The sequence below is a fragment of the Azonexus fungiphilus genome, from assembly GCF_003634965.1.
Classification (GTDB): domain Bacteria; phylum Pseudomonadota; class Gammaproteobacteria; order Burkholderiales; family Rhodocyclaceae; genus Azonexus; species Azonexus fungiphilus.
Map to the genome: position 1 here is coordinate 109,173 of NZ_RBXP01000014.1, position 57,671 is coordinate 166,843.

General features: G+C 63.9%; 41 protein-coding genes (2 of these 41 cut by a window edge). 26 read left to right on the top strand and 15 right to left on the bottom strand.

Going from position 1 to position 57,671, the window contains the following annotated elements; genetic code table 11:
• The 4 genes in view from DFR40_RS08125 to DFR40_RS08140 are tightly spaced (at most 39 nt apart) and all read left to right on the top strand, a layout consistent with a single transcriptional unit that may run on beyond the window.
• Positions 1–33, top strand: partial view of a hypothetical protein gene (locus DFR40_RS08125; protein WP_121457994.1) — the 3' portion only. Its footprint begins 1,245 nt before the window's first position; 33 of the gene's 1,278 nt are visible here — the last part of the coding sequence; its start codon lies beyond the left edge, outside the window; the stop codon is at positions 31–33.
• 14 nt (positions 34–47) lie between these two features.
• A complete protein-coding gene (gene hslV / locus DFR40_RS08130) occupies positions 48–584 on the top strand; it encodes an ATP-dependent protease subunit HslV (protein ID WP_121457995.1) in 537 nt (178 codons plus the stop codon).
• Positions 581–1,927 carry an ATP-dependent protease ATPase subunit HslU gene (gene hslU / locus DFR40_RS08135; protein ID WP_425453938.1) on the top strand — a complete coding sequence of 449 codons (1,347 nt, stop codon included), beginning with the start codon at positions 581–583 and terminating at the stop codon, positions 1,925–1,927. The genes hslV and hslU overlap by 4 nt, the downstream gene beginning before the upstream one ends.
• A gap of 39 nt (positions 1,928–1,966) precedes the next feature.
• Positions 1,967–2,854 carry an AEC family transporter gene (locus tag DFR40_RS08140; protein WP_245985642.1) on the top strand — a complete coding sequence of 296 codons (888 nt, stop codon included), beginning with the start codon at positions 1,967–1,969 and terminating at the stop codon, positions 2,852–2,854.
• Positions 2,855–2,897: 43 nt separating this feature from the next.
• Here DFR40_RS08140 and DFR40_RS08145 read toward each other — a convergent pair whose 3' ends face one another.
• Genes DFR40_RS08145 through lptM form a run of 3 tightly spaced genes read right to left on the bottom strand, consistent with a single transcriptional unit; the run spans position 2,898 to position 4,656 of the window.
• Positions 2,898–3,263 carry an RNA-binding S4 domain-containing protein gene (locus tag DFR40_RS08145; RefSeq protein WP_121458245.1) on the bottom strand — a complete coding sequence of 122 codons (366 nt, stop codon included), beginning with the start codon at positions 3,261–3,263 and terminating at the stop codon, positions 2,898–2,900.
• Positions 3,264–3,268: 5 nt separating this feature from the next.
• A complete protein-coding gene (gene lysA / locus DFR40_RS08150; RefSeq protein WP_121457996.1) occupies positions 3,269–4,531 on the bottom strand; it encodes a diaminopimelate decarboxylase in 1,263 nt (420 codons plus the stop codon).
• Positions 4,528–4,656, bottom strand: a complete 129-nt coding sequence (gene lptM / locus DFR40_RS17560; protein WP_081700079.1) for an LPS translocon maturation chaperone LptM — start codon at positions 4,654–4,656, stop codon at positions 4,528–4,530. The genes lysA and lptM overlap by 4 nt, the downstream gene beginning before the upstream one ends.
• A 42-nt stretch (positions 4,657–4,698) precedes the next feature.
• Between lptM and cyaY the strand changes: the two genes are divergently transcribed.
• Entirely contained in the window at positions 4,699–5,016 is a 318-nt protein-coding gene (gene cyaY, locus DFR40_RS08160) for an iron donor protein CyaY (protein WP_121457997.1), read from the top strand.
• Here the strand turns inward: cyaY and DFR40_RS08165 are convergent, their stop codons facing one another.
• Entirely contained in the window at positions 5,017–7,377 is a 2,361-nt protein-coding gene (locus DFR40_RS08165) for a penicillin-binding protein 1A (RefSeq protein WP_121457998.1), read from the bottom strand.
• Between the two features lie 162 nt (positions 7,378–7,539).
• Between DFR40_RS08165 and DFR40_RS08170 the strand changes: the two genes are divergently transcribed.
• The 13 genes from DFR40_RS08170 to fusA all read left to right on the top strand — a co-directional run bounded on the left by DFR40_RS08170 (position 7,540) and on the right by fusA (position 25,188).
• The gene (locus DFR40_RS08170; RefSeq protein WP_121458246.1) at positions 7,540–8,625 is read left to right on the top strand and encodes a pilus assembly protein PilM; all 1,086 of its coding nucleotides are present in this window, start codon (positions 7,540–7,542) and stop codon (positions 8,623–8,625) included.
• Positions 8,622–9,185 carry a PilN domain-containing protein gene (locus DFR40_RS08175; RefSeq protein ID WP_121457999.1) on the top strand — a complete coding sequence of 188 codons (564 nt, stop codon included), beginning with the start codon at positions 8,622–8,624 and terminating at the stop codon, positions 9,183–9,185. The genes DFR40_RS08170 and DFR40_RS08175 overlap by 4 nt, the downstream gene beginning before the upstream one ends.
• Positions 9,182–9,865 carry a type IV pilus inner membrane component PilO gene (locus tag DFR40_RS08180; protein ID WP_121458000.1) on the top strand — a complete coding sequence of 228 codons (684 nt, stop codon included), beginning with the start codon at positions 9,182–9,184 and terminating at the stop codon, positions 9,863–9,865. The genes DFR40_RS08175 and DFR40_RS08180 overlap by 4 nt, the downstream gene beginning before the upstream one ends.
• A 29-nt stretch (positions 9,866–9,894) precedes the next feature.
• Entirely contained in the window at positions 9,895–10,407 is a 513-nt protein-coding gene (locus DFR40_RS08185) for a pilus assembly protein PilP (RefSeq protein WP_281270071.1), read from the top strand.
• Complete coding sequence (locus DFR40_RS08190) at positions 10,404–12,572, top strand: type IV pilus secretin PilQ (protein WP_121458002.1); 2,169 nt, start codon at positions 10,404–10,406, stop codon at positions 12,570–12,572. The genes DFR40_RS08185 and DFR40_RS08190 overlap by 4 nt, the downstream gene beginning before the upstream one ends.
• A 76-nt stretch (positions 12,573–12,648) precedes the next feature.
• The gene (locus tag DFR40_RS08195; protein WP_281270065.1) at positions 12,649–13,182 is read left to right on the top strand and encodes a shikimate kinase; all 534 of its coding nucleotides are present in this window, start codon (positions 12,649–12,651) and stop codon (positions 13,180–13,182) included.
• Positions 13,182–14,264: a 3-dehydroquinate synthase gene (gene aroB, locus DFR40_RS08200; protein ID WP_121458247.1), complete on the top strand. Its 1,083-nt coding sequence runs from the start codon at positions 13,182–13,184 to the stop codon at positions 14,262–14,264. The genes DFR40_RS08195 and aroB overlap by 1 nt, the downstream gene beginning before the upstream one ends.
• Positions 14,265–14,446: 182 nt before the next feature.
• Positions 14,447–19,087 (top strand): glutamate synthase large subunit, encoded by a 4,641-nt coding sequence (gene gltB / locus DFR40_RS08205; RefSeq protein ID WP_121458004.1) that lies wholly within the window; start codon positions 14,447–14,449, stop codon positions 19,085–19,087.
• Complete coding sequence (locus DFR40_RS08210) at positions 19,087–20,556, top strand: glutamate synthase subunit beta (RefSeq protein WP_121458005.1); 1,470 nt, start codon at positions 19,087–19,089, stop codon at positions 20,554–20,556. The genes gltB and DFR40_RS08210 overlap by 1 nt, the downstream gene beginning before the upstream one ends.
• Positions 20,557–20,647: 91 nt before the next feature.
• Positions 20,648–21,385 (top strand): YEATS-associated helix-containing protein, encoded by a 738-nt coding sequence (locus DFR40_RS08215; protein ID WP_121458006.1) that lies wholly within the window; start codon positions 20,648–20,650, stop codon positions 21,383–21,385.
• A 36-nt stretch (positions 21,386–21,421) separates the two neighbouring features.
• Positions 21,422–22,780 (top strand): bifunctional UDP-N-acetylglucosamine diphosphorylase/glucosamine-1-phosphate N-acetyltransferase GlmU, encoded by a 1,359-nt coding sequence (glmU, locus tag DFR40_RS08220; RefSeq protein WP_121458007.1) that lies wholly within the window; start codon positions 21,422–21,424, stop codon positions 22,778–22,780.
• Positions 22,780–23,103 carry a hypothetical protein gene (locus DFR40_RS08225; RefSeq protein ID WP_121458008.1) on the top strand — a complete coding sequence of 108 codons (324 nt, stop codon included), beginning with the start codon at positions 22,780–22,782 and terminating at the stop codon, positions 23,101–23,103. Before glmU ends, DFR40_RS08225 begins: the two co-directional genes overlap by 1 nt.
• A 33-nt stretch (positions 23,104–23,136) precedes the next feature.
• Entirely contained in the window at positions 23,137–25,188 is a 2,052-nt protein-coding gene (gene fusA / locus DFR40_RS08230; protein ID WP_121458009.1) for an elongation factor G, read from the top strand.
• Positions 25,189–25,254: 66 nt separating this feature from the next.
• On the opposite strand, the gene DFR40_RS08235 is transcribed toward fusA, so the two are convergent.
• The gene (locus DFR40_RS08235; protein ID WP_121458010.1) at positions 25,255–25,989 is read right to left on the bottom strand and encodes a response regulator transcription factor; all 735 of its coding nucleotides are present in this window, start codon (positions 25,987–25,989) and stop codon (positions 25,255–25,257) included.
• Complete coding sequence (locus DFR40_RS08240) at positions 25,986–28,010, bottom strand: PAS-domain containing protein (protein ID WP_121458011.1); 2,025 nt, start codon at positions 28,008–28,010, stop codon at positions 25,986–25,988. Before DFR40_RS08240 ends, DFR40_RS08235 begins: the two co-directional genes overlap by 4 nt.
• 278 nt (positions 28,011–28,288) lie before the next feature.
• On the opposite strand from DFR40_RS08240, the gene DFR40_RS08245 reads away from it, so the two are divergent.
• The 3 genes from DFR40_RS08245 (at position 28,289) to DFR40_RS08255 (ending at position 32,968) form a co-directional block, all read left to right on the top strand.
• Entirely contained in the window at positions 28,289–30,067 is a 1,779-nt protein-coding gene (locus DFR40_RS08245) for an acyl-CoA dehydrogenase C-terminal domain-containing protein (RefSeq protein ID WP_121458012.1), read from the top strand.
• A 9-nt stretch (positions 30,068–30,076) separates the two neighbouring features.
• Complete coding sequence (locus DFR40_RS08250; RefSeq protein WP_121458013.1) at positions 30,077–31,714, top strand: electron transfer flavoprotein-ubiquinone oxidoreductase; 1,638 nt, start codon at positions 30,077–30,079, stop codon at positions 31,712–31,714.
• Positions 31,715–31,897: 183 nt separating this feature from the next.
• Positions 31,898–32,968 (top strand): GGDEF domain-containing protein, encoded by a 1,071-nt coding sequence (locus DFR40_RS08255; protein ID WP_245985643.1) that lies wholly within the window; start codon positions 31,898–31,900, stop codon positions 32,966–32,968.
• Here DFR40_RS08255 and DFR40_RS08260 read toward each other — a convergent pair.
• From DFR40_RS08260 to DFR40_RS08280, 5 genes are read right to left on the bottom strand one after another with little or no spacing between them, the layout of a single operon-like run.
• The gene (locus DFR40_RS08260) at positions 32,944–34,932 is read right to left on the bottom strand and encodes an ATP-binding protein (RefSeq protein WP_121458014.1); all 1,989 of its coding nucleotides are present in this window, start codon (positions 34,930–34,932) and stop codon (positions 32,944–32,946) included. The two genes, DFR40_RS08255 and DFR40_RS08260, sit on opposite strands and share 25 nt — an antisense overlap.
• Before the next feature lie 10 nt (positions 34,933–34,942).
• Positions 34,943–35,500, bottom strand: a complete 558-nt coding sequence (locus DFR40_RS08265; RefSeq protein ID WP_121458015.1) for a response regulator — start codon at positions 35,498–35,500, stop codon at positions 34,943–34,945.
• Complete coding sequence (nosR, locus tag DFR40_RS08270; RefSeq protein WP_121458016.1) at positions 35,497–36,813, bottom strand: response regulator c-di-GMP phosphodiesterase, NosR family; 1,317 nt, start codon at positions 36,811–36,813, stop codon at positions 35,497–35,499. Before nosR ends, DFR40_RS08265 begins: the two co-directional genes overlap by 4 nt.
• On the bottom strand, positions 36,810–39,041 hold the full coding sequence (locus DFR40_RS08275) for a PAS domain-containing protein (RefSeq protein ID WP_121458017.1): 2,232 nt from the start codon (positions 39,039–39,041) through the stop codon (positions 36,810–36,812). The genes nosR and DFR40_RS08275 overlap by 4 nt, the downstream gene beginning before the upstream one ends.
• Positions 39,041–41,995, bottom strand: coding sequence for an EAL domain-containing protein (locus DFR40_RS08280; protein WP_121458018.1), 2,955 nt, complete (start codon positions 41,993–41,995; stop codon positions 39,041–39,043). Before DFR40_RS08280 ends, DFR40_RS08275 begins: the two co-directional genes overlap by 1 nt.
• Positions 41,996–42,143: 148 nt before the next feature.
• Here DFR40_RS08280 and gpmI point away from each other — a divergent pair, with 148 nt between their 5' ends.
• Genes gpmI through DFR40_RS08295 form a run of 3 tightly spaced genes read left to right on the top strand, consistent with a single transcriptional unit; the run spans position 42,144 to position 45,880 of the window.
• Positions 42,144–43,784 (top strand): 2,3-bisphosphoglycerate-independent phosphoglycerate mutase, encoded by a 1,641-nt coding sequence (gene gpmI / locus DFR40_RS08285; RefSeq protein ID WP_121458019.1) that lies wholly within the window; start codon positions 42,144–42,146, stop codon positions 43,782–43,784.
• Between the two features lie 3 nt (positions 43,785–43,787).
• Positions 43,788–45,260, top strand: coding sequence for a PAS domain-containing sensor histidine kinase (locus DFR40_RS08290; protein WP_121458020.1), 1,473 nt, complete (start codon positions 43,788–43,790; stop codon positions 45,258–45,260).
• Entirely contained in the window at positions 45,257–45,880 is a 624-nt protein-coding gene (locus DFR40_RS08295) for a response regulator (protein WP_121458021.1), read from the top strand. Before DFR40_RS08290 ends, DFR40_RS08295 begins: the two co-directional genes overlap by 4 nt.
• 10 nt (positions 45,881–45,890) lie before the next feature.
• Here the strand turns inward: DFR40_RS08295 and DFR40_RS08300 are convergent, their stop codons facing one another.
• The 3 genes from DFR40_RS08300 to DFR40_RS08310 all read right to left on the bottom strand — a co-directional run bounded on the left by DFR40_RS08300 (position 45,891) and on the right by DFR40_RS08310 (position 50,589).
• Positions 45,891–48,572: an ATP-binding protein gene (locus DFR40_RS08300; RefSeq protein ID WP_121458022.1), complete on the bottom strand. Its 2,682-nt coding sequence runs from the start codon at positions 48,570–48,572 to the stop codon at positions 45,891–45,893.
• Between the two features lie 5 nt (positions 48,573–48,577).
• A complete protein-coding gene (locus DFR40_RS08305; protein WP_170160182.1) occupies positions 48,578–49,423 on the bottom strand; it encodes a phosphate/phosphite/phosphonate ABC transporter substrate-binding protein in 846 nt (281 codons plus the stop codon).
• Between the two features lie 95 nt (positions 49,424–49,518).
• Complete coding sequence (locus tag DFR40_RS08310; RefSeq protein ID WP_121458024.1) at positions 49,519–50,589, bottom strand: AraC family transcriptional regulator; 1,071 nt, start codon at positions 50,587–50,589, stop codon at positions 49,519–49,521.
• 142 nt (positions 50,590–50,731) lie between these two features.
• On the opposite strand from DFR40_RS08310, the gene icmF reads away from it, so the two are divergent.
• Positions 50,732–53,995, top strand: coding sequence for a fused isobutyryl-CoA mutase/GTPase IcmF (gene icmF, locus DFR40_RS08315; protein WP_121458249.1), 3,264 nt, complete (start codon positions 50,732–50,734; stop codon positions 53,993–53,995).
• Between the two features lie 151 nt (positions 53,996–54,146).
• The gene (locus DFR40_RS08320) at positions 54,147–56,549 is read left to right on the top strand and encodes a cache domain-containing protein (protein WP_121458025.1); all 2,403 of its coding nucleotides are present in this window, start codon (positions 54,147–54,149) and stop codon (positions 56,547–56,549) included.
• Positions 56,550–56,564: 15 nt separating this feature from the next.
• On the opposite strand, the gene DFR40_RS08325 is transcribed toward DFR40_RS08320, so the two are convergent.
• Positions 56,565–57,671 carry the 3' portion of a methyl-accepting chemotaxis protein gene (locus DFR40_RS08325; protein WP_121458026.1) on the bottom strand. Its footprint extends 507 nt past the window's final position, so the window shows 1,107 of its 1,614 coding nt (coding positions 508–1,614); its start codon lies beyond the right edge, outside the window; the stop codon is at positions 56,565–56,567.

Genomic DNA, 57,671 nt, shown 5'->3' on the forward strand with positions numbered 1-57,671 from the left:
AAGCAGGCGCGCATCATCGTTCCCAAGTCTTAAATCAGGAAAAAACCATGGAGCAATATCACGGCACGACGATCCTGTCGGTGCGCCGGGGCAATTCCGTCGCCATGGGCGGCGACGGCCAGGTGACGCTGGGCAACATCGTCATCAAGGGCACCGCCAAGAAGGTTCGCCGCCTCTACCAGGGGCGCATCCTTGCCGGTTTCGCTGGCGGCACCGCCGATGCCTTCACGCTGTTCGAGCGTTTCGAGGCCAAGCTGGACAAGCATCAGGGCAATCTGGTGCGCTCCGCCGTCGAGCTGGCCAAGGACTGGCGTACCGACCGCGCCCTGCGCCGGCTGGAGGCCATGCTGTCGGTCGCCGACCGCGAGTCGTCGCTGGTCATCACCGGCAACGGCGACGTCCTTGAACCGGAATACGGCATCGTCGCCATCGGTTCCGGCGGCGCCTACGCGCAGAGCGCGGCGCGGGCGCTGGTCGAGAACACCGAACTGAGCCCGCTGGAGATCGTCACCAAGTCGCTGGAAATTGCCGGCGACCTGTGCATCTACACCAATCGCAACTTCACGCTGGAGACGCTGGAATGAGTGGCGCCACGATGACCCCGAAGGAGATCGTCTCCGAACTCGACAAGCACATCGTCGGCCAGAACGCGGCCAAGAAGGCGGTGGCCATCGCCCTGCGCAACCGCTGGCGGCGCGCCCAGGTGGCCGAGCCGCTGCGCCAGGAAATCACGCCGAAGAACATCCTGATGATCGGCCCGACCGGCGTCGGCAAGACCGAGATCGCCCGTCGCCTGGCGCGCCTGGCCGATGCGCCCTTCATCAAGGTCGAGGCGACCAAGTTCACCGAGGTCGGCTATGTCGGCCGCGATGTCGAGACGATCATCCGCGACCTCGTCGAGATGGCCATCAAGGGTCACCGCGAGCGGGCGATGAAAGCCAACCGCGCGCGTGCCGAGGATGCCGCCGAGGAACGCATCCTCGACGCGCTGCTGCCGCCGGCGCGCAGCCCGGGCTTTTTTGCCGAAAACAGCGAGTCGACCGTCAGCGATAACAGCACCCGCCAGAAATTCCGCAAGAAGCTGCGCGAGGGCGAACTCGACGACAAGGAAATCGACATCGAGGTCGCCGCACCGAGCATGCAGGCCGAGATTTTCGCGCCGCCGGGCATGGAGGAACTGACCCAGCAGATTCAGGGCATGTTCCAGAACATGGGCGGCGGCAAGAAGAAATCGCGCAAGCTGAAGATCAAGGAAGCGCTGAAGCTGCTCACCGACGAGGAAGCGGCGCGCCTGGTCAACGACGAGGAGGTGAAGCTGGAAGCGGTGAAGGCCGTCGAACAGCACGGCATCGTCTTCATCGACGAGATCGACAAGGTGGCCAGCCGCTCCGACGCGCAGGGCGCCGACGTCTCGCGCCAGGGCGTGCAGCGCGACCTGCTGCCGCTGGTCGAGGGCACGACGGTGTCGACCAAGTACGGCATGATCAAGACCGATCACATCCTGTTCATCGCTTCCGGCGCCTTTCATCTCTCGAAGCCGTCCGACCTGATTCCTGAACTGCAAGGCCGCTTCCCCATCCGCGTCGAGTTGGACTCGCTGTCGGTCGCCGATTTCGAGTGCATCCTGACCCAGACCGACGCCTGCCTGACCAAGCAGTACCAGGCGCTGCTGGCGACCGAGGGGGTGAGCGTCGATTTCGCCGCTGACGGCATCCGCCGCATGGCCGAGATCGCCTTCCAGGTGAACGAGAAGACCGAGAACATCGGCGCCCGCCGCCTGCATACGGTGATGGAAAAGCTGCTGGAAGAGGTTTCCTTCGAGGCCGGCAAGGTCGGGCTGGAAAAGATCGCGGTCGACGCCGCCTACGTCAATGACAAGCTCGGCGAAGTGGCGGCCGACGAGGACCTGTCGCGCTACGTGCTGTAAGCTGCGCGAGCGTTTTTTGCCTTTTCCGGAGGTCGACCGTTGGACGAACAAAGCCTGAGCTTTCGCCTGCTGGCGATCCTCTTTCCGATCTTCGGCATCGTTGCCGCCGGCTATTTCTACGGGCGCAAGCACAAGCCGGAGATGGCCGTGGCCAACCGGCTGAACATGGACGTCTTCGTGCCGGCGCTGGTCTTCGCCGCGATGGCCGGCAAGTCCTTCGATCTCGCGGCCTATGCACCGCTGGCGCTCGGCGGCTTCATCGTGATCGCCGTCTGCGGCCTGCTTGCCTGGCCGATCGCCCGGCTCTGCGGCGTGCAGCCGAAGACGCTGGCGCCGCCGATGATGTTCAACAACTCCGGCAACATCGGCCTGCCGCTGGCCGTGCTCGCCTGGGGCGAAGCGGCGCTGCCGGCGGCGGTGATCCTGTTCATGGTCGAGAACACCCTGCATTTCTCCTTCGGCGCCAAGCTGCTCGACCCGAAGACGCGCATCCTGATGCTCTGGCGCATTCCGGTGGTTTTTGCCGCGATTGCCGGGTTGACCGTGGCCGTGCTGAAAATTCCGGTATGGCAGCCGCTGGTCATCGCGATCAAGATGCTCGGCGACGTCTCGGTGCCGCTGCTGCTGTTCTCGCTCGGCGTGCGCATGACCGACGTCTCCTTCGGCGAGTGGAAGCTGTCGGTCGGCAGCGCCTTGCTCCGGCCGCTCGCCGGCATGGCCATCGCCTACGCGGTGATCCAGCTGTTCGGGCTGGAAGGCCGCGATGCGGCGATGCTGGTGGTGTTCGGTGCGCTGCCGCCGGCGGTGCTCAACTTCCTCTTCGCCGAGCGTTACCAGCAGGAGCCGCAGCGGGTGGCGTCGATCGTGCTGGTCGGCAACCTGGCGGCGCTGGTCTTCCTGCCGCTGGCACTGGTGCTGGTGCTCTGATTTTTGCGTGCATCTGACGGTCGACCGTCAGATCCGGCAAAAATCAGCGACCGAAGCGATCCATCTGCCGCCGGTCGCGCTTGGTCGGGCGGCCGTGGATTTCGGCGGCGGGTTCCTGGGTGAATTTGCGCCGTAATTGCTCGGCTTCGCGGGCGGCGACGCTCTCCGGGGTTTCCTCGTAGAGCAGGCGGGCTTCGGGGGCCGGGCCGCGCTTGTCCGAGAGCCCGAGAATGGTCACCTGCCAGCGGGTTTCGCTGTTGCTGATGTCGAGCCGGTCGCCGATCTTCACGTCACGTGCCGGCTTGGTCGGCGCCCCGTTCAGCTTGACCTTGCCGCCGCCGACCGCATCGGTGGCCAGGCTGCGCGTCTTGAAGAAACGCGCGGCCCACAGCCACTTGTCGATGCGGATGCCGCTCACTGCGGCAGGACGGATTCGCCGGCGTAGAGCTGTTCGACGGTCTCGCGCTGGCGGATGACGTGTACCTGATCGCCATCGACCATCACTTCGACGGCGCGCGGCCGAGTGTTGTAGTTCGAGGCCATGGCCATGCCGTAGGCGCCGGCTGACATCACCGCCAGCAGGTCACCCGCCTGCAGGTTGAGCGGCCGCGCCTGGCCGAGGAAATCGCCGGTTTCGCAGACCGGGCCGACGACGTCGTAGTCGCGCGTGGCGCCAGCGCGCGGCACGACCGGGTCGATGTCGTGCCAGGCCTCGTAGAGCGCCGGGCGCATCAGGTCGTTCATCGCCGCGTCGATGATGGCGAAGTTCTTGGCCTCGCCTTCCTTGAGGAATTCGACGCGGGTGAGCAGCAGGCCGGCGTTGCCGACCAGGCGGCGGCCCGGCTCGAGCACGACCTTGAGGCCGCGGCCGTGCAGCTTGTCGAGCAGCGGATTCAGGTAGGAAGCGACGGTCGGCTGCACCTGGTCGGCGCGGTATTTGATGCCGAGGCCGCCGCCGAGGTCGATGTGATGGACTTGAATGCCTTCGGCAGCGAGCTGGTCGATCAGCGCCAGGATGCGGTCGAGCGCTTCGGCAAACGGCGACGGGTCGAGCAGTTGCGAACCGATGTGGCAGTCGATGCCGGCGACGGCGATGTTCGGTAGTGCGGCGGCGCGGCGGTAGAGCGCCAGTGCGTCGTCGTAGGCGACGCCGAACTTGGCTTCCTTGAGGCCGGTCGAGATGTACGGGTGAGTCTTCGGATCGACGTTCGGATTGACGCGCAGGCTGACCGGCGCCGTCTTGCCAAGCTGGCCGGCAACTTCGTTGAGGCGCTCGATTTCCGGGATCGATTCGATATTGAAGCAGAAGATGCCGACTTCCAGCGCCAGCTTCATTTCCGCCGCCGTCTTGCCGACGCCGGAGAAGACGACCTTCTGCGGATCGGCACCGGCCGCCAGCACGCGCTGCAGTTCGCCGCCGGAAACGATGTCGAAACCGGCGCCGAGGCGGGCGAACAGGTTGAGGATGGCGAGGTTGGAGTTGGCCTTGACGGCGTAGCAGACCAGCGCGCCGGCACCAGCCGGATGGGCGCCGAGGACGTCGTGGAACTCCTTCAGCGACTCGCTCAGCGCGGCCCGCGAATAGACGTAGGCGGGTGTGCCGAACTGTTCGGCGATGGTCGGCAGGGCGACGGCTTCGGCGTGCAGGACGCCGTTCTTGAGGGCAAAGTGGGTCATCGGGCGGGGCTGCGTTGAGCCGTGCTACCATCTGCCGCGCCGCCCTTCGGCGGCAATTCGAGCGGGCCTTTCATGCCGCAGGCGGCAAGGCTCAGGATGATCAGTACGGCAGCGATTCGGGACATGGTTTCGGTCGCGGTCTGCGAAGAGCGGGATGTTAGCACACGATGGATGACAGCGAATTCAATGCCCGGGCCGACCGGACCCTGGCCCGGATCGAGGCAGCCCTGGAGGCTTGTGATGCCGACCTGGATTTTGAGCTGGCTGCCGGCGGCATTCTCGAAATCGAGTTCGAGGACGGCAGCAAGATCATCGTCAATCGCCACGGCGTTGCCCGTGAAATCTGGGTTGCCGCGCGTGCCGGCGGCTTCCACTTCCGTGCCGACGGTGACCTCTGGCGCGATACCCGGGATGGCGCCGAACTGATGGAGAAGTTGTCGCGCCTGGTCAGCCAGCAGGCCGGCCAGACGGTGAGCCTGGGCTGATCAGTTCGGGCCGCTCAGATGCCTGAGCTCGGCCGGCCAGCCGGCCGGCTGTGTGGCTGCCGGCGACGGCGTGCCGGGGCCTGACGGCGGCGCCGTCTCCGGCGTCGCGCCGGATAATTCAGGCGGCGGTTTCGTCAGGTTCTCGCTGTACACCAGATTGCCGCTGCCACTCCCGTCGGTGGCCAGGCTCAGTCCCTCCGGCATCTCCGGCGTCTGTTGCGGGACGTTGCGCAGTGCCGTGGCCATGTAGCCGATCCAGATCGGCATTGCCGCAACACCGCCGGTTTCCCGACTGCCCAGCTTTCTCGGCTGGTCATAGCCAACCCAGGCGCAGCCGGCGACCGTCATCTGGTAGCCGCAGAACCAGGCGTCGACATATTCGTTGGTGGTGCCGGTCTTGCCGGCCAGGTCGCGCCGTTTCAGCTGGCCCGAGGCGCGGGCCGCGGTACCGAACAGCGTGACGTCGCGCATCATCGAGTCGCTCAGGTAGGCGTTGCGGGCATCGATCGCCCGATGCGCTTCATCGCCGGCATGGGGGACATTGGCGACCGCGACGACCTGATTTTTCTCGTCGCGGATTTCGCGAACGATGTAAGGCATGACCCGATAGCCACCATTGGCGAAGATCGCGTAGGCGGAAACCATCTGCCACGGCGTCACCGATCCTGCGCCGAGGGCCATCGTCAGGTAGGGCGGATGCTTGTCGGGATCGAAACCGAAGCGGCTGACGTAATCCTGCGCGTATTGCGTGCCGATGGCCTGGAGCAGGCGGATAGAAACCATGTTCTTGGATTTCGCGAGCGCGGTGCGCATGCTCATCGGCCCGTCGTATTTGCCGTCGTAGTTCTTCGGTTGCCAGGCCTGCGAGCCGGTTTCGCCAGCGGAAATGACGATCGGCTCGTCGGCAATCATGCTGCCCGGATGGAAGCCCTTTTCCAGGGCGGCTGAATAAATGAAGGGCTTGAAGCTAGAGCCGGGCTGGCGCCAGGCCTGGGTGACATGGTTGAACTTGTTGCGGTTGAAGTCGAAACCGCCGACCAGGGCACGAATCGCACCGTCTTCCGGCGATACCGCAACGAATGCCGATTCGACCTCGGGCATCTGGCTGATCTGCCATTTGCCGGCCTCGTCCTTGACCACACGGATGATGGCGCCACGCTTGATGCGCTTGTTCGGCGGTGCCTGCTCGTCGAGCATGCGCGCTGCGAATTTGAGGGTGTCGCCGGTGAGCGTGATCATTTCGCCACCCTTGACGTAGGCCTCGATCTTCTGGCGGTCGGCCTGCATCACCAGTGCCGGGCGGAGATCGCCGGCGTCGCTGATGTCCTGCATCAGCACGTCGATCGCTTCGTCATGCTCGGAGCTGATTTCCTTCATGTTGAGGTAGGACTCGGCACCCCGGTAGCCGTTGCGCCGGTCGTAATCGAGCACGCCTTTGCGCAGCGAGCGGTAGGCTGCCTCCTGCTCGGCCTTGATCAGCGTGGTGTACACCTTCATGCCGCGGGTGTAGACATCTTCGGGGAAACTCTCGGCTGCGATCTGGCGGGCCATTTCGGCCACGAATTCGGCGTTGACCGCAAACTCGGACAACTCGCGCTTGATGACCAGCGGCTCCTTGAGGGCGCTCTCGTACTGCGCGTCGTTGATATAGGAGAGTTCGTGCATGCGGCGCAGCACGTATTGCTGGCGGATGCGGGCGCGTCGTGGATTGGCGATCGGGTTGTAGGCCGAGGGGGCTTTCGGGAGTCCCGCCAGCATCGCGGCTTCGGCGATCGAAATGCTCTGCAGGGATTTGCCGAAATAAATCTGGGCCGCAGCACCGAAGCCGTAGGCGCGTTGCCCGAGGAAAATCTGGTTGATATACAACTCAAGGATCTGATCCTTGTTCAGATTGCTTTCGATCTTCAGCGACAGCAGTGCCTCGTAGAGTTTTCGCGTGTAGGTCTTCTCGCTGGTCAGGAAAAAATTGCGGGCAACCTGCTGGGTGATCGTCGAAGCCCCCTGTTTTTTTCCGCCGCTCAGCAAATTGGATGCGGCGGCGCGCATGATGCCGGTATAATCGATGCCCATGTGCTGATAGAAGCGGTCGTCTTCAGCCGCAAGAATCGCATGCTTCATGATGTCGGGGACTTCACCGATGGCGACCACGGCTCGTCGCTCTTCGCCGAATTCACCGATCAGGTGTCCGTCGGCGGTGTAGACGCGGAGCGGAATCTTGGGCCGGTAGTCGGTAAGCACTTCGAGCGAAGGCAGGTTTGGGTATGCCAGGGCGATGATGATGGCAATCATCGCTATGCTGATGGCAATCAGGCCGGCAAGGGCGGCAAGCGGGTAGGCGAGCAGGCGAAACGCTGATGGCATTGATGTGATCGTTTGAGTGTGGCGAGCTTGGGGCATTATACGCTGAGCCCATTCCGGGGGTATGAAAGTGCTTTACACTGCTAGGGCTTGTTGCTAGCATCTGAAGTGAATTATTGGTTTTTCTTCTAAGATCGTAATCTGTAAGGATTTTCTGGGGGTGTGGTGGGCTTCGATATCTCAGCTTTGCTAAATCCCAAGGCGCGCCCCTTGCTCGGGCTGGACATCAGTTCGTCGGCTGTCAAGCTGGTCGAACTCACCGCCAGCGGGAAAGAAGGGTATCGCGTCGAGCGCTACGCCATCGAGGTGCTGCCGAAAGATGCGGTTTCCGATGGCAATATCGCCAATCTCGATGCGGTGGTTGATGCGGTGAGGCGAGCCTGGAAGCGTCTCGGGACCTCGACAAAAAATGTCGCGATGGCGTTGCCGGCTTCGGCGGTGATCACCAAGAAGATCATTGTCCCTGCAGGTCTTCGAGAAGAAGAACTCGAAGTGCAGGTGGAAACGGAAGCAAACCAGTACATTCCGTTTTCCATCGACGATGTCAATCTTGACTATCAGGTGCTTGGTCCCGCTCCGGCTGTTCCGGACGAGGTTGAGGTGCTGATCGCCGCGTCGAAAAAAGAGCGTGTCGAAGATCGTGTCGCTGTTGCCGAGGCGGCAGGGCTCAAAGCGCTGGTTGTCGATGTCGAGTCGTTTGCCACGCTGGCTGCTTTTGAGCTGATCGAGCGCCAGCTGCCTGAAGGTGGCAAGAATCAGGTTGTCGCGTTGATTGATGCCGGGGCCAATCTGATGAATCTGACGGTCATGCGGAATGGCTTGCAGGTCTATGCGCGGGAGCAGGCATTCGGTGGCAGCCAACTGACGCTGGATATCTCTCGGCATTACGGGATGTCCCTTGAGGATGCCGAGGCAGCGAAGCGCTCGGGCAATTTGCCCGAAGGGTATGAAGCGGAGTTGCTCAATCCCTTCATGGAAAATTTGGCGCTCGAAGTGTCGCGTGCCCTGCAGTTCTTCTTCACTTCAACCCAATTCAATCAAGTCGATCACATCGTCCTCGCCGGCGGGTGTGCGGTGATACCGGGCATCGATGAAGTGGTGGCGACGAGAACCCAGTTCAACACCTTGATTGCCAATCCTTTTGCCAACATGTTGCTCTCCGATCGCGTAAGAGCACGTAGCCTGCTTGCCGACTCTTCTTCCCTGATGGTTGCATGCGGCCTGGCGTTGCGGAGGTTTGATCCAGCATGATTCGAATCAACCTATTGCCTCATCGCGAGGAAGCACGCAAGGCAAGGCGTGAGCAGTTTGCTGTAATGGCAGGCCTCATTTCGCTGCTTGGTTTGGTTGTGGTTTTTGCCGGATATTCTCTTATTGGTGCTCAATTGGAGCATCAAAATGGGAAAAATGATTTCTTGAAAAGCGAAATCACTATTTTGGACAAACAGTTAGATCAGATAAAGCGCTTACGAGAGCAGACGCAGGCTCTGCTTGCTCGGAAAAGGGTTATTGAAGATCTTCAGCGTGATCGAGGGGAAACTGTTCACCTGTTAAGCGAGTTGGTGCGCCAAGTGCCCGAGGGAGTTTATCTAAAATCATTGAGGCAGGACGGGATGGGGGTGAACATCACTGGGTATGCTCAATCAAACGCAAGAGTTTCGGCTCTGATGCGAAATATTGATGCTTCTGAGTGGATGGAACGGCCGCGACTCATTGAGACAAAAGCTGTTGTTCTGAACGGTCGTCGAGTGAATGAATTCGGCATGGATTTCGTCTTGAGCAGGGCGACCCCGGAGGAAGGTGGGCAATGAAGAGCAAAATTGGGGAGGTGTTGAATTCGTCAAGATTTGATTTTCAATCTGCCTTAGATGATTTTCGCCACTTAAATCCTAATGACCCCGGAGGGTGGCCCTTGGTGCCGAAGTTGACGGCACTGATTTCGCTTTTTCTCGTGCTGTTACTTGCTGGATGGTGGTTTGTTTGGTCGGATCAACTGTCGCTCTTGGATCAGGCCGAAAAAGAGGAGTTGGCACTCAAGGACCAATTTCTGTTGAAGAAACGGCAAGCGGTAAATCTGGATCTTTATACGCAGCAATTGGCAGAGATAGATCGGTCTTTTGGTGCTTTGCTGAAGCAGTTGCCAAATAAGTCCGAAATCGAAGCGCTACTGGTTGAGGTTAATCAGGCGGGTTTGGGGAGAGGTCTCCAGTTTGAATTATTTCGGCCGGGCAACGAAGAGGTCAAAGATTTTTATGCCGAGCTTCCGGTGACGGTGAAAATTAATGGTTCGTATCACGATATTGGCGCTTTCGCTGCCGATATCGCAAAACTTCCCCGAATTGTTACTTTGAACGGAATTTCGGTTGCGCCAATGAAAAACGGGGATGTTTTGACCTTGGATGCTACCGTCAAGACGTTTCGTTATTTGGATGAAAGCGAGATTGCACAGCAACGCCGTCCTTCTTCTGTAGGAAAGGGAGGTGCTCAGTGAAAAATTGCTGGCCGATTCTATTGTGCTTGGTGTTTTCTGGGTGCTCAGATGGTGGATATGAGGATCTGAAGGTTTGGATGGAAGAAAGCTCTCGTGATCTGCGCGGGAAGGTGACTCCTCTTCCTGAAGTAAAAGCTTATGAACCAGTTCCTTATAGTGTCGAGAGTTTGCTCGATCCTTTTCGCGGGTCGAAAATCGATCCCAATTCTCAGCTCAAGCAAGGGGTTGGAAAAGGCGGCATGTTTCAGCCGGATTTTGAAGCTAGGGAGCAGAGGAATAGTATTTTGGAGAAATATCCTCTGGAGTCGCTAACAATGATTGGCCGGTTGATTGTAAATAGGCAACCAATTGCGGTTGTAAAATATGAAAACTCAGTCCGCCAAGTGAAGGTTGGTGACTACATCGGCCTTGATTTCGGTATGGTTACTGCAATTGATGAAGCGGAAATTAAATTGAGAGAATTGATACAAGATTCTACTGGTGAGTGGGGTGAGCGCCAGAGTTCGCTGTATCTGCAGGTAACAGAAGGGGGCGGTAAATGAAGCATTTTAAATTTTCCATTTTTCTTTCTTGTGCGCTTTTTGTCGCTATGTCACCCCTGCGTGCGGAAACGCCTGCTAAAAATTCGATTGAATCAATCAATGTGATGCAACAAGGTAACGAAGTTGCGGTCAAAATTGATTTTCATGATAGCTTGTCGTCGCCGCCTGCTAGTTTCTCCGTTGCTAATCCTCCGAAGATTGCGTTTGATTTTCCTAGTGTTTCAAACTCGACGGGAAAGACTGCCCAGCTTATTAATGAAGGCGATTTGCGTAGCCTGAATATTGTACAAGTGGCAGATAAGACGCGGATGGTTTTAAATCTTGTAAGAAATTTGAATTATCGAACAAGGGTTGATGGGAAAACGCTGTATGTAACGCTGTCTCCAGTTGAGCGCTTGAGTGATATAGCTGCTGAGCGATCTGTGCGTTTTGCCGAGGAAAGTTTGGTTGGCGAGCGTCATTCCGTTCGCGATATTATTTTTCGGCGAGGCAAGGACGGTGAAGGAAGAATCGTTGTCGATTTAAGCGATGCCGGTACCGGTATTGATATTCGTAAACAAGGGGATTCCTTGGTTGTCGATTTCATGAAAACGTCGCTGCCTCAGCACTTGTATAGAAAACTGGATGTCACCGATTTTGCGACTCCTGTTTTAGGGGTGGAGTCGAAAGTCATTGGTGAAAATGTGCGCCTTATCATTGCTCCGAAAGGGGCTTGGGAGCACAATGCTTATCAAACTGACAACCAATTCATTGTCGAAGTCAAAAAAGTAGTTGAAGATCCAAATAAGTTGGTTCAAGGTACAAAAACCGGTTACCAGGGGCCACGTGTAAGCATAAATTATCAAAATGGTGATGTAAGAGCCTTGTTGCGGCTTATGGCGGAGGAGTTGGGTTTAAATGCAGTTATCAGTGAGACGGTTACAGGGTCGACGACACTGGTATTGAAGGACGTTCCTGCAGACCAGGTTATTGATATCATATTCAAACAAAAAGATTTGGATATGCGTAAGAATGGCAATATTCTCATCATTGCACCGAGAGATGAAATTGCCACTAGGGAAAAATTAGAGTTCGAATCCAAACAACAGATTAGTGAATTGGAACCGTTGCAGACCGAGCAGTTTGTGCTCAATTATCAACGGGCGATTGATATCCAGAAATTATTGGCAGGTGAGGGGGCTGTTGGTGCTGCCGGCGAGGGAGTGGCGGCGTCCCAGAGAATTCTTAGCAAGCGCGGTAGCGCTGTAGCAGATGCGCAGTCCAATATCTTGTTCGTTAGCGATATTCCGGCAAAGCTTGGAGAGATTCGAGGGTTTATAAAAAGCATTGATATTGGTGCTCGTCAAGTATTGATTGAAGCCAGGGTTGTTGAGGCAAGTGATGATTTCAACAAGTCGATCGGCGCAAAAATAAATCTTATTAATTCGAAGCCGGTCAACGTTGGAAACAGTAGTGTTGGCTTTGTTGGCGGCAGTGTTTCTCCTGGTACTGTTACGTCGACTACCAAGGACGGAGTGACGACAACTACGTCGACTGCTGCGACATTGAATCAGAGTTCTATGGGAGGAGTTAATCTACCGTCGTTTAAATCAACCGGTGGAACCTTGGCTTTTTCTCTATTCAATTCGAGCTTGACCAGAATTTTGAACATGGAAATTGCCGCTCTACAGGCTGATGGTTTGGGAAAGCTCATTTCTAGTCCAAGGGTTGTGACGGCAAACAACAAAGAGGCGACGATAGAGGATGGGACAGAAGTTCCCTACGTGACAACCTCTAATTCCGGTGGAGTGGTCACTCAGACCGTCAGCTTTAAGCCGGCAAAGCTGTCTCTGAAGGTAACGCCTCAAATTACACCGGACGGAACAGTGAAGATGGCTTTGGAGGTCAAGAAAGAAGAGGCTGATTGGACGAGGGCTGTACTGGGTAATCCTCCTATAAAGAGCTCTGTGGTCAGGACCGATGTGGTCGTCGAGAACGGTGGTACAGTGGTCGTTGGCGGCGTTTACATTACAAACAACCAGAGTTCTGTCGAAAAAGTTCCGCTGTTGGGAGACGTGCCATTTTTTGGCTGGATGTTCAAGTATAAAAACGATTTTGGAAATCGTCGGGAGCTCTTGATTTTCATCACGCCTCGGATCATCTCCGAGAATTTAAGACTTGACTAACTAAGGTTTGACAAAGAAAGGCCAGCGCGATGCTGGCTTTTTTTATTTGTGAGAAGGACTCAGTTAAAATCGAACCGTGAACTCAAATACAACGAACATCTACTTGGTTGGCCTCATGGGGGCAGGGAAAACTACGGTTGGCCGACAGTTGGCCAAGCGTCTTGGGTGGAAATTTTTCGACTCGGATCAGGAAATTGTCGCTCGTACCGGGGTGCCCATTCCGACAATATTTGAAATTGAGGGCGAGCTTGGGTTCCGCAGACGCGAAGCGCAAACCATTGCTGAATTGGTCAAAGAGCAAGCGGTGGTCGTGGCGACAGGTGGCGGAGCGGTGCTTGATCCAGAGAGCCGAAAGTTGTTGAAGGAATCCGGGTGGGTTGTGTATCTGAATGTGCCTCCGCTCATGCTGTACCAGAGAACGCGTCATGACCGAAACAGGCCGCTGCTACAAGTGAGTAATCCTCTGGAGCGTCTTGAATCGCTACATGCAATTCGCGATCCGCTCTACAGAGATGTGGCTGATCTAGTGGTCGAGGGGGGGCAGTTGTTGGCTGCCGGAGTGGTTCAATATTTGTTAAGGGAGTATGCGCGCAAATGCGAGGAGTCATGATGTCTAGTCTCCAGGTTTCTCTTGGGGATCGCAGTTATCCAATACACATTGGCCGTGGTTTGCTTGATGATGAAACCCTATTTTCCCCTTATGTCCAAGCGGGAAAAGTTGTTGTTGTCACCAATGAGACCGTCGCTCCGCTATTTCTTGCGGCACTAAGCTCGACGTTGCAGCGGCTTGGTGTGTCCATTTTGCCAGTGGTAGTGCCTGACGGGGAACGCTTCAAAACATGGGAAACGTTGAATACGATTTTCGATTCACTGCTGCGAGCGCATTGCGAGCGTAAAACCCCGTTGATAGCTATGGGTGGGGGGGTTGTTGGTGACATGGGGGGGTTTGCTGCTGCTTGTTATCAGAGGGGGATGCCTTTTATTCAAATTCCCACCACGTTGCTTTCGCTAGTGGATTCCTCGGTTGGCGGGAAAACGGCAATCAATCATCCACTCGGGAAGAACATGATTGGGGCTTTTTATCAGCCTCAAGTGGTACTTGCCGATATTGGTTTGCTTGATACGCTTCCCGATCGGGAATTCAAGGCCGGCCTGGCGGAGGTTATAAAATATGGTTTGATCCGTGATTATGACTTCCTGCTGTGGTTGGAGAGAAACATCGATAGGCTGCTTGCTCGCGAGACGGAGGCGGTGATTTATGCGGTGCGGCGCTCATGTGCAAACAAAGCCGAGGTGGTTGCTGCGGATGAGCGAGAGGGCGGGGTGCGCGCGTCACTGAACCTGGGGCATACCTTTGGTCATGCAATTGAGACGGGATTGGGATATGGCGAATGGCTGCATGGCGAGGCTGTCGCATCGGGCACGATGATTGCTGCAAGATTGTCGATGAGATTGGGTTGGCTCAGTTCCGAAGATGTTGAGCGTATTCGGGTGTTGTTCGTGAAGGCAGGTTTGCCCGTGATGGCTCCATCTCTTGGCGCGGCCCGTTATCTGGAGTTGATGCGGCACGACAAGAAGGTCGAGGGAGGGCGTTTGAGATTGGTGTTGTTGCGAGGTATCGGACAGGCGGTTCTGTCCAATCAGGTTCAGGATTGTGATATCGAAGCTGCGATTGTTGATAGTTGCACCTGAATGGTTGCTTGCTCTTGTGCGCCGCCCTTGGATGGTGCGATCAGTTTCTTGAAGTGCAATAGAAAAAGCCGCTAAAATTGAGGGTTGCCTAAATTTTGTGCCGGTGGCGGCTGCCTCGTGTCGTCCGGCTGTTTCATGCTTGGCCTGATATTCAGGCCAGATTAATTGAAGGAACGCGTGTGATGGAATCGGCTGTACCTGATCGGCAGGGTCTGTACGACCCCGCCAACGAGCACGACGCCTGTGGCGTGGGTTTCGTTGCCCATGTCAAGGGTCAGAAAAGTCACGGAATCATCGAGCAGGGTCTGCAGATCCTGAAAAACATCGATCACCGTGGCGCTGTCGGAGCCGATCCCTTGCAGGGTGACGGTGCTGGTATTCTGATCCAGATTCCTGATCAGTTTTACCGTGAGGAAATGGCCGCCCGTGGCGTCGATTTGCCGCCGGTTGGCGAATACGGTGTCGGCATGGTTTTCCTGCCGCAGGAAGCCGCGTCCCGCCACGCATGCGTCGAGGAAATCGAGCGCTCGATTGCGGCCGAAGGCCAGCGTCTGCTTGGCTGGCGTGAAGTCCCGGTCAATGCCGACATGCCGATGTCGCCGACGGTACGTGCCAAGGAGCCGGTGATTCGTCAGGTGTTCGTTGGTCGCGGTCCGGATGTGTTCGTGACCGACGCGCTCGAGCGCAAGCTGTACATCATCCGCCGCCGTGCCGCCAATGCGATCAAGTCCTTGAACCTGAAGCACGGGCAAGAGTTTTACGTTCCTTCGTTTTCTGCACGTACCGTCAACTACAAGGGGCTGCTGCTCGCTGATCAGGTTGGCGTCTACTACCTCGATCTTCAGGACAAGCGGACGGTGTCGGCTCTTGCGCTGGTGCACCAGCGGTTCTCGACCAACACTTTCCCGACCTGGGATCTGGCACATCCGTTCCGCTATATCGCGCACAATGGCGAAATCAACACTGTTCGCGGTAACGTTAACTGGTTCAAGGCTCGCGAGCAGGCGATTTCGTCGCCGATTCTCGGGGAGGACCTGAAAAAGGTCTGGCCGTTGCATTACCCCGGTCAGTCCGACTCGGCAGCGTTCGATAACGCACTCGAGTTGCTGGTCATGGGCGGCGGCTATTCCCTGGCGCAAGCCGTCATGCTGATGATCCCGGAAGCCTGGGAAAAACATTCGACGATGGACGAGAATCGTCGTGCCTTCTACGAATACCATGCCGCGATGATGGAGCCGTGGGATGGCCCGGCAGCCGTCGCGTTCACCGACGGTCGGCAGATCGGCGCGACGCTCGATCGCAACGGCCTGCGTCCGGCACGCTATCTCGTCACCGACGACGATTTCGTGGTCATGGCTTCGGAGTCGGGCGTGCTGCCGATTCCCGAGAAGAAGATCGTCAAGAAGTGGCGTCTGCAGCCGGGCAAGATGTTCCTGATCGATATGGAGCAAGGGCGCATCATTGACGACAAGGAATTGAAGGATTCCCTGGCCAATGCCAAGCCCTATCGTGAGTGGATCGAGAAGATCCGCATCAAGCTCGATGAAGTGCCGTGCCCGGGAACTCCGGCAGCGATCGAGTCGTCGGCGCCGTTGCTTGATCGACAGCAGGCTTTCGGCTTCACGCAGGAAGACATCAAGGTCATCCTCGAGCCGATGGTCCAGAGTGGTGAAGAGCCGACTGGCTCGATGGGCACCGATTCGGCGTTGCCGGTCCTGTCGAAGAAGAACAAGACCCTTTATACCTACTTCAAGCAACTGTTCGCTCAGGTGACCAACCCGCCGATCGATCCGATCCGCGAAGAGCTGGTCATGTCGCTGGTGTCCTTCATCGGTCCGAAGCCGAACCTGCTCAACACCGCCGACATCAATCCGCCGATCCGCCTGGAAGTGTCCCAGCCGGTATTGTCGTTCTCGGACATCGAGAAGCTGCGCAACATCGAGCAGTACACTTCCGGCAAGTTCCGTTCGTTCGAACTCGACATCTGCTATCCGGTCGCCTGGGGCAAGGAGGGGATCGAAGCCCGCCTCGCTTCGCTGGCCGCCGATGCCGAGGATGCCGTCCGTTCCGGTGCGAACATCCTGATCGTTTCGGACCGCAAGCTCGATGCCGAGCACGTCGCGATTCCCGCGCTGCTGGCGACTTCGACGATCCATCAGCATCTGGTCAAGAAGGGCTTGCGCACCTCGACCGGTCTGGTTGTCGAGACTGGTTCGGCGCGCGAGGTCCATCACTTTGCTCTGCTGGGTGGATATGGGGCGGAAGCCGTGCATCCCTATCTCGCGCTCGAAACCATCGAGAGCCTGGCCAAGGGCGATGCCGAAAAAGCCGAGAAATTCACCAAGAATTTCATCAAGGCAATCGGCAAGGGCCTGTGCAAGGTCATGTCGAAGATGGGTATTTCGACCTACATGTCGTACACCGGTGCCCAGATTTTCGAGGCCATCGGCCTGAAGAAGGACTTCATCGAGAAGTATTTCACCGGTACGCCGTCGAATGTCGAGGGTATCGGCATCTTCGAAGTCGCCGAAGAAGCCATTCGCCTGCACGACGAAGCCTTCTCTGCCGACCCGGTGCTGGCCGGAATGCTCGATGCCGGTGGCGAGTATGCCTTCCGCACGCGTGGCGAAGAACACATGTGGACGCCAGACTCGATCGCCAAGCTGCAGCATTCGACCCGCTCCGGCAAGTACGAGACCTACAAGGAATACGCCAAGCTGATCAACGACCAGACCAAGCGTCACCTGACGCTGCGTGGTCTGTTCGAGTTCAAGCCGCAAGCCAGCCCGGTCCCGCTCGAGGAAGTCGAGTCGGCTAAGGAGATCGTCAAGCGTTTTGCCACTGGCGCGATGTCGCTCGGTTCGATCTCGACCGAAGCGCATACGACGCTGGCCATCGCGATGAACCGTATCGGCGGCAAGTCCAACACCGGAGAAGGTGGTGAGGATGCCAAGCGCTTCCTGCCGCTGAAGGCTGGTCAGAAGCTTTCCGAGGTTGTCGGCGCCTCGCGCATCGAGCGCGATTACGAGTTCAAGGATGGCGATTCGCTGCGTTCGGCGATCAAGCAGGTCGCCTCCGGTCGTTTCGGCGTCACCACCGAATATCTGGTCAATGCCGACCAGATCCAGATCAAGATGGCCCAGGGCGCCAAGCCCGGTGAAGGCGGTCAGTTGCCGGGTACCAAGGTCTCCGAGTACATCGGCAAGCTGCGCCACTCGGTGCCGGGCGTGACCCTGATCTCGCCGCCGCCGCACCATGACATCTATTCGATCGAGGATCTGGCCCAGCTCATTCATGACCTGAAGAACGCCAATTCGCAGGCCTCGATCTCGGTCAAGCTGGTTTCCGAGGTTGGTGTCGGCACCGTTGCCGCTGGCGTTGCCAAGGCCAAGGCCGACCACATCGTCATCGCTGGTTTCGACGGTGGTACCGGCGCTTCGCCGGTGTCGTCGATCAAGCACGCGGGGACGCCTTGGGAACTGGGCCTTTCCGAGACCCAGCAGACACTGGTGCTGAACCGCCTGCGCTCGCGCATCCGCCTGCAGGTCGATGGTCAGATGAAGACCGGGCGCGACGTCGTCATCGGCGCCCTGCTCGGTGCCGATGAGTTCGGTTTTGCCACCGCGCCGCTGGTCGTCGAAGGTTGCATCATGATGCGCAAGTGCCATCTGAACACCTGCCCTGTCGGCGTTGCCACGCAGGATCCGGAATTGCGCAAGCGCTTCTCCGGCCAGCCCGAGCATGTCGTCAATTACTTCTTCTTCGTTGCCGAGGAAGTACGCGAGATCATGGCGCAACTCGGTATCCGCAAGTTCGACGATCTCGTCGGCCGGGTCGACCTGCTCGACACGCGTGCCGGTATCGAGCACTGGAAGGCCAAGGGTCTCGATTTCTCCAAGGTTTTCCATCAGCCGAACGTGCCTGTCGAGGTGCCGCGCCGTCATACCGAAGGCCAGGATCATGGTCTCGAAAAGGCGCTCGATCACAAGCTGATCGAACAAGCCAAGAAGGCGCTCGAAAAGGGCCAGAAAGTCCAGATCGAGACGACCATCATCAACGTCAACCGCACCTGCGGCACCATGCTTTCCGGTGAAGTTGCCCGCCGCTACGGCAATGCCGGCCTGCCGGACGACACCATCCACGTCAAGCTGACCGGTACCGCTGGCCAGGCTTTTGGCGCCTTCCTGGCGCGGGGCGTGACGCTGGAGCTGATCGGCGAAGGCAACGACTACGTTGGCAAGGGCCTCTCCGGTGGCCGCATCATCATCAAGCCGAGTCCGGATTTCCGCGGCGACACGCAACAGAACATCATTGTCGGCAACACCGTGATGTACGGCGCCACCGAGGGTGAGTCCTTCCTCGCCGGCGTCGGCGGAGAACGCTTCTGCGTCCGCAATTCCGGGGCGACGGCCGTGGTCGAAGGCGTTGGTGATCACGGTTGCGAGTACATGACTGGTGGCACCGTCGTCGTCCTCGGCATGACTGGTCGCAACTTCGCGGCCGGCATGTCGGGCGGCATCGCCTACGTGCTCGACGAGGACGGCAGCTTCAAGCAGCGCTGCAATCTCGCCCAGGTGGCACTCGAGAAGGTCGTGCCGGCCAGCCGTCACGTTGCCGGCGAGCCGCTGCACGGCGGTCTGGCGGATGAAACCCAGCTCAAGGAGCTGATCACCCGCCATGCCGAATACACCGGCAGCGCAACTGCCAAGCGACTGCTTGCCGACTGGGATGCCAGCCGCGAGAAGTTCGTCAAAGTCTATCCGCACGAATACAAGCGCGCCCTCACGGAAATGGCCGCTGCTGCACGGAAGGAGGCCGCATAATGGGCAAGCCGACTGGTTTCATGGAATTCGAACGCCTCGAGGAGGCTTACGAACCGGTTGAAAAGCGTCTGACGCACTACAAGGAATTCGTCCAGACGCTGGCCGACGATGCGGCCAAGACCCAGGGCGCGCGCTGCATGGACTGTGGCATCCCGTTCTGCAACAACGGTTGCCCGGTGAACAACATCATTCCGGACTGGAATGACCTGGTTTATCGCGGCAACTGGAAGCAGGCGCTCGAGGTTCTGCATTCGACCAACAACTTCCCCGATTTCACCGGCCGTATCTGTCCGGCGCCCTGCGAAGCCGCCTGTACGCTCGGCATCAATGCGGCGCCGGTGGGCATCAAGTCGATCGAGCACTTCATCATCGACAAGGGCTGGGAAATGGGCTGGGTCGTGCCGCAACCGGCCAAGGTCAAGACCGGCAAGAAGGTCGCCATCGTCGGTTCCGGACCGGCCGGCATGGCTGCGGCGCAGCAGCTGGCACGCGTCGGCCACGACGTCACGGTGTTCGAGAAGTCGAGCCGGATCGGTGGTCTGCTTGGCTTCGGCATCCCCGACTTCAAGCTCAACAAGTCGGTGATCGATCGTCGCGTTGCGCAGATGGAAGCCGAGGGCGTGGTCTTCCGGACCAAGGTCATCGTCGGAGACAAGGCGATCCCGGCCGGCATCAACAATGATGCCACCGAGACGGTTTCCGCCGCGCAACTGAAGAAGGATTTCGACGCGGTGATCCTCGCCGCCGGTTCGGAGGTGCCGCGCGATCTGCCGGTGCCCGGACGCGAACTCAAGGGCGTCTATGCCGCGCTGGAGTTCCTGATTCCGCAGAACAAGGAAGTCCAGCAAGGCGTCAAGAATCCGATCAACGTCAAGGGCAAGCACGTCATCGTCATCGGTGGCGGCGATACCGGCTCCGATTGCGTGGGCACCAGCTATCGCCACGGTGCTGCCTCGGTGACCCAGTTCGAACTGATGCCGGCGCCGCCGGAGCAGGAAGACAAGCCGCTGACCTGGCCGTACTGGCCGCTGAAGATGCGGACCTCCTCGTCGCACAAGGAAGGTGCGACGGTGCGCGAGTTCGCCGTGGCAACCAAGGCCTTCGTCGACGATGGCAAGGGCAACGTCAAGGCGCTCAAGGCCGTACGCGTCGAATGGGTAGGCGGCAAGATGAGCGAAGTTGCCGGCTCCGAGTTCGAATTGCCGTGCGATGCCGCCTTCCTGGCGATGGGCTTCGTCAATCCGGTCGGCAGCCTGCTCGATGCCTTCGGTGTCGACAAGGATGCCCGCAACAACGCCAAGGCGACGACCGACGGCGAAGGCTGCTACAAGACCAGCGTCGACGGCGTCTATGCCGCCGGCGACGTCCGTCGCGGTCAGTCGCTGGTGGTCTGGGCGATCCGCGAAGGACGCCAGGCCGCGCGCGAAGTCGATGCCTTCCTGATGGGATCGAGCGCCCTGCCGCGCTGATCCGTTGCACAGTGTTGCAAAACCCCGCCGGTTTCGACCCGCGGGGTTTTTGTTTATGTGAAAATGCGGAATCGTTCAAAGGGGGAAAGCGATGTCCAACGATTTGCAATCCGCGTTCCAGATCAGCATGCCCAACGGCGGACTCGACGGCCACATGCTGCTGATCCTGGCGATCATGGTGCTGGCCGGCATACTCGGCGGTACCGCCAATTATTTCCTGGCCGAGCGCAATGGCGAACCGGCCGCCCGCGACTGGCTGAAATACCCGGTTTTCGGCATGGTGGCGGCGTTGACCGTGCCCCTGTTCCTGAACATGATTTCCAGCACCCTGCTCGAGGGCGCGCGGACCAAGCCGATCGATTTCTACGTTTTCGGCGGCTTCTGCCTGATCTACGTGGTCGCTTCGCGCCGCCTGTTCGAGAACCTGGCCCAGCGCCTGCTCGGCCAGATGGAGCAGGTCCGCCGCGACGTCGGCCAGTTGCGCCAGAAGCGCGACGAGGCGCCGGTGGTGGTGACGCCGCCGCGTGTCGAGGCGGAGCCGGCCAAGCCGCAGGAGCCCGACCCGCGCGAGGTGCTTTCCTACAACGACGTCGAAATCCTGCGTGCCCTGGCCGAAGAGCGTTTCGTCTATGGCAACCTCGCCGGTGTCTGCGAACGCACCGGCCTGCAGCGCGATTTCGTCAGCCAGCGGCTGACCGTGATGAAGGCCCTCGGCGTCATCGAAACCCGGATCAACGACAAGAACGTCCTGCATTGGTTCGTTTCTCCCCGGGGCAAGGCCGTTCTCGACGAACTGGTCGGCGCCCAGGGCGACAAGCGCACCGCCTGACAACCGGCGGCTGCGGCCGCCCAGCCACGAAAACCCATGAACATCGTCATTCTCGCTGCCGGCCAGGGCAAGCGCATGCATTCCAACCTGCCCAAGGTCCTTCATCCCGTGGCCGGCAAGCCGCTGGCCGGGCATGTCATCGACAACGCGCGCCAGCTGGCGCCGGAAAAACTGATCGTCGTGCACGGGCACGGCGGTGACGTCGTCCGGGCGACGCTGGCCGCGCCCGACATCTGCTGGGCCGAGCAGGCGCAGCAGCTGGGTACCGGCCACGCGCTGGCGCAGGCGCTGCCGCAGCTCGCCAGCTCGGCGCAGACGCTGGTCCTCTACGGCGACGTGCCGCTGACCACGCCGGCGACCTTGCAGCGCCTGCTGCACGCCGGCCGCGACGCGCTGGCGATCCTCACCGTCGATCTCGCCGACCCGACCGGCTACGGGCGCATCGTCCGCGATGAGCGTGGCGAGGTCTGTCGCATCGTCGAGCAGAAGGATGCCAGCGAGGCCGAGAAGGCGATCCGCGAGGTCAACACTGGGATCATGGCGATCCCGACTGCGCGCCTGGCCGACTGGCTCGGCCGCCTGAAGAACGACAACGCCCAGGGCGAGTACTACCTGACCGACATCGTCGCGCTGGCGGTGGCCGAAGGGCTGCCGGTGCGGACCGCGCAACCGGACGGCGAATGGGAGGTGCTCGGCGTCAACAGCAAGGTGCAACTGGCCGAGCTCGAGCGTCAGCACCAGCGCAACATCGCTGCCGGCCTGCTGGTTGCCGGTGTCCGCCTGGCCGATCCGGCACGCATCGATGTGCGCGGCGAACTGCGCCATGGGCGCGATGTCGCGATCGATGTCGGCTGCGTCTTCGAGGGCGTCGTCGAGCTTGGCGATGCGGTCGAGATCGGACCCTACTGCGTGCTCAGGAATGTCCGCGTCGGTGCGGGTACGCGCATCGCCGCCTTCTGCCACTGCGAGGACGCGGTCATCGGCGCGGATGGCGTGATCGGGCCTTACGCCCGCCTGCGTCCGGGGGCCGAACTCGGGCCCGAGGTGCATGTCGGCAACTTCGTCGAGATCAAGAAGAGCCGCATCGGGGCCCAGTCCAAGGCCAACCATCTGGCCTACATCGGCGACGCCGAGATCGGCCAGCGGGTCAATGTCGGTGCCGGTACCATCACCTGCAACTACGATGGCGTGAACAAGCACAAGACGGTGATCGAGGACGATGCCTTCATCGGCTCCGACACCCAATTGGTGGCGCCGGTCACCGTCGGTCGCGGGGCGACCCTCGGCGCCGGCACGACGCTGACGAAAAATGCCCCGGCCGATGCGTTGACCGTGACCCGCGTCAAGCAGACGACACTGGTCGGCTGGCAGCGCCCGCGCAAGGGAGGCAAGTGATGGACGGCTGGTTCGTCAGTTTCGCCGTCGCCACCTCGCTGCTCCTGGCCGGCGGCGGTGCGCTGCTGCTGGTCGGCTACATCGGCACGCTGCCGGCGGCGATCAGCTTTGGCTGGCGCAAGGCGCTGCCGGTGCTGCTGCTGCCGGTGGCCGGTCCGCTGTGGTTCGCCTGCACCCAGGGCGACGATTTCCGTACAGCGCGCTGGCAGTTGATCGGCGCGCTCGTCCTGCTGGCGCTGGCGACGGCGCTGATCCTCGGCCTCGGGCCGTATTTCGCCGAGCGGCTGGTCGCCGAGATGGCCGAGGCAGCGAAGATGCGCTAGTCTCACAGGACAATTCGTTCAGGGAGAAGAAGAATGGCCAAGCACACGACTGAATCCCTTCGCACCGTCGCCCTCGTTGGCCACGGTGCCGCCGGCAAGACCAGCCTGGCGGAGGCGCTGCTCCATGCGACCGGCGCGATTCCCGCGAAAGGCACGATCGAACGGGGCAGCACCGTCTGCGACTTCGATGCCCAGGAAAAGGAAGCCGGCCATTCCCTGAACACCGCGGTCTTCTCGATCGAACACGAAGCGACCCGCATCCATGCGCTCGACACGCCCGGCTATCCGGATTTCGTCGGCCAGGCGATCGCCGCGCTGGCCGGCGTCGATACCGCGCTGATCGTCATCAACGCCCAGACCGGCATCGAGCTGATGAGCGAGCGCATGATGCGCCACGCCGCCGAGCGCAAGCTGTGCCGGATGATCGTGATCAACAAGATCGACGCCGACAATCTCGACCTGCCCGGCCTGGTGGCCGACATCCGCGAGCGCTTCGGCAAGCAGTGCATGCTCCTCGACCTGCCGGCGCACGGCGCCGCCGACGTTGTCGAAGTCCTCGAACACGACAGCGGCGATGCCGACTTCGCGTCGGTCGCCGCCGCCCACCGCGCGCTGATCGACCAGATCGTCGAGGAGGACGAAGATCTCCTCGCGCAATACCTGGAAGACGGGGCCGATCCGAGTGGCGAGGCGCTGCACGCGCCCTTCGAGAAGGCGCTGCGCGAAGGCCACCTGATTCCCATCCTGTTCACCTCGGCCAGGACCGGCGCCGGCATCCGGGAGCTGCTGCACGTGCTGGCGACGCTGGCGCCGAACCCGGCCGAGGGCAACCCGCCGCCCTTCCACAAGGGCGAGCCGGGCGGGGAAATCGAGGCCTTCCATGCCGAGCCGGATGCCGGCAAGCACGTACTGGCGCATGTCTTCAAGGTCGTTGCCGATCCCTACCTGGGCAAGATCGGCGTCTTCCGCGTGCACCAGGGCACGGTGAAGAAGGACATGCAGCTCTTCGTCGGCGACGGCAAGCGTCCGTTCAAGGTCGCCCATCTTTACCGCCTGCAGGGCAAGGACACGGTCGAAGTCGATGCCCTGGTGCCGGGCGACATCGGTGCCGTGGCCAAGGTCGAGGAAATCGAGTTCGACTGCGTCCTGCACGACTCGCACGACGAGGATCACATCCATCTGCTGCCGCTCGAATTCCCGCGGCCGATGGCCGGGCTGGCCGTGGAAACGAAGAAGAAGGGCGACGAGCAGCGGCTGTTCGACGTCCTCGCCAAGCTGGCGATGGAGGATCCGACCTTTGTCGTCGAGCGTCATCCGAGCAGCAACGAGACGGTCATCCGCGGCCTCGGTGACATGCACCTGAAAGCCAAGCTGGCGCGCATGGCCGGCCAGTACAAGCTCGAGGTCGATACGCGGCCGCCGCGCATCGCCTATCGCGAGACGATCGCCGCGCCGGCCGAGGCTGCCTACCGGCACAAGAAGCAGTCGGGCGGCGCCGGCCAGTTCGGCGAGGTGCATCTGCGCGTCGAGCCGCTCGAGCGCGGCGCCGGCTTCGTCTTCGTCGATGCGGTCAAGGGCGGGGTGATCCCCGGCGTGTTCATGCCGGCCGTCGAGAAGGGCGTGCGTCAGGCGCTGGCCGGCGGCGTTGTTGCCGGCTACCCGGTCGAGGATGTCAAGGTCACCGTCTTCGACGGCAAGACGCATGCCGTCGACGGCAAGGAAGTGGCGTTCACCATCGCCGGTCGCAAGGCGGTCGTCGAGGCGATCCGCAATGCCCGGCCGAGCGTGCTCGAGCCGATCGTGAGCATCGAGATCGTCGCACCGGAAGCGGCGATCGGCGATCTCACCGGCGATCTCGCCGGGCGCCGTGGCCACATCACCGGTACCGACGGCCGTGCCCACGGCTTCGCCGCGATCACCGGCGAGGTGCCGCTGGCCGAGCTCGACGACTACCAGTCGCGGCTGAAGTCGCTGACCGGCGGCCGCGGCAGCTACGTCATCGATTTCGCCCGCTACGCGGCGGTGCCGCCGAACGTCCAGCAGCAACTGGCGAGCCGCTTCCAGTTGCACGACGACGACGAATAATCGGGCAAGTTCACGGTCGACCGTGACTTTCGGGCAAAAACGGGCCGCCGTGCGCGCGGCCCGTTTTCATTCGCCGTCGCCGGGGCGCCCGTCCGACCAGTCCACCGCCGCCAGGAACAGGTAGCCGGCGCCGTACACGGTCTTGATGAACGACGGGCTGTCGGCGGCAGGTTCCAGCTTGCGCCGCAGCCGCGAGATGCGGACGTCGATGGCGCGGTCGCTCGGGCTGACGTCGCGGGTGCCCATCAGTTTCTCGCGGTGCAGGATGCGGTTGGGATGGTTGACGAAGACCTTGAGCAGCTCGGCCTCCGCCGTGCTGAGCAGGTGTTCCTCGCCGGCCGGGCCGCGCAGCGTGTTGTTGCCGAGGTTGAACTGCCAGCCGCCGAAACTGGCGACCTGGCTCGGCGGCGTGTCGGGAATGCTCTCGCGCCGGCGCAGGATGCTGCGCACGCGGGCGACCAGCTCGCGCGGTTCGAAAGGCTTGAGCATGTAATCGTCGGCGCCGAGCTCGAGGCCCATGACGCGGTCGCTGACGTGGGCGCGCCCGGTCAGGATCATGATGCCGCAGGCGGTCTGCGTGCGTACCCGCTGCATCGCCTCGATGCCGTCCATGTCGGGCAGGCCGAGGTCGATGATGCACAGCGCCGGGGCCAGGTTGCGCAGGCGGCGCAGCAGTTCGCCGCCGCTGCGGCACCACAGCGTGCGGAAACCGAAGTCGGCGAGTACCTGTTCGATGATGCGGGCGACGTCTGGATCGTCCTCGACGATCGCGATCAGCTTGCCGCCGTCGTTGTCCTTCATGCTTTCTCCTCTCGTTGTGCGCGCTGCAGTGCCCGAGCCAGGTCCTGGCGGACGAAGGGCTTGGCCAGCACGGGCATGGTGCCGGCGGCGCCATCCTCGTCGGCGTAGCCGCTCATCAGCACGATCTGCATCCGGGGCAGCGCTTGTTGTATGCGTTCGGCCAACTGGCGGCCGTTGAGTTCGCCGGGCATCAGGATGTCGGAGACGACGATGGCGATGTCCGGGATCTGCTCGACCATGGCCAGCGCCTGGGTCGCGTCCTCGGCCTCGATCACCGGGTGGCCGAGGTCGATCAGCTGCTGGCGGACGACGCGGCGGACGTCGGCATCGTCCTCGACGAGCAGGACCAGGTCGCCGCCGGCCGCCGGCACCAGCAGTTCGTCGATGCCGGCCTCGGCGAGCGGGGCGGCGGTGTGCGGCAGCACGATCTCGACCTGGGTGCCGCGCCCCGGCTCGCTGTGAATGCGCATGCCGCCGCCCGACTGGCGGACGAAACCCTGGGCCATGGCCAGGCCGAGGCCGCTGCCGAGACCGAGGCGCTTGGTGGTGAAGAAGGGCTCTCCGGCGTGGGCCAGCGTCGCCGCGTCCATGCCGCAGCCGTCGTCGGCGACGGCAATGGCGACGTAACGGCCGGGGGCAACCTCGAAGGCGGCGGTTTCCGGCGCGTCGGCGGGCAGCTCGGCGAAATCGGCCGAGATTGTCAGGCGGCCGCCGTCGGGCATCGCGTCGCGGGCATTGAGCGCGAAGTTGAGCAGGGCGCTTTCGAGCTGGGCAGGGTCGACGCGGGCGCCGAGCGTTTTTTCGCCGCAACGGCAGTCGACCGTGATCGACTCGGGCAGCGTTCGCCGGATCAGCCGGGTGAGGTCGCCGATCAGCGGCACGATGTCCACCGCCTGCGGTTCCAGCGGTTGCTGCCGCGAGTAGGTGAGCAGCCGGCGGATCAGCTGCACGCCGCGGCGCGCCGACTGCAGCGCCGGCGACACGAAATCGGCGATCGCCGGGTCGTCCGGGCGGTGGTCCTGGAGTGCCGCCAGGTTGCCGATGATCACCGTCAGCAGGTTGTTGAAGTCGTGCGCCAGGCCGCCGGTCAGGCGGCCGACCGCCTCCAGCTTCTGCGCCTGCAGCAGCGCCGCCTGCATCCGCTTCTGCTCGGTGATGTCGTAGGAAAAGACGAAGAAGCCGAGCGTCTGGCCGTCGCCGCCGATTTCCGGGACCAGCGTGCTGTGCGCGAACACCGTCTGGCCGTGGCGCAGCATCCGGTATTCGTAGCTGACGCGTTCGCCGGAGAGCGCCCGGCGCACCGAGCCGGCGACCTGGGCATAGACCTCCGGGCCGACGACTTCCGGCACCGTGCGCCCGGTGACGCTGCCTTCGGGCAGGCAGTACCAGTCGGAGTAACCCTTGTTGGTGTACTGGTAGGTCTCGTTGCGGTCGACGTAGCCGATCAGGATCGGAATGGTGTCGTTGATCAGGCGCAGGCGCGCCTCGCTGCGGCCGAGCGCGGCGGCGATGCGTTCCTTCTCGGCATTGGCGCGGCGCAGGTTGGCGTTGGCGTTCTCGAGCTGGGCGGTGCGCCGGCGGACCCGCTCGTCGAGCTGGATGTTCTGGTGTTCGCTGAGGTTCTGCAGGTAGCGCTCTTCAGTGACATCGCTGTAGAGGGTGACGAAGCCGCCCTGCGGCAGCGGTTCGCAGCGCAGTTGCAGGAGGCGGCCGTTGGCCCGCCGGTGCTCGCGCAGCTGCGGGCCGGCGCAGCTGTCGGCGAGGCGCTCGGCGACCAGCGTCTCGATGTCGCCGGGGCCGTATTCGCCGCGCCGGGCGTTGCAGCGGACGAAATCGGCGAAGGGCGTGCCGCGTCGGGCCAGCGTCTCGGGGAATTCGAACAGCTCGAGGAAAGGCCGGTTCCAGGCAACCAGCGTCAGCTCGCGGTCGAACACGCTGATGCCCTGGTCGAGCAGGTCGAGTCCGGCCTGGAGCATGTCGTGGCGGGGTTCGGGGGCGTCGGCGGGCGGTCGTTTCGGCATCGCGGGATTCTAGAGCATGGGGGTTGCCGGGGATGTTGCCTGCAATGATTCGTTACATTGCGCCAATAGTTGCGCAAGACTATTCTGCGATGCTTCGGCCAACAACAAAAGAATGCTTGCCATAAAGGAGAACAGCACTCCGGCAAGTGTCGAGAGGAGATCGGCCGGGCCATCAGGTCCGGCCTCCCTTTTCAGCCGTTTTCGTAGCCTGCTCCGCCCCCGGCGGAGCTTCGGACGCCTGTCCGCCAGGTGTCGCCCAGTCTGAAAGGAAGCTGTGAATGAGTACTTACGTCGCCCCGCTGCGGGACATGCAGTTCATTCTGAAGGATATCGCCGGGCTCGAGGAAATCTGCGCCCTGCCCGGTAACGAGGAATGCTCCGTCGACCTGGTCGAATCGATTCTCGACGAGGCGGCCAAGTTCGCCACCGGCGTCCTTGATCCGATCAACCGCAACGGCGACAGCGTCGGTTCGCAGTGCAAGGACGGCGTGGTCACCACCGCCACCGGTTTCAAGGAGGCCTACAAGCTGTTCTGCGAGACCGGCTGGAACGCCATGCCCTTCTCGCCGGAATACGGCGGCCAGGGGCTGCCGGCGTCGGTGACGATGGCGGTCAACGAAATGTGGAAGTCGGCCAACATGGCCTTCGCCCTGTGCCCGATGCTCACCGGTGGCGCCATCGAGGCGATCGCCCACCACGCCTCCGATGAACTCAAGCAGAAATATCTGCCGAAGATGGTCGAAGGTACCTGGACCGGCACGATGAACCTGACCGAGCCGAACGCCGGCTCCGACCTGGCGGCGATCAGCACCAAGGCGAAGAAGCTCGACGACGGCACCTACCTGGTCAGCGGCACCAAGATCTTCATCACCTGGGGCGAGAACGACTGCGCCGAGAACATCATCCACCTGGTGCTCGCCCGCCTGCCGGACGCGCCGCCGGGACTGAAGGGCATCTCGCTGTTCCTGGTGCCGAAGTTCCTGGTCAATGACGACGGTTCGCTGGGGCAGCGCAACGACCTGATCTGCGCCTCGATCGAGCACAAGATGGGCATCCACGGCAGCCCGACGGCGGTGATGTCCTACGGCGAGAAGGAAGGCGCCGTCGGCTACCTGATCGGCGAGGAAAACAAGGGCGTCGGCTACATGTTCACGATGATGAACCATGCCCGCGTCAATGTCGGCCTGGAAGGCGTCGGCATCGCCGAGCGCGCCTACCAGCATGCGCTGTGGTACGCCCGCGAGCGCGTTCAGGGCAAGATCGTCGGCGACAAGTCCGACGAGAAGAAGACCATCCTGCACCACCCCGACGTCCGCCGCCTGCTGATGGAATGCAAGGCGCGCACCGAGGCGATGCGTACGCTGGCCTACTACGCTGCCGCCCAGATCGACAAGGCGCATGCCGGCGATGCCGCCGCCCAGGCGCGCATCGACCTGCTGACGCCGGTGGTCAAGGGCTGGAGCACCGAGCAGGGCGTCGAGCTGACCTCGACCGCGCTGCAGGTCTTCGGCGGCGTCGGCTTCATCGAGGAAACCGGTGCCTGCCAGTACTACCGCGATTCGCGCATCACCACCATCTACGAAGGCACGACCGCGATCCAGGCGAACGACCTGGTCGGCCGCAAGCTGGCCCGCGAGAAGGTGCCGGGTGCGGCGATGAAGGCGATGCTGGCCGAGATCAACGCCACTGCCGACGAGCTGGCGGCGAATCCGGCGCTGGCGAATATTGCGGTCAACCTGAAAAACGGGGCAAATTCGCTGTCGACCGCAACCGACTGGATCATCGCCAACTACGACAGCAACCCGCAGGCGGTGCATGCCGGTTCGGTGCCTTTCCTGCACCTCACCGGGATCGTTGCCGGCGGCTGGCTGATGGCCAAGTCGGCGGGCATCGCCGCCAGCCGCATCGCGGCCGGTGACAGCGACACCTTCTACCCGGCCAAGCTGGCCACCGCCGAGTACTTTGCCACGCACCAGCTGCCGTTCGCCGCGGCCTACGCCGCCGAAGTCACCGGTGGCGCGGCGTCGGTATTCGGCCTGCCGGAAAACCTTTTCTAAGGCGCCATCATGCGGACTGATCGCGACGCGATGGAATACGATGTCGTTATCGTCGGCGGCGGCCCCTCGGGTCTGACCGCGGCGATCCGCATCAAGCAGCAGGCGGCCAAGGCCGGTCGTGAGATCTCGGTGTGCCTGCTCGAGAAGGGCTCGGAAATCGGCGCCCACATCCTCTCCGGCGCGGTCATCGAGACGCGGGCCCTGGCCGAGCTGTTTCCCGACTGGCAGGAGCGCGGCGCGCCGCTGAACACGCCGGCCGCCGAGGATCGCTTCCTGTTCCTCACCGAGGGCGGTTCGTTCAAGCTGCCGACGCCGCCGCAGATGGCCAACCACGGCAACTACATCGTCAGCCTGGGCAACTTCTGCCGCTGGCTCGGCGAGCAGGCGGAAGCCCTCGGCGTCGAGATCTATCCCGGCTTCGCTGCCGCCGAAGTCCTCTACCACGAGGACGGCTCGGTCAAGGGCGTCGCCACCGGCGATCTCGGCATCGGCAAGGACGGCCAGCCCGGCCACAACTTCCAGCCGGGCATGGAACTGCATGCGCGCCAGACGATCTTCGCCGAAGGCTGCCGTGGCTCGCTGACGCGCGAACTGTTCGAGCGCTTCGACCTGCGTGACGGCGCCGATCCGCAGACCTACGGCATCGGCATCAAGGAGTTGTGGGAAATCGACCCGGCCAGGCACCAGCCGGGGCTGATCGTGCATTCGGTGGGCTGGCCGCTGGCCGCCGACACCTACGGCGGTTCCTTCCTCTATCACCTGGAAAACAACCTGGTCGCGGTCGGCTTCGTCGTTGGTCTCGATTACAAGAACCCGTGGCTGTCGCCGTTCGAGGAATTCCAGCGTTACAAGACGCACCCGGCGATCCGCGGCTTCTTCGAAGGCGGCCGGCGGATCTCCTACGGCGCCCGTGCGCTTTCCGAAGGTGGCTTCCAGTCGCTGCCGCGGCTGACCTTCCCGGGCGGCCTGCTGATCGGCGATACCGCCGGCTTCCTCAACGTGCCCAAGATCAAGGGCACGCACATGGCCATGCAATCGGCGCTGCTCGCCGCCGACGCGGTCTGCGAACTGCTCGCCGCAGAAACGCCGGCCGCCGAGGCCGGCGCCTATCCGGCGCAGCTGCGCAAGAGCTGGCTGTGGGACGAATTGCACCGCGTCCGCAACATCCGCCCGGCCTTCCGCTGGGGCCTGTTCGGCGGTCTCGCCTACGGCGCCCTCGACACCTTCGTGCTGCGCGGCAAGGCGCCGTGGACGCTCGGCCACCACGACGATCACACGCAACTTGGCGAGAAGTCGGCCTATCCCAGGATCGACTACCCGAAACCGGACGGCAAGCTCAGCTTCGACCGCCTCTCGTCGGTCTTCCTGTCGGCGACCAACCACGAGGAAAACCAGCCCAGCCACCTGCGCCTGAAGGACGAGGCGGTGCCGGTGTCGGTCAATTACGCCCGCTACGGGGCGCCGGAGACGCGTTACTGCCCGGCCGGCGTCTACGAGATCCTCGGCGAGGAGGAGGGCGCGCCGCGCTTGCAGATCAACGCCCAGAACTGCCTGCACTGCAAGACCTGCGACATCAAGGATCCGACCCAGAACATCGTGTGGACGGTGCCCGAGGGCGGCGGCGGGCCGAACTATCCGAACATGTAACGCTTTACTCTGCGTAAGGGACCAGGGAGAACAGCAATCGACCGAGTCTCTTTCCTTCGGGGGCCGCTGGCCCCCTTTTTTTTGTAAGTCCTTCTTTACAAAAATTGTTCCTTGCATGAGGTCGGCGCATTACCATACGCAGTCGGTTTACAGGCAGGCCTTTCCGGTCCTTACGAAATGCGCATGTTGAACAACAGCAACCCGCTCCGGGTGCCCGGCCTGCTTGGCAAGCTGGGGGTGATGACCTCGATCCGCGATACCGAACTGCTCGAACAGAGCCTCCTGCGCACGCTCGGCCCGCTGCTCGGTGTGCTCGATACCTCGCTCTACCGCCTCGACGATGCCCAGTTGCTGGCCCGGGTCATCCACTACCATCGCTCCAAGGTCGTCGATGGCGATGGGGTGGCGCGGATGGTCGAGCGGGTCGAGGAAATCGTCCAGCTCTCCGACGTTCCGCCGGAAGTCATTGCGTTGACCGAAAACGTCCGCCTGCTCGGCAAGCCGTGCACCCGGGCGGTTGACGGTGAAATGCTGATCGCCTACCCGCTGCTCGGCGACGACGAGGTGTGCGGCTATTTCGTCTTCAAGCGCGACCGCGAGGCGTCGCCGAACGAGGATGCGACGATCCGCGGCGTCCTCGAGGTCTTCTCGAACTACTACGCGCTGCTCGACGTCAGCCAGCGCGACCGGCTGACCGGTCTGCTCAACCGCCAGGCGCTGGAAAACAATTTCGAGCGCATCTGGTCGGCGATGGTCCGCCCCGACTGTTTCCACGAGCGCGAGGACGGCCGGCGCAGCCAGTTGCCGAGCAAGTTCTGGCTGGCGGTGATCGACATCGACCACTTCAAGCGGATCAACGACACCTTCGGCCACATGGTCGGCGACGAGATCCTGCTCCTCGCCTCGCGCCTGATGCAGGCGACCTTCCGCTCGTCCGACCTGCTCTACCGCTACGGCGGCGAGGAGTTCGTCGCGATCATCTCGGCCGAGAACGAGGCGATTGCCCGCAACGTCTTCGAGCGCGTGCGGCTGGCCATCGAAGCGCACATTTTTCCCCGGATCGAGGCGTTGACCGTCAGCATCGGCTACGCCGAGGTCGATGCGACGATCCTGCCGGTCGAAGTGCTCAGCCGCGCCGACCGCAGTCTCTACCAGGCCAAGCAGGACGGCCGCAACCGCGTCTACGATTTCCAGGAACTGGTCGATCGCGGCATCTTCGCCAGCCCCAGCTACGGCGAGGCCGAGCTGTTCTGATCCGGCGGCGTCACCGGTAGCCAGATCCGGAAGCGGGTACCGCGGCCGGGCTCGCTGGCGACGTCAAGCCGACCGTGGTGGCGCTTGACGACGATATCGTAGGAAATCGACAGGCCGAGGCCGGTGCCCTTGCCGACCGGCTTGGTCGTGAAGAAGGGCTCGAAGATCCGCTGGCGGACTTCCGGCGGCATGCCGGTGCCGGTGTCCTCGACCTCGAACCAGACATGCTCACGGTCGACCCCGGAACGGACGAAAATCTTGCCGTGCTCGGGAATCGCCTGTGCGGCGTTGACCAGCAGGTTCATGAAGACCTGGTTGAGCTGCGCCGGCACGCAATCGACCGCGGGCAGCTCGCCGAGCTCGACGATCACGTCGGCCTTGTACTTGAGTTCGTTGCGCACGACGTTGAGCGTGCTGCTCAGCGCCGCGTTGAGGTCGGCGTGCTGGCGCTCGGCCTGGTCGACGCGCGAGAAGTCCTTGAGGTCCTGGACGATGCGGGTGACCCGGTCGAGGCCATCCTGCGATTCGCTGATCAACGCCGGCAGGTCCTCGCGCAGGAACTCCAGATCGGCCTTCTGGCGGGCACGGGCGATCGCTTCCGGCTGGCCCGATTCGTAGGCATCGACCAGCTCGAGCAGGTGCGCGGTATAGCCCTTGAGCGTTCCCAGGTTGGAATTGACGAACCCGACCGGGTTGTTGATTTCGTGGGCGACGCCGGCCGCCAGCTGGCCGATCGCCGCCATCTTTTCCGATTGCAGGACTTGTTGCTGGGCGGCCTCGACCTTGCGCAGCAGTTCGCTCAATTCTTCATGCTCGCGCGCCAGCTGGCGGTTGGCCTGCTCGAGCGCGCCGGTGCGTTCGGCAACCTGGGCTTCGAGCTGGCCCTGGTACTGGAGCAGCTGCGCTTCGGCCTGATGCCGTTCGCTGACGTCCTGCAGGGTCTCGATGGCGCCGACGACCTTGCCGTCGGCGTCGCGGATCGGTGCGGCGGTGAAGAACAGCCAGCGGCCGCCGTCGCCGAGGTGGGGAAAGAAACTCTCCGCTTCGAAGGCATCCGGGACCGTCTTCGAGCGCCGGAAGATGTTGTGGTAATAGGTGTTGAAGCGTTCCTCGAGGCTGCCGTCGACGATCAGGTCGGCCATGATCGGCCGCGACTCGGGATAGAAGGCCTGCCATTGGTTCCAGGTGCCGACCATGGTTTCCGACGGGAGACCGCTGATCGCGGCACAGGCCTTGTTCCAGTGGGTGATCCGGTGGCTGGCGTCGATCACCAGGGTCGGCACCGGGTCGCCGTCGATGATCTGCGACAGGTAGTGCTGCATGTGCCGCCGGGCTTCGCTGGCACGCTTGTGTTCCGATTCGAGCAGCTTGCGGTTGCTTTCGCGCAGCGCCTCGGTGCGTTCGACGACCTTGGCCTCGAGATTGCGGTTGAGTTCGCCGAGCGCGTCGTTGCGTTCGCTGATGATCCGGTAGAGCGCGGCCATCGCGTCGAGCATGCTCGACGTCGCCGGGTCGGCGGCCTGTTCGCTTTCGCTGGCATAGGCTTCGGCCGCCGGTACGCCGCGGCGGATGGCGGCGATCTGGCGGGCCATTGACTGGTCCATGCCGAGGATGTGCTGGGCCAGCCAGGCAGTCAGGTAGTTGACCAGGTTTTCCAGGCTGACGCTGCCGACGGGCAGGGCGCTCAGCTTGCCGACCTGCTCGGCGAAGCCGCGATGCACGGTGGCGTGGCGGGCGACGAAGCGGGGGTCGCAGCCGCCGCTTTCCATCAGCGCTTCCTCATGGGCGAAGTGCAGCGCGGCGTAGGCAATCAGCTGGTCGAGCGCGGCCTGGACCGTTTCGGCGGCGACGTATTTCGACTGCAGTCCGATCAGCGAGTTGATCAGCCGGACCAGTTCGCGGTGTTCGTCGTCGACGCCGGTTTCGCCGGTGACGAAGCGCTGATCCCAGACGAAGGCGTCCATGCCTTTCCTTTCAGTCGGTGACGTCGTCGAGGATGACCGAGCCGTCCGGCCCCCAGTTGACCCGTGTGATGCCCGGCTCGATCCGTTCGAGGCGTTCGGCCTCGACCTGCTCGGCGCTCTTGTCGCCCATCTCGAGGCGGATCAGGTCGGCCAGCTGGCGATTCTCCAGCAGCAGTTGGCGGTGCGCCAGCGCCTGCCCGATCGCCGACATCAATTCGTAGTCGTTCCACGGTTTGCCGACGAAGCGGTCGATGCCGACCTCGTTGACCGCGCGCACCAGTGCGTTCAGGTCGGCATAGCCGGAGAGGATCAGGCGCGCGGCGTCCGGCCAGAGCGTCCGGGCCGCCTTGAGGAACTCGATGCCGTCCATTTCCGGCATGCGGTAGTCGCTGACGAAAAGGTCGAATTCCTGGGTGCGGGCCAGTTGCAGCGCCGTCAGCGGCGAACTGGCGGTGACCACCTCGAGTTCGAACTGGCGCCCGCCGTAGCAGCAGGGCGCGGCACGCAGCAGGCGCTGCAGGGACTTCAGGATCGACGGTTCGTCGTCGACGATGAGGACGCGGCTCATTTTTCCTCCTGGCGGATGTGGACCGTGAGATTGTGCTGCTCGACCTGCTCCATCCGCACCAGCTGGCTGATGATCTCGGCCTTGAGCACGCTGCCGGCGGCGAGCAGCAGGTAGCCGTCGCGATGCATCAGGTCGCGGCTGACGGTCATGCCCGGCTTGAGGTGCATGGTGCGCAGCGGGAGCTCGACCGGACCCTCCTTCAGCGTCTCGCCGATCAGCTTGACGAAGACCTCGACGACGCCCGGGTCGTAGCGCTTGCCGCTGTTCTCGGCGATGAAATCGAGTGCCTCGGCCGGTTTCAGCGGCCGCTGCACCAGCGTGCCGACCTGCAGCGCATCGTAGTCGTTGGCCACCATCAGGATCCGCGCACCGAGCGGGATCGCCAGGCCGGCCAGGCGGTCTGGGTAGCCACTGCCGTCGTAGCACTCGTGGTGGTGGCGAACGATCAGCGCGGCGTCGCGAAAGCGTTCGATGCCGATCAGGATGTTCTGGCCGATGGCCGGATGCTTCATCACCAGCGCACGCTGCTCGCCGCTCAGCGTGTTCCACGGCTTGCCGAGCAGGTCGTCGGGCAGGCCGATCTTGCCGATGTCGTGGAGCAGACCGGCGAGCATGATGTTCTGGGCTTCGCCGTCGGACAGCGCAAGCCGCCTGGCGACGGCGCGGGCGTGTTCGGCGACGCGCCGGCCATGCCCTGCCAGCTGCTTGCCGGCCGGTCCGCTGCGCAGCTCGATCAGCCCGGCGAAGACCTGAACGCTGGTCATGAAGGACTTCTTCAGTTCGCCGTGTGCCTGTTCGACGAAGCTCAGTGCCTGGCGCAGTTCGGCGGTGCGTTCGGCGACCTTCTGTTCGAGGCTGGCGTTGAGCGTCTTCAGTTCGTCGTTCTGCGCCTGGGTCAGCGCGGTCAGCCGGCGGTTCTCGCTTTCCAGGCGCTGTCGTTCGCAGGCTTCGCGGACGACGGTGAGCATCTCGGTGTCGTCCCACGGCTTGGCAATGTAGCGATAGATCTCGCCTTCGTTGATCGCCGAGACCGTCGAGGTGATGTCGGCATAGCCGGTGAGCAGGATGCGCATGGCCCGCGGCCAGCGCTGGCGGACGGCCTTGAGGAAGGTGGCGCCGTCCATCTCGGGCATGCGCATGTCGGAGATGACCAGGTCGATCGTCTCCTGTTCGAGGATGGCCAGGCCGGCGGCGCCGCTCTCGGCGGTGAAGATGCGGTAGCCCTGCGGCCGGAACAGCCGGCGCAGCGCGGAAAGGATGCTCGGTTCGTCGTCGACCAGCAGCAGGCTGGGCGCGGTACCGGTGTCGGTCATTGGTGCTGCTCCTGTACGGGGGCGCTGGCCGGGCGGATCGGCAGCACGATGCGGAAGGTCGTGCCCTGCCCGGGGACGCTGTCGACGGTGATTTCGCCCTGGTGGCGCTGGACGATGTTGTACGAAACCGAGAGGCCGAGGCCGGTGCCCTTGCCGATCGGCTTGGTCGTGAAGAAGGGTTCGAAGATGCGCCGCTGGTTCTCCGGCGCGATGCCGCAGCCGGTGTCGGCGATCTCGATGAAGACCCGTTCGCCGTCGAGGCGGCCGCTGCGGATGGTGATCGTGCCCTGCTGCTCGATTGCGTGCCCGGCATTGACCAGCAGGTTCATGAACACCTGATTGAGCTGGGAGATCAGACAATAGACCGGCGGCAGCTCGCCGTATTCCTTGACCACCCGGCACTTGTACTTGAGCTCGTTCCAGACGATGTTCAAGGTCGAGTCGATGCCCTGGTGCAGGTCAGCCTCCTGCCATTCCTGCTCGCCGACGCGCGAGAAGGTCTTCAGGTCCTGGACGATCTTGCGCACGCGGCCGAGGCCGTCCTTCGATTCGGCGAGCAGCTTGAAGATGTCCTCGCGGATGAAGTCGAAATCGCGCTCCTCGCGCAGCTGGGCGATCGCCCTCAGGCCGGGGCTGTCGTCGCCCTGCGCCTGGGCCGCTGTCGCGTAGGCGTCGACGATGGTCATCAGGTCGTTGAGGTAACCGTCGAGGGTGCCCAGGTTGGAGTGCACGAAGCCGATCGGATTGTTCAGCTCGTGGGCGATGCCGGCCGCCAGCTGGCCGATCGAGGCCATCTTCTCGGATTGCAGCAGCTGGTTGTTGGCCTCCTCCAGGCGCTTGTTCAGTTGCTGCTGGTGGGCCAGGTTCTCGGCGAGTTGCTGCTGCTGGCGCTTGCGCTCGCTGATGTCGGTGAGGACGCCGTCGTAGAACACCGGCAGCCCGTGCTCGTCGCGCGTCACCTGGGTACGGTCGACGACCCAGATGACCTGTTTTTCGGCGGTGATCAGCCGGTATTCCTGCTCGTAGCCGGGCACGCCTTCCGCCGTGTGCCGCATCACCTCCTGGACGATCCTGGGCAGATCGTCGGGATGGACGATGCTGGCGAAGTCCGGCTGGCCGGACTGCAGCTGCGCCGGGCTGTAGCCCCATTGGCGGACGTTGTCGGAGACGAAGACGACCGGCCAGCCGTTGCTCGCCGACCAGCGGAAGCAGACCACCGGGCTGGCATTGACGACCTGCATGGCCAGCCGCAAGGCCTTGTCGGCGCGCTGGCGACGGACGATGCGCCAGGTTTCGTTGGCGATCAGCTGGACCGTCTCGACGTCGTAGGCATCGTAGTCGGCGTCCTTGTTGCCGACGCCGGCCATCATCCGCACGCTGCCGTTTTCGACGACCGGGATGCTGAGCAGGCGGACCAGTTGCGAATGGCCGTCGGGCAATCCGCGCCGGTTGTCGGCGCTGGCGTAGTCGTTCACCACCAGCGGGCGGCCGGTGCGCGCAGCGTCGGCCCAGATGCCGGCCTGGCTGATCGGGTAGTGGCGGTCGGCGACGGCGTTGCAGTATTTTTCCAGCGTGTTGCGCGACCAGGCGACCAGTTCGATGCTCTCGCCGTCGTCGTTGAGAAAGTGCATGAAGCCGATCCGGCTTCCGGTCAGCGCCTCGGCACGCTCCAGCGCGTACTGCATGAAATCGCGCTCGTCGAGGCTTTCGGCCCGCCGCGGCAGTTCGATCAGGACCGTCGAACGGTCGACCTGGCTGGCGAACTGTTTTTCGGCCAGCTGGCGCTGCGTGATGTCCTCGATGATCACGGTGAAGTAATCGACCTGGCGGTTGCTCAGGCGGATCGCCTGGGCTGCCAGGTTGACGAAGACGATGCTGCCGTCCGGGCGCAGGAAGCGCTTCTCGAGGGTGAAGCCGTCACGCTCGTCGCGCAGCACGGCGTCGAACAGCTGCAGGTTGATCTCGCGGTCGTCGGGATGGGTCAGTTCGATCCAGTCGCAGCTGGTCAAGACCTCGGCCGGGGCGCCGAGCATCCGGCACAGTGCGGGATTGACCTCGATCCAGCGCCGGCTTGCGGTCGAGCGTGCCATGCCGACCGTGGCATTGTCGAAGATCGCCCGGAAGTGAAGTTTCTCCCGCTGCAGCCGGGCGAGCGGCAGCAGCGCCAGGAGCAGCGCCGCGCCGCCGATGGTCGCCAGGCCCAGCCAGGACAGGTCGAGGCCGGGCATCAGCTGTCCTCCGCCGGTGGCTGGGGACGGGTTTCCTTGGCCAGCCGGAAGGCATCGCGGATTTCCTCGCGCAGCTGGTCGTCGTCCCACGGCTTGGTCAGGAACTTGTAGATGGCGCCGCGGTTGATCGCGCCGGTGATCGAGTCCACATCGGTATAGCCGGTGAGGATGATGCGGATGCTTTCCGGGTAGAGCTGGCGCACGCGGGCGAGGAACTCGGTGCCCGACATCTCGGGCATGCGCTGGTCGGAGAGAACCACCTGCACCGGCTGCTTGGCCAGGTGCTCGAAGGCTTCGCGCGGCGACGTCGCGTTCAGGATCTGGAAGCCTTCGCGGCGCAGCAGGCGGGTCAGCGCGTTGAGGATGTTCGGCTCGTCGTCGACGATCAGCAGGGTCTGCTTGCCTGCCGACGGCAGGTCGGCGATCGGCAGCGTCGTCCGCCCGGCCAGCAGTTGCTCGAAAGCGGCGGCCGGCAGCGCCGGGCTGAACAGGAAACCCTGGATCGCATCGCACCGGCGGCCGCGCAGGAAGCGCGCCTGGGCCTCGGTTTCGACGCCTTCGGCGAGGATCGCCAGGTTGAGGCTGCGGGCCATCACGATCGCCGAGGTGGCGATGGCCGCGTTGACCGGATTCTCGATGATGTCGCGGACGAAGCTCTGGTCGATCTTGATCTTGTCGAACGGAAAGCGCGATACGTAGGACAACGACGAATAGCCGGTGCCGAAATCGTCGAGCGAGAGCTTGACGCCGAGCTGCTTGAGCTTGCGGCACATGGCGATGGCTTCGTCGACGTCGTCGATGAAGGCGCTTTCGGTGATTTCCAGTTCGAGCGCGCTGGCCGGCAGGCCGCTGTCGGCCAGGCAGCGGGCGACCAGTTGCTCGAGGTTGGCCTGGCGGAACTGGCGCGCCGAGAGATTCACCGCCAGCCGCAGCGGTGCGCCGAGCCCGAGGTCGTGCCAGCGCCGGGCTTGTCGGCAGGCTGTAGCGAGCACCCACTCGCCGATTGCCAGGATCATTCCGTTGTCTTCGGCCAGCGGGATGAACTCGCCCGGCGAAACGGTGCCGAACTGCGGGCTGTGCCAGCGCAGCAGGGCTTCCATGCCGATCACCCGGCCGCTGTCGAGGCTGACCTGGGGCTGGTAATGGACGTCGAGTTCGCCGTTCTTCAGGGCGTCGCGCAGGGCGCTTTCGAGGCCGAGCCGGCGCGCTGCGTCGGCGTTCATCTCCGGAGCGTAGAAGCGGAAGGTGTTGCGCCCGGCCTGCTTGGCCCGCGCCAGCGCGATGTCGGCACAGCCGAGCAGTTCGTCGGCGCGGCTGCCGTCGCGTGGCGCCAGGCTGATGCCGATGCTGGCGGTGAGGGCCAGCGACTGGCCTTCGACCTCGAAGGGGACAGCGATCGATTCGAGCAGGCGCTGGGTCAGCGCCAGGACGTCGCTCTCATGGCCGAGGTTGGCCATGACGAAACCGAACTCGGTCCCGGAGCGGCGGCCGACGGTGTCGCCGTCGCGGACCAGCTGCTTCAGCCGGCGGGAAATTTCCTGCAGCAATGCGTCGCCGACCGGTGCCCCGAAGTTTTCGTTGACCACCCGGAAACGGTCGAGGTCGAGCAGGATCACCGCCGTCTGCCGCTCGAAGCGATGGGCGTTGATCAGTGCCTGGTCGAGGCGGTCGGTGAGCAGGCTGCGGTTGGGCAGGTCGGTCAGCGGGTCGAAGCTCGACAGGTACTGGATGCGTTCCGCTGCCTGCTGGCGTTCCGAAAGATCGCTGAACAGCCCGACGTAGTGCGTCAGCCGGCCGCCCGGATCGCGCACCGCCGAGATGCTCAGCCATTCGGTGACCCGCTCGCCGTTCTTGCGCCGGTTGGTGATTTCGCCCTGCCAGCTGTCCTGGCGCTTGAGCGTCTCCCACATCGCCTGGTAGAAGGCCTGCCCGTGCTGGCCGGACTTGAGCAGGGCCGGCGTGCGGCCGATCACTTCGCCGGCGCTGTAGCCGGTTACGCGCAGGAATGCCTGGTTGACCGTGAGAATCCGGCAGTCCGGGTCGGTGATGCAGATACCGTCGCTGATGCCGGTGAACACCACCGAGCTGAGCTGGCGTTCGATGTCGATTTGCTTGCGCCGGCTGATGTCGGCGATCGTTCCGGCGGTCAATGCCGGTGCTCCGCCGGGGTCGAGGTGGAGTGCCTGGCCGCGGCCTTCGACCCACAGCCAGCGGCCGTCGGCATGGCGCATGCGGAATTCCTCGACGGCGATCTCGCCGCCTGGTGCCGGCGGGTTGCGCATTGCCGCCTCGATCCGCGCGCGGTCCTCGGGGTGGATGTAGGCGAAACTCTCGACCAGGGTCGTCGGCGAACTGTCCAGTCCGAGCATCCGGCACAGGTCGCCGTTCCATTCGATGCGGGCACTGGCGTGATGGTATTCCCAGATGCCCAGGCCGGAAGCCGACAGCGTCAGCTGCAGGCGGGTCGCCAGCTGCTGGTTTTCCGCCAGCCGGCGGCGGACTTCATGTTCGAGGCCGGCGTTCTGCCGGGTCAGCTGGTCGCGCGCCAGCTTGAGGTCGAGATGGTTGCGTACCCGGGCACGGAAGACCGCGGCCTGCAGCGGCTTGGTGATGTAGTCAACGGCGCCCTCGAGGAGGCCGGATTGTTCGTCGCTGGGCGAGTTGAGCGCGGTGACGAAGATCACCGGGATCTGCCGCGTCGCCGGGTTGGCGCGCAAGCGGGCGAGGACCGCGTGGCCGTCCATGCCCGGCATCATCACGTCGAGCAGGATCAGGTCCGGCTGCGGCGTTGCCTCGGCCTGCGCCAGTGCGCTCTGCCCGTTTTCGGCCAGGCGAATGTCGACGTCGAGGGCCTCGAGCATTACCGAGGCCACCGCCAGATTTGCCGGCAGGTCGTCGACGGCCAGCACGACCGGGCGTTGCGGTATGCCTTGCGGATCGTCCGGGACGGCCATCTGATGCTCCTTGCGGATTTGCCAGTATTGTCATTTTGACCCCGAGTTTCGATCGTGGCAAGCACTAGCGGTTAAAATATGCCTCCTTTTGCTTGTCATCGACCGGCGGCGCCGAGCCCCCGGTCGGCCACTTTCGCAGGAATCCCGCATGCTGCAGAAACTCGCCTCCTTCCCCGGCGTCGCCGGTCCGGTCGTCGTCATCGTCATGGACGGCTACGGCCTGCCCGCCAACGATACCGGGAGCGCCATCGCCGCCGCCCGCAAGCCAACCCTCGACGCGCTCTTCGCCAGCGCCCCGCACATCCGCTTGCGGGCGCACGGGACCGCGGTCGGCATGCCGTCCGATGACGACATGGGCAATTCCGAGGTCGGCCACAATGCGATCGGCGCCGGCCAGGTCTATGCGCAGGGGGCCGCGCTGGTCGCCAATGCGATTGCCGAAGGCGCCATCTGGAACGGCCAGGCGTGGCAGGAAATCGTTGCCGGCGCGAAGGCCGGGCGCGGTGTCGTGCATTTCATCGGCCTGTTTTCGGACGGCAACGTGCATAGCCACATTGACCATCTCAAGGCGATGGTCGAGCGGGCCAAGGCCGAGGGCGTGCGGACGGTGCGCATTCATGCCTTGCTCGACGGCCGCGATGTGCCGGAAACCAGCGCCCTCGACTATGTCGTGCCTTTCGAGGCTTTCCTCGCCGGCATCAGCGACGCCGGCTTCGACGCCCGCATTGCTTCCGGCGGCGGTCGCCAGTACATCACCATGGACCGCTACGACGCCAACTGGGCGATGGTCGAGAAAGGCTGGCGCACGCACGTGCTCGGCGAAGGCCGCCAGTTTGCGAATGCGACGGCTGCGGTCAACGGCCTGCGCGAGCAAAATCCCGGGACCATCGACCAGGATCTGCCGGAATTCGTCGTCGCCGATGCCGGTCAGCCGATCGGCACGATCGAGGACGGCGATTCGGTGGTTTTCTTCAACTTCCGTGGCGACCGCGCGATCGAGATCACCCGCGCCTTCGTCGAAGCCGATTTCGCCAAGTTCGATCGTGTCCGCCACCCGCAGGTGACCTACGCCGGCATGCTCCAGTACGACGGCGACCTGCAGTTGCCGAAGCGTTTCCTGGTGGCGCCGCCGGCGATCAAGGAAACCTCCGGCGAATGGTTCAGCAAGATGGGACTGGCCCAGTTCGCCTGTTCCGAGACGCAGAAGTTCGGCCACGTCACCTATTTCTGGAACGGCAACCGCTCCGGCAGGTTTGCCGGCGAAACCTGGCAGGAAGTCCCGAGCGACGTCGTGCCCTTCGAGCAGCGGCCGTGGATGAAGGCGGCCGAGATCGCCGATGCGATGATCGCGGCGATCCAGTCCGGCCAGTACCGGGTGCTTCGCTGCAACTTCGCCAACGGCGACATGGTCGGCCACACCGGCAACTTCCGCGCTGCGACCATGGCCGTGGAGGCCGTCGATCTGGCGCTCGGCCGCCTGCTCAAGGCGGTCGAGGCGGCCGGCGGGGTCGCGCTGATCACCGCCGACCACGGTAATGCCGACGAGATGTTCGAGCTCGACAAGAAGAGCGGGCAGCCGGCCCGCCATCCCGACGGCTCGTTCAAGGCGAAGACGGCGCACACCCTCAACCCGGTGCCGCTGATCCTCTTCGACTGCGCCAGCGGCGGTCGTCTTGGCCTGCGCCAGACGGAGGGCGCCGGTCTTTCGAACATCGCCGCGACGGTTGCCAACCTGCTCGGACTGGCCGCGCATCCGGCCTGGGACGAGAGCCTGCTCGAGGTTTCCTGAGCCGTGCCGGCGGCAGGTGTCCCCTGCCAGCGCGAGCTGCTGGCCATCCTCGACCACCTGCCGGCGATGATCGGCTACTGGGATCGCGAGCTGCGCAACCGCTTCGCCAACCGTGCCTATCGCGAGTGGCTGGGGGTGGCAGATGCCGACCTGGAAGGCCGGCATCTGCGCGAGTTGCTCGGCGAGGCGCGTTTTCGCGCCAAGCAGCCGTACATCGAAGCAGTCCTGCGCGGCGAGCCGCAACTCTTCGAGCGGGTGACGCCGGCGCCCGACGACGGTCGCCTGCGGCATTCGCTTGCCAATTACATACCGGACACGGTCGACGGTGAAATTTACGGGTTTTTCGTCCAGGTCTCGGACATCAGCGAGATCCGCGAGGCCGAGCGCCACCTGCAGCTGAGCGAGGCGCGCTATCGCGCCGTGCTCGAGGGCCAGACCGAATTGATCTCGCGGCTGCGTGCCGACGGCAGCTATCTTTTCGTCAACGAAGCTTACTGCCGTTTCTTCGGGCGTAGCCGGGCGTCGCTGATCGGCGCCTCGTGGCGGCCGGTCGCCCATGCCGACGACCTGCCGATGATCGAGGCGGCGCTCGCCGGCCTCTCGCCGGCGCAGCCGGTGGTCACTGTCGAGAACCGGGTCTTCTCGGCGAACGGCGAGCTGCGCTGGATGCAGTTCGTCAATCGCGGCTTCTTCGACGGCGCCGGGCGCCTGCTCGAAATCCAGTCGGTCGGCCGCGACATCACCGAGCGCAAGCTGGCCGAACTGGCCGAGCGCGAGGCCAACGAACAGCTCGAGCGGCGGGTTGCCGAACGTACCGCCGAGTTGCGCAAGCTGGCGGTCGACATGACGCTGGCCGAAGAAAACGAACGCCGCGAAATCGCCCGCGACCTGCACGACGACCTCGGTCAGCTGCTGCACGTGGTCCGCATCAAGCTCGAGATGCTCGGCCGGATGAAACTGTCACAGGACGGCGGCGCGATGCTGCGGCAGATCGAGCTGCTGGTGTCCGACGCCAGTTCGCGGGTACGCTCGCTGACCGCGCAACTGAGTCCGCCGGTGCTCGAGAAGCTCGGCCTGGTGCCGGCGCTGTACTGGCTGGCCGCCGAATTCGGCGAACTCTACGGCCTCGACGTGGCCGTGCTTGCCGACGGCGAGGGGGGCGGCTTCGCGCCGGTGCAATCGTCGCTGCTGTTCCGCTGTGCCCGCGAACTGCTGGTCAATGTCGCCCGTCATTCCGGCTGTGCCGCGGCCAGCGTCAGTCTGCGCGCGACACCGACGGCCTGGGTCCTCAGCGTCAGCGACCGTGGTCGCGGCTGCGCCGACATCGATGCCGCGATGGGCAGCGGCGGCTTCGGTCTGGCCAGCATCCGCGAGCGCATCGGCTACCTGAACGGCAGCACCAGCCTGCGTTCGGTGCCGGGCGAGGGGACCGAGGTGATCCTGAGCATTCCACGCGATGGGGAGAATCTGCCTTGAAATGCATACGACTCGTGGTCGCCGACGACCACCGGATGTTCCGCGAAGCCTTGCGTCTGTCGCTGGCGGCGGCCCGCGACATCGTCTGGGCCGGCGAGGCGGCGACCGGGGCGGAAACGCTGGCGGTGGTCGAGCGCCTGCAGCCGGACATCGTCGTCCTCGACATCGCGCTGCCCGACATGAACGGCGTCGAAGTCGCCCGGCAGCTCCGCCTGTGCTCTCCGCAGAGCCGGCTGCTGGCGCTGTCCGGCTACGACGAGCGGATGTTCATCGAGGCCATGCTCAGTGCCGGCGCCCAAGGCTACGTCGTCAAATCGGCCGGCGGCGACGAACTGATCGAGGCGATCCGCAAGGTCGCCAGCGGTGGCCAGTATTTTTCCGGCGATGCTCAGCACAGCCTGAGCCAGGAAAAAGCCGCCGAGGCGGTGCTCAGCCCGCGCGAGCAGCAGGTGCTGCGCCTGCTCGCCGGCGGCCTGCGCAGCGTCCAGATCGGCGCCGAGCTCGGCATCGCGGCGGCGACGGTCGAGGTGCACCGCCGCAACATCAAGGAAAAGCTCGGCCTGCGCAGCGTCGTCGAACTGACCCGCTACGCCATCCGCGCCGGGCTGGTCAGCGCCTGAAGGCGGCGCCTCAGGCGCGGCGCAGCCATTTGTCGAGCAGTGCGAAGAGGTCTTCCGGGCGTACCGGCTTGGCGATGAAATCGTTCATGCCGGCGGCGAAGCAGCGTGCCTTGTCCTCGACGAAGGCGTTTGCCGTCATCGCCAGGATCGGGGTTGCGGCGTAACCCGGCAGTTCGCGGATGCGCCGGGTGGCTTCGAGGCCGTCCATGTTCGGCATCTGCATGTCCATCAGGATCAGGTCGTAGGCCTGTGCCGCCGCCATCTCGACGGCGATCCGGCCGTCCTCGGCGCAGTCGGCGCGGAGGCCGATCTCGTCGAGCAGGATCTGGGTGATCTCGCGATTGATCGGCTCGTCTTCGGCGAGCAGGACCCGCTTCGCCCCGACCGGCGGCTGCCGGGGCAGGGCGCCCGTGGCGGCGGCGGGCTGATCCTGGCGCCGGCGGGCGAGGCGGGCGGTGAACCAGAAGGTGCTGCCCTGGCCGGGGGTGCTGTCGACGCCGACCTGGCCGCCCATCAATTCGGCCAGCTTGCGGGTGATGGCCAGGCCGAGGCCGGTGCCGCCGTATTTGCGGGTGGTCGTGTTGTCGGCCTGTTCGAAAGCGGTGAACAGGCGCCCGAGCGCGTCCGGGGCAATGCCGATGCCGGTGTCGGTGACGCTGAAGCGCAGCAGCAGGGCGTCGGCGCTGCTCGCCTCGATGCTGACGGCGAGGCGGATGCTGCCGCGTTCGGTGAATTTCAGTGCGTTGGTCGCGTAGTTGAGCAAGGCCTGTTGCAGCCGGGTCGGGTCGCCGACCAGATCGTCAGGCAGTTCGGTCGAGGCGACCTCAAGGCGGATGCCGCGGGCGTCGGCGCGTGCCTGCAGCATCGAGACGATGTTGCCGAACAGGCTGTCGACATTGACCGGCAGGGCCTCGAGCGTGAACTTGCCGGCTTCGATCTTCGACAGGTCGAGCACCGCGTTGATGATCTCGAGCAGGTGCGTGCTCGCCGATTCGAGTTTGGCCAGGCGCTCGTTCTGTTCGTCGGTCAGGCCGGCGCGGCGGATCAGGTGGGCCATGCCGGTGATGGCGTTGAGCGGCGTCCGGATTTCGTGGCTCATGTTGGCCAGGAAGGCGCTCTTGGCGATGTTGGCGCTTTCTGCGGCTTCCTTGGCGACGGCCAGTTCGGCGGTGCGGCGGGTGACCAGTTCCTCGAGGTGCTGGCGGTAGTGTTCAAGCTCGGCCTCGGTTCGTCGTGTTTCGGTGATGTCGCGGGCAATCACCATCAGGGCCAGGCGTTCTCCATCCTCGCCGAACAGGGGAATCTTGCGCACCTCGCAGATGCGCGGCGTGCCGCCGGCGGCGTTCAGGGTCTCGATGCTGTACGTGATGCGGCCGCTGGCCCAGGCCTGTTCGTCGGTCAGTTCGCCGTGCGCGTGGAATTCGCGGAAATCGGCGCGTTCGCCGGCCAGCTGGCCGTTGGTCTTGCCGTGCCAGGCGACGTCGCGCAAGCCGAGGGCGCTGGCGGCGGCCTGGTTGACCTGCTGCCAGCGGTTCATGCCGTCCTTGAGCACGACGACGTCGGGCAGCGCGTCGATGAAGCTGCTCAGGCGGGCGTTGCTGGCGCGCAGTGCGGCAGTCGCCTGATGGATGTCGGTGATGTCGCGGAAGGCCACGACCGAGCCGCAATGGCGCCCGTCGCGCCACAGCGGGTTGACCGTGACGATCACCGGGAAGCCGCTGCCGTCCTTGCGCCAGAACCATTCGTCGCCGCTGCGCCGGAGGCCGTCGCCGACCGTCTTGAAGACCGGACAGTCGCAGGCCGGATAGATGCTGCCGTCGGCGCGGCTGTGGTGGAACAGCGCATGGGTGTCGGCGGCCAGGATTTCCTCGGCGCTGTAGCCGAGCAGTTCGCAGGCGGTCGGGTTGACGAAGATGCAGCGCTGGTTCTCGTCGAGACCGAAGACGCCTTCGCCGAGCGCCGCCAGGATCGATTGCTGGCGGTCGAGATGGGTCGCCAGTTCGTCGATGCGGGCTTCGATCGCGCGCGCCATCACCGAGAAGTTGTGGCTCAGTTCGGCGATTTCGTCGGTGCCGGTGACTGGTAGCGGTGCCCGGTAGTCGCCGGCGGCGATGCGGCTGCTCGCCGCGGCCAGCGTCGTCAGGTGCCGGGTCAGCCAGTAACCGGCGACGAACAGTACCAGTGCCGTCAGCAGCACGCCGGCGAGGGCGATCAGGGCGCCCTGCAGCAGCAGTTCGCGGCGGGCCTCGGCGAGGAACTTCAGCGACAGGCCGTAGTGCAGTTCGCCGTAGTGCTGGCCGTAGATCTCGATCGGGAAGCGGCTGTGCAGCACCGGCGGTCCGCTGGCCTCGATGCCCGGTGCCGGCAGTGCCTGGTTTTCCGGCCAGCGGCTGCTGGCCAGGCGGTGGCCCTGCGGGTCGGTGAGCACCATGTATTCGATTTCCTCGCTTTCCTGCCAGCCGTCGAGGATGTCGCGCAGGGTTGCGTAGTCGCGCGAGGCGAGCGGCACGATGACGGCGACCTTGTAGGCTTGCTGGATTGCCGCCTGGTGGCTGAGCGTCTGTTCGTGCAGGCGCTGGTCGATCAGGCGCAGGCCGTTGCCGATGATCAGCGCCAGGACGGCGATCTCGATCGCCAGGCTGGTCAGCAGCAGACGGAAGCGCAGGCTGCGGGTGAAGGCGGGCAGCGGCAAGCGGTCTACCTCATCATGTTGACGGTCAACGCGACGAAAGGCCGCAATTCCGCCAGATCGGCAGCGCTGACCTCGACGTAGCCGCGGTAGGCGGTGTCGCGGAAGAAAGCCTGGCCGGCGGCGGTCGCCGGAAAGGCGGCGAGGGCGCCGCGGATGCGGTCGATCTCGGCGGCACCGAGGCGTTCGTGGGCCAGCGTCATCACGTGCGGCACGCTGACATTGCTGGCCAGCACGCGGGTTTGCGCCAGGATGTCCTCGGGCACCTGGCGCAGCGGCGTGTGCGCGGTGATCGCGGCGTCGGCCTCGCCGGCGGCGACCGCGGCGACCGCGGCGCCGTGCGAGCTGTATTCGATCATCCGGAAATCGCGTCCCGGCTGCAGGCCGTTTTCGGCCAGCCAGCGCACGCCGCCGAGCGAGGCCAGCGACAGCCGGCTGGGCAGCGCCAGCCGCCGCCCGCGCAGGTCGCTTGCCCGCTCGATCGCGGCGTCGTTGCGGACGACCACCAGCAGGCGCAGCTCGGCGGTGTAGCGGAAGAGCAGGCGCATGCCGCGCTCGGCAGCCATGGCGCCGAAATGCGGGCCGGTGATCGCCAGGTCGTAATCGCCGGCGAGCAACTGGTTGATGTGGGTGAAATAGTCGGCCGCACTGTGCACGACGACGCGCCGTCCGAGCGAGCGTTCGAGGTGGGCGATCAGCGGCTGGTGGGTCTTGAGCAGCGCCAGCGTGCTGTTGAAGGGCATGATTCCGAGGCGCAGCGGCGCGGCTTCGGCGAACGCCGCCCGGCTGCAGGCCAGCAGGCAGAGCAGCGCGATAGCGCCGAGTCGGCCGGGAAAACGGGGGCGTGCTGGCATCGAGAGGTTCCGGAGGTGCGCTGCCGGCTGGCAGCAGGCCGATTGTGGCGCAGCCGTGGCGATCCGGCAACTTGCCGAGACAGTGTTACGGCGCTTCAGCGCTGGCTGGCTTCCCACTGGCGGCGGTAATGCGCCGGCGCCATCCCGGTCCATTCGACGAAGGCGCGGTAGAAGGCCGAGGTGTCGCCATAGCCGAGGTCGGCGGCGACCCGGGCGATCGGGTCGCGGGTCTTGGCCAGCCGGGTCAGTGCCATGTCGCGGCGGAGCGCGTCCTTGATCGCGCGAAAGCTCGAACCTTCTTCCTCGAGTCGGCGGTGCACGCTGCGCGGCGACAGGTGCAGGCGGCCGGCGATCTCGTCGAGGCCGGGTGTCTCCGGCAAGGCGGCGCGGAGCAGATCGCGGATGCGGGTGACCATCTCGCGGTCGCGCCGGTAGAGCGTGGTGATCTTGCCCGGCGCGCCGTCGAGGAAGGTGGCCAGCGCCGCCTCGTCGCGGCGCACCGGCAGGTCGAGCAGGTTGGCGTTGAAGGCGGCGACCAGCGTGCCGGTGCCGCCGGGCACGGTCGGTGCGAAACGCGAATCCTCGGTGAAGATCAGCGCGTAGTCGGCGAAATGCGCCGGCTTGCGGTAGGGGAAGATGACGCTGTCGAGGGCCAGGCCGCGCCCGGCCAGCCAGCAGGCGAGGCCGTGCAGCAGGCGCAGCAGCCATTCGAAGGCGAACACCCGGCCGGGGTCGTCGGGCTGCTCGGCGAGGCGGCGGGTTTCGGCGATCACCAGCTCGGCGTTGCCGCGGCTGCGGCGGACGCTCACCGCCAGGTCGGGCAGGACCAGGCGCAGGAAGCGGCTGGCCCGCTGCAGCGCCTCGGCCAGCGTCGGTGCGCTGAGGCAGCCACGGCAGAGGAACTCGAAACTGCCGACGCGCATCGGCTGGGCAAACAGCGCGAAACCCTCGTCGTCGAGTTCGCGGTTGAGCAGGTTGTACAGGGCAGCATAGCTGGCCACCGGAATCCGGCTGGCGGTGTCTGCAATATCGATGCCGTTGGCAGCGAGCAGCGGGTGCACATCGATTTTCCGGCGGGCGACGCCGGCCAGCATGCCGGTGACAAAACCCATTGCAACAGTGGCTTGCGTGCGCTGTGCCGCTTTCGGGTTGTTGCGTTGCAGCATTTTTGGGCTTTCCGGGGTGTCGACCGTGACAGCTTAGCACCTTGGCGGAATTTGCACGATTGTCGTCAGTCACGACAATGGCCGGGTGGCGAAAGCGGCCTACCATGAGCGCCTTCCCGTCATTTCCAGCGAGGCCGATGTCATGACCGATCTTTCCGTCGCCAAGAAACTCGTTCCCTACAAGCCGAAAAACAAGGTCCGTTTCGTCACCGCCGCCTCGCTCTTCGACGGCCATGACGCATCGATCAACATCATGCGCCGCATCCTGCAGTCGACCGGTTCCGAAGTCATCCACCTCGGCCACAACCGCTCGGTGCAGGAGATCGTCAATGCGGCGCTGCAGGAGGACGCGCAGGGCATCTGCATCACCAGCTATCAGGGCGGTCACGTCGAGTTCTTCAAGTACATGATCGACCTGCTCAAGGCCAACGGCGGCGAGCACATCAAGGTCTTCGGCGGCGGCGGCGGCGTCATCGTGCCGTCCGAGATCAAGGAACTGCACGCCTACGGCGTGACCCGCATCTACGCGCCGGAAGACGGCGTACAGATGGGCTTGCAGGGGATGATCAACGAAGTTGTCGAACACTCCGACTACGACGTCGCCGAGCAGGGCGTGCCGGGCGCCGAACAGGTACTGGCCGGCCTGCGCGCCGGCGACCGCCGCCTGCTGGCGCGGGTCATCACGCTGCTCGAAAACGGTTCGGCGCCGCAGCTCAAGGAGCCGCTGCTCAAGGCTGCCGCCGAACTGAGCACGCCGGTGCTCGGCATCACCGGCACCGGTGGCGCCGGCAAGTCGTCGCTGACCGACGAACTGGTCCGCCGCTTCCGCCTCGACCAGGGCGACAGCGTGAACATCGGCATCGTCTCGATCGATCCGTCGCGCAAGCGCACCGGCGGCGCCCTGCTCGGCGACCGCATCCGCATGAACGCGATCGAGCATCCGGCCATCTTCATGCGCTCGCTGGCCACCCGTGATACCGGCAGCGAAATCTCCGTCGCGCTGCCCGAGGTCATCGCCGCCTGCAAGCTGGCCGGCTTCGACCTGGTCGTCGTCGAAACCTCCGGCATCGGCCAGGGCAATGCCGCCATCGTGCCTTTCGTCGATCTGTCGCTGTATGTGATGACGCCGGAGTTCGGCGCCGCCTCGCAGCTCGAGAAGATCGACATGCTCGACTTCGCCGACTTCGTCGCGATCAACAAGTTCGACCGCAAGGGCGCCGAGGACGCGCTGCGCGACGTGCGCAAGCAGTACCAGCGCAACCGCGAGCTGTGGACGACGCCGACCGAGGAGATGCCGGTGTTCGGCACCATGGCTGCGCGCTTCAACGACGACGGCGTCACCGCGCTCTACCAGGCGCTGGTCCCGGCGCTGACCGACAAGGGTCTGAAGCTGAAGCCTGGTGCGCTGCCGCTGGTCAGCGTCCGCCAGTCGTCGGCCAGCCGCGCCATCGTGCCGACCGCCCGCGTCCGTTATCTGGCCGAGATCGCCGACGCGGTGCGCGGTTACCACAAGCATGTCGACGAGCAGGTGACGATCGCCCGCGAGCGCCAGTCGCTGCGCATCGCCCAGGGCATTTTTGCCGCCTGCGACAAGTCGACCGTCGAGTTCTCCGAACTGCAGGCGCTCAAGGACAGCCAGCAGGACGGCAAGGCGAAGAAGCTGCTCGACATGTGGCCGCAGACCGTCGAGGCCTATAGCGGCGACGAATACGTGGTCAGGATCCGCGACAAGGAAATCCGCACCAAGCTGACCTCCGAATCGCTGTCCGGCACCAAGATCCGCAAGGTCATCCTGCCCAAGTACACCGACGACGGCGAGATCCTGCGTTTCCTGATGAAGGAGAACGTGCCCGGTTCCTTCCCCTATACCGCCGGCGTCTTCGCCTTCAAGCGCGAGGGCGAGGACCCGACCCGGATGTTCGCCGGCGAAGGTGACGCCTTCCGCACCAACCGCCGCTTCAAGAAGGTTTCCGAAGGCATGCCGGCGCACCGGCTGTCCACCGCCTTCGACTCGGTCACGCTGTACGGCTGCGACCCCGACGAGCGTCCGGACATCTACGGCAAGATCGGCAACTCCGGCGTCTCGATCGCCACGCTCGACGACATGAAGGTGCTCTACGACGGCTTTGACCTGGTCAATCCGACCACCTCGGTGTCGATGACGATCAACGGCCCGGCGCCGATCATCCTGGCCTGCTTCTTCAACACCGCCATCGACCAGCAACTGGCCAAGTTTGAAAAAGAGAATGGCCGCCAGCCGACCGAGGACGAAGCCGAGAAGATCCGCGAGTGGGTGCTCAAGACCGTGCGCGGCACCGTCCAGGCCGACATCCTCAAGGAAGACCAGGGCCAGAATACCTGCATCTTCTCGACCGAATTTGCACTGAAGATGATGGGCGACATCCAGGAGTTCTTCGTCCATAACCAGGTGCAGAACTTCTACTCGGTGTCGATCTCCGGCTATCACATCGCCGAAGCCGGCGCCAACCCGATCAGCCAGCTCGCCTTCACGCTCTCGAATGGCTTCACCTACGTGGAGTCGTACCTGGCGCGCGGCATGCACATCGACGACTTCGCCCCGAACCTGTCCTTCTTCTTCTCCAACGGCATGGATCCGGAATATTCGGTGATCGGCCGCGTCGCCCGCCGCATCTGGGCGGTGGCGATGAAAAACAAGTACGGTGCCAACGAGCGTAGCCAGAAGCTGAAGTACCACATCCAGACGTCTGGCCGCTCGCTGCACGCCCAGGAAATGGACTTCAACGACATCCGTACGACGCTGCAGGCGCTGATCGCCATCTACGACAACTGCAACTCGCTGCACACCAACGCCTACGACGAGGCGATCACGACGCCGACCGAGGAAAGCGTGCGCCGCGCCATGGCCATCCAGCTCATCATCAACCGCGAATGGGGCGTGTCGAAGAACGAAAACCCGAACCAGGGCGCCTTCGTCATCGACGAGCTGACCGACCTGGTCGAGGAAGCCGTGCTCAAGGAATTCGAAGCCATCGCCTCGCGCGGCGGCGTGCTCGGCGCCATGGAAACCGGCTACCAGCGCGGCAAGATCCAGGAAGAGTCGATGTACTACGAGCACAAGAAGCACGACGGCTCCTACCCGATCATCGGCGTCAACACCTTCCTCAACCCGAAGGGCATGGCGCAGCAGGAAATCGAGCTGGCCCGTTCGACCGACGAGGAAAAGCAGTCGCAGATCCAGCGCCTGCGCGACTTCCACGCGCGCAACGCCGACCGTGCGCCGGCCATGCTGGAGAAGCTCAAGCAGACGGTGATCGAGGACGGCAACGTCTTCGCCGTGCTGGTCGATGCGGTCAAGTGCTGCTCGCTCGGCCAGATCAGCTCGGCGCTCTACGAAGTCGGCGGCCAGTACCGCAGGAGCATGTAAGCAGGCCCCGCAAGGGGAACGGCACCCGGACCCGAAAGGGCGGAGGAGTAACAAGGCGGCGAGGCAAAGTACCTCGCCGCTTCTTTTTCGGCGGCGACTATTACTTTCGTGATAGATTCCAAGGCGATATTCAGTCGAGGTTTCTTCCGTCGTGCCCCTTGTCGCCAATGAAAAGACCATTCCCCGCGTCCATCTCGGCGGCACGCTGCTGATCGTCGTCCTGCTCGCCCTCGGGCTCGGCGGCTACTTTTCCTGGAAGCACCTGCACGAAGCTCAGGCCGCGCTCGAGCGCATCGAACAGCTGGCCGGCCAGCAGGTGCGCAACCGCCTGCAGGCCGAAATGGAAGGCGCCGTCGGCTTCATCGAATTCACCCGCGAGCGTACCGAGGCGGTCCTGCGCGAGAACCTGGTCGGTCAGGTTGACCTGGCCTATCAGGTTGCCGAGGCGATCCATGCCCGCGAGGCTGGGCGCCGCCCGCCGGCCGAGGTCCGCCGGCTGATCGTCGAAGCCCTGCGCCCGGTGCGCTTCTACGACGGCCGCGGCTACTACTTCATCGACGACATGCAGGGCCAGTTCATCCTGCTGCCGACCGCGCCGCAATATGAAGGGCAGACCAATCTCGACAATCGCGACGATCGCGGCCATTACATCATGCGCGGCCTGATCGAGGCGGCGCGCAAGCCGCGCGGCGAAGGCTTCTCGCATTACCGCTGGTACCGTCCGGACGCGCCTGCGGAGATGGCCGACAAGCTGGCCTACGTCCGCCATTTCGCGCCCTATGACTGGCTGATCGGAACCGGCGACTATCTTTACCAGTGGGAAGTCCGCCAGCAGCAGGAGGCGCTCGCCCGCCTGCGCGCGACGCGCTTCGGCAGCAGCGGCTACGTTGCGGTGCTCGACCGTGACGGCAAGGGCCTGCTGTCGCCGGCCTTGCCGGAAATCGAAGGGCGTGCGCTTGCCGAACTGCCGGCCGAGCAGAGCGCTTCGCTGCAGAAGATACTGGCCGCGGCGACGCCGGAAGGTGCCTTCGTCAATTACCTGTGGCGTCAGCGCGGCAGCGGCGAATTCGTGCCCAAGACCGCCCTGGTCCGGATCGTCGAGCCCTGGGGCTGGGTGCTGGTCGTCAGCATGTACGACGACGAAGTGCAGGCGGCGGTGAACGGGGAGCTGAAGCGCCACGGCGACATCGCCGAGGCTACCCGTGAAGGCCTGCTGCTGGCACTGCTCGGCGCCCTGGTGCTGGGCATCGCGGCCTCACTGATGTTCTCGCGCTGGACCAGCCGCTTCTTCCTCGAGTACGTGGCCGCCCGCCGTCAGGCCGAGGCCGCGCTCGAGGCGCAGCAATGCCAGCTCGAGCACCAGGTCAGCGCGCGCACCGCCGAGCTGGCCGAGGCCCGCGACGCGGCCGAGGCGGCCAGCCGGGCGAAGAGCGCCTTCCTGGCGAACATGAGCCACGAAATCCGGACCCCGATGAACGCGATCATCGGGCTGACCCACCTGCTCCGCCGCGACGAGGCCGATCCCGCCCGGCGCGTGCGCCTGGGCAAGATCGGCGATGCTGCCCAGCACCTGCTCGGCATCATCAACAGCATTCTCGACCTGTCGAAGATCGAGGCCGGGCATTTCTCGCTCGAAGTCGGCGAGTTCTCGCCGCGCGAACTGCTCGACAAGGCCTGCGCCATGTTCGACGAGCGCATTGCCGCCAAAGGCCTGGCGCTGCGCCTGCAGCTGTCGCCGGCGGTGCCGGAGCGGCTGCTCGGCGACGCCATGCGCATCGAGCAGGCGCTGGTCAATTTCGTCGGCAACGCAATCAAGTTTTCCGAGCACGGTGAAATCCGCGTCAGCCTCGAGCGGCTGCCCGATGTCGGCGCGCGCATCTGCCTGCGCCTGAGCGTCGAGGACCAGGGGATCGGCCTGACGCCGGCCGAGCAGGCGCGATTGTTCACCGCCTTCGTCCAGGCTGACGGTTCGACGACCCGAAAATACGGCGGCAGCGGCCTTGGCCTGGCGATCAATCGTCACCTCGCCGAAATGATGGACGGCGAGGTCGGTGTCGATAGCCGGCCGGGCGAGGGCAGCCGTTTCTGGATGCATTTCTGCGTCGACCGTGCACTGCCGGTGTCTACCCATCCCGGGCCGGCCGAGGTGCCGCCGCCGGAAGCCCGGATCGCCAGCATGCATGCCGGCAAGCGGGTGCTGCTGGTCGAGGACGAGCCGATCAGCCGCGAGGTTGCCGTCGACCTGCTGGAAATCGCCGGTTTGCGCGTCGATGTTGCCGAGGATGGCGGCCAGGCGGTGCGCAAGGTCGCGGTCAACGACTACGCGCTGGTGCTGATGGACATGCAGATGCCGGGCATGGGCGGGGTCGAGGCGACGCGGGCGATCCGCAGCCTGCCCGGACGGGCGGCGCTGCCGATCGTGGCGATGACCGCCAATGCCTTCGATGAGGATCGCCAGGCCTGCCTGGCTGCCGGCATGAACGATCACGTCGGCAAACCGGTCGATCCGGACGTCCTCTACGCCACCTTGCTGCGCTGGTTGCCGGGCGCCTGAAGCGCCCGGCGGCGGTCAGATCCGGTACTGGGCGACCACCCGCTGCATCGCCTCCGACAGCCCGGCCAGCTCGTCGGCGCTGGCCGAAGTGGCGTTGGCGGCGGCGCTGTTCTCCTCCGACATCTGGGCGATCTTCTCGACTTCCTGAGCGAGCGTGGTGCTGGCCGCGCTCTGTTCGCGGATCGCCTCGGAGATGTCGGCGACCATTTCGACGGCCTCGCCCGAGCTCGCGCCGATGTCCTGGATCGAGGTGTTGGCCTGCTGGGCCAGCGCGACGCCCTGTTCGACGCGGCCGACCATCGCCTGGATGCTGCCGACCGCGCTCTGCGCGCCGCTCTGCATCTCGCTGATCGTCGTCGCGATTTCCTGCGTCGATTGCGTGGTCCGTTCGGCCAGCTTGCGCACTTCGTCGGCGACCACCGCGAAGCCGCGGCCCTGCTCGCCGGCACGCGCGGCTTCGATCGCCGCGTTGAGCGCGAGCAGGTTGGTCTGGTCGGCGATGTCCTTGATCACTGCGACCACCGAACTGATCCGCTCGCTGTTTTCCTCGAGCCGCGAAATCTGGGCTGCCGCTTCGTGCACCGTCGCGGCGATGCTGTCGATGCCGCGCACCGCTTCGCCGATCACCGCCGTGCCTTCCTGGGCCAGGCGGCCGGACTGGCGCGACACCGAGTCGGCTTCGCCGGCGCGGTCGGCGACGTGGTTGATGCTGACGGTCATTTCCTCCATCGTCGCCGCCATGCTCGAGGCCGATTCGCTCTGGTGCGCCGAGGCGATCGACATCTGCTGCGAGGCGGTGGACACCCGCGATGCCGATTCCGAGACGGCCTGGGCCTTGCTGCCGACATCGCGCAGGCTGGCCTGGAGGCGGTCGAGCAGGCGGTTGAAGGCCTTGCCGGCGGTCGCCACTTCGTCGTCGCCCTTGACCGGGACGCGGCGGGTGAAGTCGAGATCGTTCTCGATGCGGCCGAATTCGCCGGCCATCGCGTTGAGCGAGGCGCTGACATGGCGGAAGGTGGTGATGCCGATGAAGGCGACCAGCGCGCCGATCAGCAGCACGGTGCCGAACATCATGTATTCGGCTTTCTGGTAGTTGCTGGCTGCCGTTGCCTTGCCTTTCGC

Bases quoted from the DNA above. Each gene is read 5' to 3' on its own strand.
- lptM (WP_081700079.1), bottom strand. From the start codon at position 4,656: ATGTCCCGAATCGCTGCCGTACTGATCATCCTGAGCCTTGCCGCCTGC.
- DFR40_RS08175 (WP_121457999.1), top strand. From the start codon at position 8,622: ATGATTCGAATCAACCTATTGCCTCATCGCGAGGAAGCACGCAAGGCA.
- gltB (WP_121458004.1), top strand. From the start codon at position 14,447: ATGGAATCGGCTGTACCTGATCGGCAGGGTCTGTACGACCCCGCCAAC.
- DFR40_RS08165 (WP_121457998.1), bottom strand. From the start codon at position 7,377: ATGCCATCAGCGTTTCGCCTGCTCGCCTACCCGCTTGCCGCCCTTGCC.
- DFR40_RS08225 (WP_121458008.1), top strand. From the start codon at position 22,780: ATGGACGGCTGGTTCGTCAGTTTCGCCGTCGCCACCTCGCTGCTCCTG.
- DFR40_RS08235 (WP_121458010.1), bottom strand. From the start codon at position 25,989: ATGAAGGACAACGACGGCGGCAAGCTGATCGCGATCGTCGAGGACGAT.
- DFR40_RS08255 (WP_245985643.1), top strand. From the start codon at position 31,898: ATGTTGAACAACAGCAACCCGCTCCGGGTGCCCGGCCTGCTTGGCAAG.
- lysA (WP_121457996.1), bottom strand. From the start codon at position 4,531: ATGACCCACTTTGCCCTCAAGAACGGCGTCCTGCACGCCGAAGCCGTC.
- DFR40_RS08180 (WP_121458000.1), top strand. From the start codon at position 9,182: ATGAAGAGCAAAATTGGGGAGGTGTTGAATTCGTCAAGATTTGATTTT.
- DFR40_RS08265 (WP_121458015.1), bottom strand. From the start codon at position 35,500: ATGAGCCGCGTCCTCATCGTCGACGACGAACCGTCGATCCTGAAGTCC.
- DFR40_RS08250 (WP_121458013.1), top strand. From the start codon at position 30,077: ATGCGGACTGATCGCGACGCGATGGAATACGATGTCGTTATCGTCGGC.
- DFR40_RS08275 (WP_121458017.1), bottom strand. From the start codon at position 39,041: ATGCCCGGCCTCGACCTGTCCTGGCTGGGCCTGGCGACCATCGGCGGC.
- DFR40_RS08215 (WP_121458006.1), top strand. From the start codon at position 20,648: ATGTCCAACGATTTGCAATCCGCGTTCCAGATCAGCATGCCCAACGGC.
- fusA (WP_121458009.1), top strand. From the start codon at position 23,137: ATGGCCAAGCACACGACTGAATCCCTTCGCACCGTCGCCCTCGTTGGC.
- nosR (WP_121458016.1), bottom strand. From the start codon at position 36,813: ATGACCGACACCGGTACCGCGCCCAGCCTGCTGCTGGTCGACGACGAA.
- aroB (WP_121458247.1), top strand. From the start codon at position 13,182: ATGTCTAGTCTCCAGGTTTCTCTTGGGGATCGCAGTTATCCAATACAC.
- glmU (WP_121458007.1), top strand. From the start codon at position 21,422: ATGAACATCGTCATTCTCGCTGCCGGCCAGGGCAAGCGCATGCATTCC.
- hslU (WP_425453938.1), top strand. From the start codon at position 581: ATGAGTGGCGCCACGATGACCCCGAAGGAGATCGTCTCCGAACTCGAC.
- DFR40_RS08210 (WP_121458005.1), top strand. From the start codon at position 19,087: ATGGGCAAGCCGACTGGTTTCATGGAATTCGAACGCCTCGAGGAGGCT.
- DFR40_RS08190 (WP_121458002.1), top strand. From the start codon at position 10,404: ATGAAGCATTTTAAATTTTCCATTTTTCTTTCTTGTGCGCTTTTTGTC.
- cyaY (WP_121457997.1), top strand. From the start codon at position 4,699: ATGGATGACAGCGAATTCAATGCCCGGGCCGACCGGACCCTGGCCCGG.
- hslV (WP_121457995.1), top strand. From the start codon at position 48: ATGGAGCAATATCACGGCACGACGATCCTGTCGGTGCGCCGGGGCAAT.
- icmF (WP_121458249.1), top strand. From the start codon at position 50,732: ATGACCGATCTTTCCGTCGCCAAGAAACTCGTTCCCTACAAGCCGAAA.
- DFR40_RS08280 (WP_121458018.1), bottom strand. From the start codon at position 41,995: ATGGCCGTCCCGGACGATCCGCAAGGCATACCGCAACGCCCGGTCGTG.
- gpmI (WP_121458019.1), top strand. From the start codon at position 42,144: ATGCTGCAGAAACTCGCCTCCTTCCCCGGCGTCGCCGGTCCGGTCGTC.
- DFR40_RS08240 (WP_121458011.1), bottom strand. From the start codon at position 28,010: ATGCCGAAACGACCGCCCGCCGACGCCCCCGAACCCCGCCACGACATG.
- DFR40_RS08260 (WP_121458014.1), bottom strand. From the start codon at position 34,932: ATGGACGCCTTCGTCTGGGATCAGCGCTTCGTCACCGGCGAAACCGGC.
- DFR40_RS08245 (WP_121458012.1), top strand. From the start codon at position 28,289: ATGAGTACTTACGTCGCCCCGCTGCGGGACATGCAGTTCATTCTGAAG.
- DFR40_RS08305 (WP_170160182.1), bottom strand. From the start codon at position 49,423: ATGCCAGCACGCCCCCGTTTTCCCGGCCGACTCGGCGCTATCGCGCTG.
- DFR40_RS08310 (WP_121458024.1), bottom strand. From the start codon at position 50,589: ATGCTGCAACGCAACAACCCGAAAGCGGCACAGCGCACGCAAGCCACT.